Below are 57,671 nucleotides of genomic sequence, written 5' to 3'. Positions count from 1 at the left end.
GGTGATCCAAAAGTAAGAGCCCGCTTGAAACGTTTGATTCGTCAACTTGATGTTGAAATGGCGACAAAAGGTAACAACCGAGTTGTGTACCTGAAAAATGCGAAAGCTGAAGATTTGGTGGATGTATTGAAAGGTGTTTCCGATAACCTGCAAGCTGAAAAACAAGCCGGTCAGAAAACATCAGGTGCATCGCGTGGTGAGGTCGTCATTGCTGCTCACGCTGCAACTAACTCGTTAGTTTTAACAGCGCCACCAGATATTATGATGGCATTACAAGACGTCATTTCTCAACTCGATATTCGTCGTGCTCAGGTTCTTATTGAAGCGTTAATTGTCGAAATGTCTGAAGGTGATGGTATTAACCTAGGTGTTCAGTGGGGTTCATTAGAAACGGGTGCTGTAATTCAGTACGGTAACTCAGGAGCCCCGATTGGTCAGGTAATGGTTGGTCTAGAAGAAGCAAAAGATCAAACCCGAACTGAATACTATACCAACTCTAATGGCGAACGAACGCCATATGATGTTACTGAATCAGGTGACTACTCTACGCTAGCTTCAGCACTTAGCGGAGTAAATGGTGCGGCAATGAGTATTGTCATGGGTGACTGGACAGCGCTAATTAGTGCTGTTGCTTCTGACTCCAACTCAAACATTCTATCTTCTCCGAGTATTACCGTAATGGATAATGGCGAAGCATCATTTATTGTGGGTGAAGAGGTTCCGGTTATTACGGGCTCTACGGCTGGCTCAAACAACGACAACCCATTCCAAACGGTTGACCGTAAAGAAGTCGGTATCAAACTCAAAGTAGTGCCACAAATTAACGAAGGTGACTCTGTACAGTTAAACATTGAACAAGAAGTTTCCAACGTATTAGGCGCAAACGGTGCGGTTGACGTTCGCTTTGCTAAACGACAGTTAAACACCTCTGTCATGATCCAAGATGGTCAGATGTTGGTTCTTGGTGGTTTGGTCGATGAACGCGCACTTGAAAGTGAGTCTAAAGTGCCGCTATTGGGTGACATTCCGGTACTTGGCCATCTGTTCAAGTCAACTAGCACGCAAACAGAAAAACGTAACTTGATGGTGTTCATCAAGCCGACGATTATTCGCGATGGTGTGACGGCCGACGGTATTACGCAGCGTAAATACAACTTTATTCGCGCAGAACAGCTTTACAAAGCGGATCAAGGGTTGAAGTTGATGGCTGACGAGAAGATCCCGGTTATGCCTGCCTTTGGCCAGGAGCGTCAGCACCCAACAGAGATTCAAGCGTTTATTGATCAAATGGAAAACAACTAATGGTTGATATGTTAGACACAGCGCCAAGTATGCGTCGTCTGCCATTCAGTTTTGCCAACCGCTTTAAACTGGTGCTGGAGACAGAGCATCCTGAGCGTCCACCTATTCTTTACTATGTCGAGCCGCTTAACCCTGCGGCTCTGGTTGAAGTCCGTCGTGTATTAAAGAAAAGCTTCGTACCACAACCTATCGATAAAGAAGCCTTTGATAAAAAGCTGACTGAAGCATATCAACGCGACTCGTCTGAAGCGCGTCAGTTGATGGAAGATATTGGTGCTGATAGCGATGATTTCTTCTCTTTGGCTGAAGAACTGCCGCACGATGAAGACTTATTAGAATCGGAAGACGATGCGCCAATCATCAAATTGATCAACGCCATGTTGGGCGAAGCGATCAAAGAAGGTGCGTCGGATATTCATATTGAGACGTTCGAGAAAACCCTTTCGATTCGTTTCCGTGTCGATGGCGTATTGCGTGAAGTTCTGACCCCAAGTCGTAAGCTAGCGCCTTTGCTAGTTTCTCGTGTGAAGGTTATGGCTAAACTAGATATCGCAGAAAAGCGTGTGCCTCAAGATGGCCGTATTTCGTTGCGTATCGGTGGTCGTGCGGTGGACGTGCGTGTATCTACGATGCCGTCCTCTCATGGGGAGCGCGTGGTAATGCGTCTGTTGGATAAAAACGCGACTCGTCTTGATTTACATAGTTTGGGCATGACCCCTTCAGTGCATGACAACTTCCGTCACTTGATTGGTCGCCCTCACGGTATCATCTTGGTGACGGGCCCGACAGGTTCTGGTAAATCCACCACCTTGTACGCTGGCTTGCAAGAGATCAATAGCAACGAACGCAACATTCTAACGGTTGAAGACCCGATCGAATTTGATATTGATGGCATCGGTCAAACTCAGGTGAACCCAAAGGTCGACATGACGTTTGCGCGCGGCTTGCGTGCCATTCTGCGTCAGGACCCGGATGTGGTGATGGTCGGTGAGATCCGTGACTTAGAAACCGCACAAATTGCAGTGCAAGCGTCCTTAACGGGTCACTTGGTAATGTCGACTCTCCACACCAACACCGCAGTGGGTGCGATTACGCGTCTACGTGATATGGGTATTGAGCCATTCCTTATTTCTTCTTCGTTATTAGGGGTGCTAGCGCAGCGCTTAGTTCGAACGCTTTGTCCAAGCTGTAAAGAGCCGTATGAAGCCGATGCGGAACAGAAAAAACTGTTTGGTATGGAAGCGCATGAACCGTTAGAACTGCACCGAGCAAAAGGCTGTGAAGCGTGTAACCAAAAAGGCTACCGAGGTCGAACAGGTATCCACGAGCTCATTATGGTTGATGAGCAAGTGCAAGAGTTGATTCACCGAGAGTCTGGTGAGCAAGAAATTGAGAGAGCCGTTCGCGCCCATACGCCAAGTATTCGCAGCGATGGTTTAAGCAAAGTGCGTCGTGGCATTACGTCACTTGAAGAAGTGATGCGAGTGACGAAGGAAACCTAATGGCGGCATTTGAGTACAAAGCGCTAGATGCAAAAGGCAAGCATAAAAAAGGCACGATAGAAGGGGACAACGCCCGACAAGTGCGCCAGCGACTCAAAGAGCAAGGGATGATCCCGATTGAAGTGGTCGAGACGAAAGCTAAATCGGCTAAGTCTTCAGGTTCAGTCAGCTTTAAGCGCGGCATCTCGACATCTGAGCTGGCACTCATCACACGGCAATTGTCTACGCTAGTCCAATCAGGAATGCCTTTGGAAGAGTGTTTGCGTGCGGTCTCTGAGCAGGCTGAAAAGCCGAGGATTCGTTCTATGTTGGCTGCGGTTCGCTCGAAAGTAACAGAGGGTTATCCGCTTGCCGACAGTTTTGCCGATTACCCACACGTGTTTGATGAACTGTACCGCTCTATGGTTGCGGCGGGCGAAAAATCAGGTCACCTCGATACCGTATTAGAGCGTTTGGCAGACTATGTCGAAAACCGCCAAAAGATGCGTTCTAAATTGCTTCAAGCAATGATTTATCCTGTAGTTTTGGTGGTATTCGCGGTTGTCATCGTTTCGTTCTTATTGGCGACAGTGGTTCCTAAAATCATTGAACCCATCATTCAGATGGGCCAAGAGTTACCTCAATCGACGCAATTTTTACTGGCAGCCAGTGAGTTTGTGCAAGATTGGGGGCTGATTATTTTCGTTGTGCTGGTGGCGCTTTTCTATGGCCTCAAACTGGCGTTGCAAAAGCCAGACTTTCGCTTAGCTTGGGACAGAAAAATCTTGAGCTTACCGCTAATAGGTAAGATCTCTCGAGGTTTGAATACCGCACGATTCGCGCGAACACTTTCGATCTGTACTTCCAGTGCGATTCCAATTCTCGAGGGTATGCGCGTTGCGGTAGATGTTATGTCTAACCGTTATGTGAAGCAGCAAGTGTTGCTTGCAGCGGATAACGTCCGAGAGGGCGCTAGTTTGCGTAAGGCGTTGGACCAAACCCGCTTGTTTCCACCAATGATGCTACACATGATCGCCAGTGGTGAGCAAAGTGGTGAATTAGAGAGCATGTTGACGCGGGCAGCCGATAACCAAGATCAAAACTTTGAATCAACAGTCAATATTGCTCTGGGTGTGTTTACTCCTGCGCTGATTGCATTAATGGCTGGATTAGTGTTGTTCATTGTGATGGCGACCTTGATGCCAATGCTAGAAATGAATAATTTGATGAGCGGATAATTTCGAATTAAGACGTGTCTACTAACGGCATGGCTTTAATCTAACTTTCGGAGAAAAAAATGAAGTTTAAGCGTAGTAAACAACAGGGTTTTACACTTTTAGAAGTGATGGTTGTTGTCGTTATCCTTGGTATTTTGGCAAGTTTCGTTGTTCCAAACCTATTGGGTAACAAAGAGAAGGCTGACCAACAAAAAGCGATTACGGACATCGTAGCGCTGGAAAATGCCCTAGATATGTACAAGTTGGATAACAGCGTTTACCCAACAACGGACCAAGGTCTAGAAGCATTGGTTAGCAAGCCATCTAACCCAGAGCCACGCAACTACCGTGATGGTGGTTACATCAAACGTCTTCCTAATGACCCCTGGGGCAACCAGTACCAATACTTAAGCCCAGGTGATAACGGTACAATCGATATCTTCACTCTAGGCGCAGATGGCCAAGAAGGTGGAGAAGGTCCAGCTGCAGATATTGGCAACTGGAACATGCAAGACTTCCAATAATTGAGCCTAAGCCAGCACTAATGAAACAAATGCGAAAACATAACGGTTTTACATTGATAGAAATTCTATTGGTGCTGTTTTTGCTATCTCTTACGGCTGTGGCCGTGATCTCGACGTTACCGACTAGCCAAAAAGATCTTTCCAAACAGTATGCTCAAAGTTTTTTTCAACGTTTACAGCTGCTCAATGAAGAAGCGGTGCTGAGCGGTAAAGATTTTGGCGTTCGAGTGGATGATGCCAAATCGACCTACGTTTTACTGAGTTTAACCTCAGAAGGTTGGCAGCCTCTGAAATTAAAGCAGATTCCGAGCAAAACCAAGCTAGAAGAAGATATTACGCTACAACTCGAACTCGGCGGTGGTGCTTGGGATAATGATGAGCGCTTATTCAAACCAGGTTCTCTTTTTGATGAAGACATGTTCGCAGAAGAAGAGGACGAAAAGAAAATTGAGCCACCGCAAGTGTTTATCTTTTCCAGCGCCGAAGTCACGCCATTCACCCTGTCTTTTTTTCCGCAAAATGGTGATGCCTTTAATGACGGTTGGCGAGTCATTGGCAAAGAAAGTGGACAAATTTTGTTATTAGCTCCGGGCGAAGAAGTGAAAGAGGATGAGAATGCGCAATTTTAAGCAAGCTCGCCCAAATTTGAGTCATCGCCGGACGAGAGGCATGACCTTACTGGAAGTATTGGTCGCACTGGCAATTTTCGCTACCGCTGCCATCAGTGTCATTCGCTCTGTGAGCCAGCATATTAATACAATCAGTTATCTAGAAGAAAAAGTGTTTGCAGCCATGGTTGTGGATAATCAGATGGCAAATGTGATGTTGAATACCGGAGAACTCAAAGCGAAAAACGGCACAGAAGAGCTGGCAGGACGCACTTGGTTCTGGAAAGTCACGCCAGTCGCCACGACGCAGCCATTGCTGAAAGCATTTGATGTGAGCGTCTCGGTAGAGAAAAGCGCGAGCCCTGTAGTAACGGTACGAAGCTATGTGGCGCAATAATCATCCCCGCGCAAACACGCGCCAAAGGGTAAAAGGTTTTACACTTATTGAAGTGTTGGTATCGATTGCCATCTTTGCCAGTTTAAGTGTCGCTGCGTACCAAGTGGTATCGCAAGTACAGCGTAGCAATGCGCTATCACAAGAACGAACCCAACGCTTAAACGAAATTCAGCGTGCCATGGTGATGATGGATAACGATTTTCGTCAAATGGTGATGCGTCAAACACGTACTAATGGTGAAGAGCCTGCTAGCCGGCTAATTTTTTGGTCCGATTACCTGTTGGACTCCGATACCAAAGGACTGATGTTTGCCCGTTTAGGTTGGCACAACCCTCAGCAGCAGTTCCCTCGTGGAGAAGTAACCAAGGTTGGCTATCGCTTAAAAGAAGAAACACTGCAGCGAGTATGGTGGCGCTATCCTGATACGCCGGTTGGGCAACAAGGTACTGTTACTCCATTGCTAACGCAGGTCGAGTCATTTGATATGCGTTTCTATGATGGTAAGCAATGGAAAAAAGAGTGGGCTGAAGAAAAAGCGCTGCCGAAAGCGGTTTCTGTTGTTCTAACTCTCAAAGACTATGGAGAAATTACCCGCACTTATCTCACTCCTGATGGCACATTGAGTCAGAAAGAGGAAAGTTCAGGAGACAGCAATAATGGTTAACCGTCAGCGCGGTGTTGCTTTGATTATAGTGTTGATGTTGCTGGCGATTATGGCGACGGTTGCCGCCAGCATGTCGGAACGTTTGTTCTTGCAGTTTCAGCGAGGCGCTAATCAAATCAATTACCAGCAAGCGTACTGGTACAGCCTTGGCGTCGAGGCGCTAGCAAAAGTGGGTATCGAACAAAGTTATAAAGACACCGACACGATTAATATGAGTCAACCGTGGGCGATAAAAGAGCAAGTCTATCCGTTAGATTATGGTCAAGCGGCGGGACGAATTAGAGACAAGCAAGCGTGCTTTAATCTAAATGTATTGAGTCGTGTGCAACCAACGGGTCAGCAAATTACAAGACCATATTTAGTGAATGTATTGCAGCGCCTATTAGAAGAGTTGGATGTCGAGCCATATCAAGCAGAAATCATTGCAGACTCTACTTGGGAATACATTGATGCTGACGACTCTGTCCGTTCGACTACTGGGGTTGAAGACAGCACATATGAAGCGATGAAGCCTTCCTATTTAGCATCAAATGGTTGGATGGCAGATGCTTCCGAGTTACGGGCTGTCTATCAGGTGAGTGGTGAAATTTTCCAAAAATTGGAGCCGTTGGTCTGTGCATTACCAAGTGATGACTGGCGTTTAAACGTGAATACGATTGATGTTGAGCAAGCTCCGATTTTGGTGGCAATGTTCTCACCAAACTTAAGCAGTAGTGATGCGATTCAGCTAATTGAAAAACGCCCATTTGATGGGTGGGATAGCATTGATGAATTTTTAGCAGAGTCAGAAATGGCTGGCTTAAGTGAAGATGTAAAGAAAAACGCCAAAGGCTATTTGGGTGTGGATAGCGCCTTTTTTGAATTGGATGCACAAGTGTTGGTGGATGAATCACGTGTACGTATCCGAAGCCTTTTGCAAAGTACAAATAGAGAAACGGTGACCGTAGTTCGCCGTCGTTTTGGAGGGATCAGTGAGCGAGTTTCTGACCGTTCGGCTGAGTAGCGAACAACAAAGTACCATTCCTTGGGTGGTGTGGTCGACAGATCAACAGGAAGTGATTGCTAGCGGTGAAATCGCCGGGTGGGAACACTTAGATGAATTGGTCTCATATGCTGGTCAGCGCCAAGTTGTGGCGCTGTTGGCGAGTAATGATGTGGTCCTGACGCAAGTGGATATACCGCCTGGTGCAACACGCCAATTCGAGGCGATGTTACCGTACTTAGTGGAAGACGAAGTTGCTCAGGACGTTGATGGCCTGCACTTTAGCGTGTTGGGTAAACAAGCGGACAAAGCGCAGATTTGCGCAGTTGAACGTGCTTGGATTCAGACTGTACTGCAACGTTTTTCATGCCAAGGTATCGCCATTAAACGCATTTTACCCGATGTGCTTGCATTACCGGTTCGTGGAGAGCACAGCAGTGCTACAATGATTGGCGAGCAATGGCTAATTCGTCACTCTGCGACAGAGGGCGCGGTTGTCGACGCTTCTTGGTTAGACCTTTACCTCTCTTCTTATCTACAAAATCATGAAGGTTGGAAGCTCGATTGCTTTAGCTCGGTCCCTGAATCTGCGTTACCTGAAATATGGGATCCGCAACCAGAAGAAATGACGATGGCTTTACTGGCGAAGGGGGTGACAGAAAGCAAAGTCAATTTGCTGACTGGGATCTTCAAGCCGAAATCTTCTTGGGGTAAATACTGGAAGCTCTGGCAAAAAACCACCATTGCTGCGGGGGGGCTTATCGTCGTCATGGTTGCGCAGCAGTTGCTCGTGGTCCACAAGTACGAAGCACAAGCTCAAGCGTATCGTGAGGAGAGTGAGCGTATTTTCCGCCAAGTGTTCCCAAATAAACGACGCATTCCTACCGTTAGTTACCTCAAACGACAAATGGATGATGAAGAGCGCCGCTTATCTGGTGGAAGTGGTCAGCAGGCAATGTTGTCATGGTTGGCGGCATTACCCGCGACGCTTGGTCAGGTCAGCGACTTGGAGATCACTAGCTTTAAATACGACGGACAACGTGGCGAAGTACGTATTCAGGCTCGTAGTTCAGACTTCCAACCTTTTGAGCAGGCTCGTGTGAAATTGGCAGAGAAGTTTAATGTTGAGCAAGGTCAGTTGAACCGTAGCGATAACGTTGTGGTTGGCAGCTTTGTTTTGAAGCGTTTGTGAGGTGATGATGAAAAACTTAATTTCTCAAGCTCAGGTTTGGTGGAGCAGCATCTCGCAGCGTGAGCAGCGTTTGGTCATGGGATGTGGCGCTATTGCCGTTATCGGTATTATTTATTGGGGTTTATTACAGCCAATGAGCCAACGTGCGGAGCTAGCTCAGTCACGTATTCAAAGCGAAAAACAGTTGCTAGCTTGGGTACAAGATAAAGCGGATGGCATCACTGCACTGCGAAAAAGCAGCGGTGTGAGCTACTCTAGTCAACCGTTGAATCAGTTGGTTTCTTCTTCAGCTCGTCGTTATAAAGTTGAGTTGATTCGAGTACAACCTCGTAATGAGAGCGTTCAAGTGTGGATCAAACCACTCGCGTTTAATCAACTAGTGGATTGGTTACGTTACTTGAAAGAGCAACAGGGTATTGAAGTCGAATTTTTAGATATCGACCGAACAGAGCAAGCGGGCATGATCGATGTAAACCGCCTTCAGTTTAAGCGAGGTTAAGGTGAAGCGAGCAGTACTTTACGTTGTTATCTTTATCGTCTTTTTTTCAGTCAGTCTTTTAATGGGATTACCAGTCTCTTGGGTGTTACAACAAGCACCAACAGTGAGAGGCCTGGACATTCAAGGAGCCAACGGTTCGGTATGGCAAGGTCAAGCTTCTAGTATTCGTTGGCAGCGCCAGAACCTTGGAGAAGTTAATTGGGATTTCCAATGGTCGAGTCTACTGACAGGTAAAGCTGAGTTTGCTGTGCGCTTTGGTCGTGGTAGTGAAATGGACGTTCGTGGGCGCGGTTCTGTCGGCTATAGCTTAAGTGATGGCCCTTATGCCAAAAACTTAGTTGCCTCGATTCCGGCGGTAAAAGTTGTTGAGCAAGCGCGCCTCCCTGTGCCTGTTGGTGTTGATGGGCAGCTTGAGCTGAATATTCGTCATGCGACTTATGCTGCGCCTTGGTGTAAGGACGGTGAAGGCACTTTAGTATGGAATGCCAGTGGTATTCAAAGTCCCGTTGGCAGCTTAGATCTCGGTCCTGTGATTGCCGATATAAACTGTCAGGATAGTGTATTGACGGCAACTGGTGAGCAGAGCAGCAAACAAGTCTCTGCGGCGTTTTCCGCTGAACTGATGCCTAATCAACGGTACTCAACCAAAGCGTGGTTCAAACCTGGTGCAGAGTTCCCATCCAGCATGGGGGAGCAACTGAAATGGTTGGGTAAGCCGAATGCTCAAGGTCAATATGAGTTTAATTACCAAGGGCGCTTCTAACCTATCGTGACAAAATCCAATATCTTAAAAGAGCTGCTATTGTGCAGCTCTTTTTGCTTTTGGATCATCGTAAGCTAAAACCTCTATTCGCTGTACATTGGGAATGAATGGAAATTTAAAACCATGATTTTTAATTGATTTGTTTTCTTTCGTTCAGCTTTACAGGCAATTGGAACATAGTAGGCCAAATACTCCAAGTGCTGTACAGAAGGTCAAAAAGAAAAGGCCACGAAGATATTCGTGGCCTTTCTATTGCTAGAATTTTGTGCTCTAAATTTTACCGATAGGGCGCTTAATCTTTGCGTTGTAAAATCTCATTCCAAGGTAAATCCGCATCACCAAGAACAATAAAGTTCGGGTTTTCTAGTGTTTCCCGCTCGTTATATGACAGCGGTTCTAATTGCGTGCTGAGAATACGTCCGCCAGCTTCTTCAACAATGCATTGTGTCGCAGCGGTGTCCCACTCACCTGTTGGACCTAGTCGGAGATAGCAATCTACCGCCCCTTCCGCGACGAGGCATGCTTTCAATGCTGCAGAACCGAGCGGTATTAAGTCGTAATTCCAGGCGCTGCTCATACGGTTAGTAATACGATTGATGTCTTGGCGACGACTAATAGCAATTGCGATGCTTTGCTCTGGCTGTTCGTGTTTGTGTGTATGGATTTTGACGCTGTCCGACATGTCGGGAATTTTCCAGGCGCCTTTGCCATTATAAGCGTAGTAAGTCACGCCAGATACAGGGCCGTAAACGACGCCCATGGTTGGTCGATTGTTGTCGACCAACGCAATAATAGTGGCAAAGTCACCACTGCGAGCGATGAATTCTTGAGTACCATCAAGAGGGTCGACTAACCAATAACGTTCCCACTGAGCGCGTTGCTCTAAGCTTATGTCTGCGTCTTCTTCTGACAACACGGGAATGTCAGGCGTCAGATCACTCAAGCGTTCAGTGATGAACTTGTGAGCTGCAATATCTGCACTTGTTACGGGAGTTTCGTCACTTTTGGTGTAGGCCTCGTATTGCTTCTTTTCATATATTTCGAGGATCATTTGCCCAGCACTGCGGGCAATCTCGATGACTTGAGGAAGTAGGTGAGATAGATCTTTTGTCATTGGCATAAGTGATAGTCCTTACTCACAGTGTTATTCGGTTCTAATGACCGTTATTGGTTATGCTTGTGAGTGGTGTGTGGTAAGTGTTTCAGTGCCAACATTAGCGCTGTGATGCTTCGTGCTTCACAGAAATCCATGTGAGTTAATAACTCTTCGGCTTGCGCAAGTGGCCAACGCACAATTTCCAGTGGTTCAGGCTCATCGCCTTCTTGCTTCTCTGGATAAAGCGCCTGTCCTAAAAATAGAGTCATTTTGCTCGAAAAGTAAGATGGCGCGAGGATAACTTGTTTCAACGGGGTTAACTGATTGCAGCCAAAGCCGATTTCTTCTTTTAACTCACGATCCGCAGCTTGGTGTGGTGTTTCTCCTGGGTCAATCAGCCCTTTTGGGAAACCTAGCTCGTAACGTTCAGTTCCAGCGGCGTATTCACGCACCAGTAATAAATCGCCTTGTTCTGTTACAGGGACTACCATTACAGCATCTCGTCCACTTGGCTTCATACGCTCATAAGTACGGTGCTCACCATTGGAAAAACGAAGGTCGAGCGCTTCCACAGCAAACAGTTTGGATTTTGCAACCGTCTGGCATGAGAGTATCTCTGGTGGGGTTCGTTTCGGCATGACGCTGGCTCCTTGGTGTCGTTGGCGTTTACGAGATGCGTAAGATTCTTAATATATGAGAACTCCGCCTGAGTTTCTAGCGGATTTTACGAGTCGAGCTAAGCATCTCAGCATCACCTCAGTATCGATACAAAAATGGGAGACCGAAGCCTCCCATTTTCTGACAGTGTTTACTCTTAGTAGTAAGAGTGATCACCACGGTCATGTTCTGTAGCATCACGAACTGCGGTTAGTTCACCAATGAACTGGTTTAGCAGCTCTTTCTCGATGCCTTCTTTTAGTGTTACGTCAACCATAGAACAGCCATTACAACCGCCACCAAATGCAACAATCGCAACACCGTCTTCAGTGATCTCAACCAAGTTTACGTGACCACCGTGGCCAGCAAGTTGTGGGTTCACTTGAGTTTGGATAACGTACTCAACGCGCTCAACCAGTGGTGCGTCGTCCGCAACTTTACGCATTTTAGCGTTAGGTGCTTTTAGCGTTAACTGAGAGCCCATTTTATCGGTAACAAAATCGATTTCAGCGTCTTCAAGGAATGGCAGGCTTAGCTCATCAACGTAAGCTGAAAAACCGCTGTAAGAGAGTTCAGTGTCGGTCGATTCTACTGCTTCTGGTGGACAGTAAGACACGCCACACTCAGCGTTTTGTGTACCTGGGTTCACAACGAAAATACGAATGTTAGTGCCTTCAGGTTGTTGACCTAAAAGGTTAGCGAAATGCGTTTGCGCAGTTTCTGTAATAGTAATATTTGACACGACGAATACCCGAGTAAATTTGTAGGTTACTGCTGCTATTCTACTCTTGTTGACGTATGGGTCTAGTCTTTTTGATGCTAAGGCATGGCGAAGCGATCTAGAGAGAACGAGGAGCAGGTGTTCTGCAGATGCAGTAAATATCGATGCTTTCTACGCCAACTTCAAGTAGTAAATGACATAATTGTCGGACGGTACTGCCTGTGGTGACTACATCATCGACGATGGCAACATGGGAAGAGTGAGGGCGCTTATTGAGAATAAACGCGCCTTTTAAGTTTTGTTCACGGCTTGTTTTGGTATTACCACGCTGTGATTGGGCGAGCCTTACTCGACGAAAGACCTTCGCATCAAAATTAGTCTGCAATTGCTTGGCGAGGTGTCGGGCTAAAACATCACTTTGATTAAAACCCCGGCGCAGGTAACGCTGCCAGTGCAATGGCACACTGGTAATGATTGGAGCTGGCGTGGTGATGCGCTGTGCCAGTTGCTCGGTTAATGCTTTTACATGCCAAGACTCTCCGTGATCTTTAAAGCGTTGTACTTCCCGTGAAAGGGGAAAGTCGTAATCGCCTAACGTGTATAGCCTTTGCCATGGCGGTGGCTCTGAAAGACATTCACCACAAATACTATCCGTACTCATTTCTTCTTTTTGTAATGATAAACCGCAGCGTTGACATCGTTTTACCGGAGTTAGGTATTTTAAACAGTGCTCGCACCAGCGCAGAGTATTTGTGTGGCTTGGTGTTTGAATAGGGAACCGACACAGGCCGCATTGACTGCTCAATACGCGATGCATGATGTTTTGCCAGTGATGAGATAACATAGCGTTTATTCATGGTGATATTTTACTCAGCCTAACGCTTGGCTGAAGCCTTAGGGAATAAAATAAGTGGGGGAGATTGAGAGCATGAGCACGAAATTACACTGGCAGTCATTTGGTCAGGGACCAGATTTGGTGTTACTTCATGGTTGGGGCATGAATGGTGCGGTATGGCAGCAGACAGTCGAGTCTCTTCAACCTTATTTCCGAGTTCATGTGGTTGACCTTCCGGGGTACGGACATAGCGCCGAATCTCATGCTGAAGATTTAGACCATATTGCTAACTTGGTGGTGCAAGGTGCGCCAGAGAAAGCGATTTGGCTTGGTTGGTCCCTCGGAGGTTTAGTGGCGACGCATGTGGCATTAAATATGCCCGAGCGCGTGGCTAAGTTGATTACGGTTGCCAGCTCACCTAAATTTGCCGCAGAAAAACCGTGGCGTGGCATTCAACCGAATGTACTGAGTGCGTTCACCTCTCAGTTGCTAGAAGATTTCTCACTGACCATTGAGCGCTTTATGGCGTTGCAAGCGATGGGCAGCCCATCAGCGCGTAAAGACGTTAAACAGCTCAAGCAAGCGGTACTATCGCGCCCTCAGCCAAACCCTGAATCGCTGTTGGTTGGGCTAAACATCCTTGCTGATGTGGATCTGCGCGATGCGTTGACGTCTCTTTCTGTTCCAATGTTGCGTCTTTATGGCCGTTTAGATGGGTTGGTGCCAATTAAAGTAGCTAACGATTTAAGTGAACAGTTGCCTCATACCCAGCAGTTTGTTTTTAATCAGTCCTCTCATGCGCCTTTTATCACCGAACATGACGAATTTTGTGTTCAAATCCGAGAGTTTGCTCACGATTGAGCAAGTACGAGCGGAAATACCTCAAGTTGTTTAAAAAGTGGTCGATATAAAGGCTGGTGAGGTTTTATTAGCCAATAAAGCTAAGCCATATTGACGAGTTGGGCGACTCTGAGGAGGGTTCGCAATGATTGTGTCACCGACCAACGTAAGTGTGCCACTGATCGCCCCATCCGTGAATGTGCAGACGGAACAAGCAGCTCGCGACAATAAAGTCCGAGAGCCTGTAACGCCAACGGTCGCATTGGCCAAAACCAATGCAGAGCGAAAAGTAAAAGGTGACGACAAGCGCCGACGTCAGTCTTCTTGGGATCCTTCAGAGCATCCTGATTATGATATGGAAACGGAAGTCGACACGCGTTATCAAGAAGAGCCGGAAGATACACTAGAACGGCTTTTTAGTTTGCTTGCGCTCAAATCGTATAGTGAAGACCAGGGGAAAGGCTACGCGATACGCTTTCGACTACCTAAGCGCATTTTGGATGCTGCGATCAATGAAGGATTAATGGAAAAGCGCAGGAAGGTGATCAAGTTTCATTATGGTCATGCAGTCGCTCCCCATACCCCGTCAGAAGTGATAGCAGTATTATGACGACTCAATATCCTACTCAAACAAAAACGCTCCAAGCAGGTTGACTGATTGGAGCGTTTTCTTTTTAGTTATGAAAGCTCGTTAGCGGTGAAGCCTAGGTAAGGTTACTTTTTCGCTTTAGCAAACGCAGCAGCAAACGCACCGCCCATCGCGCTGTTCGATGACGAATCATCACGGCGAGGCTGACGACGCTGCGGTTGGTCATTACGACGTGGCGCTGCTGATGAGCGTTGGCTGCGGTTGTCTTGACCCGGTTCGTCGTTCATACGCATCGATAGACCAATACGCTTACGCTGCACGTCAACTTCCATCACTTTCACTTTGACGATGTCGCCCGCTTTCACCACTTCACGTGGGTCAGACACATAACGATCTGTCAGTGCAGAAATATGCACAAGACCATCTTGGTGAACTCCGATATCAACGAAGGCACCGAAGTTGGCTACGTTAGACACCACGCCTTCTAGAATCATGCCCGGTTCCAAGTCAGATACCGAGTTTACACCTTCTGCAAAGGTCGCCGTTTTGAATTCTGGACGTGGGTCACGACCCGGCTTGTCTAACTCTTTGATGATGTCTGTAATGGTTGGAACGCCGAAGTTATCGTCGGTGTAATCGACCGCATGCAGACCTTTAAGGAAGCTTGAATCACCAATCAGTGCTTTGATATCTTTGTTGTTCTTCTCAGAAATCGCTTTGACCACTGGGTACGCTTCTGGGTGAACCGCAGACGCATCAAGTGGGTTCTTACCATCCATAATACGCAGGAAGCCCGCACACTGCTCGAACGCCTTAGGACCTAAACGAGGTACTTTCTTCAAGGTTGTACGTGCTTCGAAGCGGCCGTTCTCATCGCGGAAGTCGACAATGTTCTGCGCGATGGTGCTTGATAAGCCTGCTACGCGCGTCAGTAGCGCCGCAGAAGCAGTGTTCACATCAACACCAACCGCGTTTACACAGTCTTCCACAATCGCATCTAGGCGTTTTGCCAACATAGATTGGCTTACATCGTGCTGGTATTGACCCACACCAATAGATTTCGGATCAATTTTCACGAGTTCAGCCAATGGATCTTGCAAACGACGTGCAATCGACACTGCACCACGCAGTGATACGTCCATATTCGGGAACTCTTTTGCTGCAAGCTCAGACGCTGAGTAAACCGAAGCCCCCGCTTCACTTACGATGAGCTTCTGAACTTTCAGGTTGCCACGTTTGATGACGTCTGCGACAAAGCTGTCGGTTTCACGTGAAGCCGTACCGTTACCAATCGCAATCAAATCCACATTGTACTTACGCACCAACTGATCAACGATTTGTGCTGACTTGTCGTATTGTTTTTGTGGTGGGTGAGGGTAGATGGTTTCGGTGGCAAGCACTTTACCTGTTGAGTCGACAACCGCGATTTTTGAACCTGTACGCAGACCCGGATCTAGACCAAGTGTTGCACGAGGGCCAGCCGGTGCTGCCATCAACAAGTCTTTTAGGTTAGTGGCGAATACTTCAATCGCTTCGATTTCAGCGCGCTCTTTCATTGCGCCCATTAGCTCGGTTTCCATGTGCATCGATACTTTGATGCGCCATGCCCAGCTGATCACTTGCTTACGCCAGGTATCCGCCGGTGCGCTGCTTAGCGTCACGCCATAATGGTCGGCGATAATCGTTTCGCAGTAAGACTGACGAGCACCTTCTTCCTGTTCTGGATCGGCATTCATTGCCAATGTCAGGAAGCCTTCGTTACGGCCACGCAACATCGCCAGTGCGCGGTGCGATGGCACTTTGCTTAGGGGCTCGTTGTGGTTGAAGTAATCTTTAAACTTCTCGCCTTCTTGCTCTTTGCCTTCAACGACTCGTGAGACCAGTTCCGCATTGCGATTTAAGTGGTTGCGAATTTTTTCCAGTAAGTTTGCGTCTTCTGCGATGCGCTCCATGATGATCGCGCGAGCGCCATCCAATGCAGCTTTGGTGTCTGCGATGCCTTTGTCTGCATCAAGGTATTTGCTTGCTTCGCTTTCTGGCTCGGTTTGTAGATTATTCCAAAGTTGATCTGCGAGTGGCTCAAGACCAGCCTCAATCGCGATCTGACCTTTCGTACGACGCTTGGGTTTGTAAGGTAGGTATAAGTCTTCAAGACGAGTTTTGCTGTCTGCCTGCGCGATCTCTTGTTCTAGCTCTGGCGTCAGTTTGCCTTGCTCTTGGATTGATTTGAGGATGGTTTGACGGCGATCATCCATTTCACGAAGGTAAGACAGACGGCTGTCCAAAGTACGCAGCTGGGTATCATCAAGGCCCCCCGTTACCTCTTTGCGGTAACGTGCAATAAAAGGGACGGTGTTGCCATCATCAATTAGGGTGACAGCGGCGTTGACTTGCTCTGGGCGAACATTCAGTTCTTGAGCAATCATGCGACAGATAGCTTGGCTCATCCGTGTTTTCTCTTTTAATTCGGTTTTGGTTGTATAGAACATTGGGGTCGTTCGAAGAATTTGCAATGTTTTAAATTAACGAGGCAAAAATTTACCGGGCGCTGGTGGACATCAGTCAGATTTATGTCAAAACTGTAATTAAATTGAGAACTTATATCCGCAGTTATCGACTAACCTAATTCCACGGTTGTTGATATCACTAAATGTACCTCGGCTTATACGGATAATCATGATGAAAAAAATGTCTTTGGCGTTAGCGCTTACGAGTGCCTTACTTGCCGCCCCGCTTAGTTGGGCGCAGTCTATCTCAGGAACCACACAAGCTCCCGTTTATCAACTCGATAACAAATTGGTACTAGGGCGTGTGGAGAGCGTCTATTACAGTGATATTCCGGAACTAAAAGCGGTGCCATTTATTGGTAAGATTGATACTGGTGCAGATACGACATCGATGCATGCGGAGAATATCCATGTCAGTAGCTCACACCCAGATTACCAAGATTTGAAAGATAACGAGTTACTTTGGGCGATTGTCGATGACTTAGGTGGTACGAAGGCAAAGTGGGACGCCGACAGCTTTAAGCCATATCAAGTAAAGGTTAGCTTTACGGTTCCTCACCCTTATACAGGGAAGGAAATACAGATTACCGATGATCTGGAAAGAGTGAGCGCGATTCGCAGTCGAACAAGCAAAAAGCCCATCCTACGCCCGACAATAAAAATGCCGATGACAATCGCTGGTCACACCGTTGATACGGAAGTGAACCTGACCAAGCGTACGCAATTCTCTTCTCCTATCTTGATTGGTAAAACTTATCTCGATGATAACGCATGGGTCTTCGCTGGTTACGATTATCTTCAAGAACAGCCAAGCGCAAAAATGATTGGCAAAAAAGAGACGGTTGAAGTCGAAGGTGTGCCATATAAGATCAGCATCTCAACTTCTAGCCGTTATACCAACGTCCATGCACTGGACATCAAGGTAGACAAAAAGCATAACGAAGTCTCTTTTATGTTAGAGGGCGAGAATGGCAAGCGTCATCCAATGACATTACCCTTGGTACGAATGCTGAAAACGACCAAAAGCGAGCGCCCTTTAGTCTATTTACCCGTCAAAGTCGGCGAAAATGAAACTCAACGTTGGTTGGTGTATCTGCGTGATCGCAGTAAGTTCAGTTCGCAAATTCGCTTAGGTCGGGACGTCGCGAGTCAGCACTTTGTTATTGATACGGACAGAGAAAATCTACTGGGTGGCGTAGAAAAAACGTTCAAAAGCGCACTCAAATCAAAACCTCTTGTCGTTTCACCAGAAGAACAGGTCACCATTGATGGTTATACCGTCCCTGCTTACCCCACTTTTACTGTGAAAACGCCATTACTGCGTGTAAATGGGTTTGAAGTAACAGAAAAAGGTAAGGATGAATCCGTCACGTTTTATTTAATGAACGATGAGGGGAAAGAAGAAAAAATCACCAAACCAGTGTTGAAAAAGCTCAAGGTTGGCAGCGCGGTTCGCCCTGTTGTCGAAGGAGACTTTCTTCTCGGTAGAAAAGACACATCAATGAAGTTTGCGCTCGATGTGCTTGATGAGGGTGACACTCAACCTTTTTTCGTCTTTGGTCATGACATAGCCAAGGGTGGTGTGTTGCTGAACACTCGCGCAGACCATCTACTAGATGCAAGGCCACTTTTCAAAGCTGGCCATATCGAAGTGGCTGAAGTTGAGGGGATGTCTTTCCCTGTGAAGTTAGACACGGGTGCAGATGTAAGCTCAATCAATGCTAAGAACATCAAGCAGTTTAAGAAAGACGGCAAAGACATGGTGAGCTTTACCTATGAGAACGATCTTGGCATGAAACAGGCGTTTACCAAGCCTGTTGTTGATGTCATGCGTATTAAAGCTAAGAAAGGCGAGAAAGCGAACGTACGCCCTGTGGTTGAAATGCATGTTAAGCTTGGCGAATTAGAGAAGAAGATCCGAGTCAACTTACAGGACCGAGGTCGCTTCCATTACAGCATGATTTTAGGTAAAAACTTCCTAAAACATGGCGCGGTTGTTTCGAGTGATACGAATTACATCGTGACGCAAAAACCGGATTACGAAAAGTAACACTCTGGCCGCCTTATCACCTTGATACCCAAAGCCTGAACAACATTGGATCTTTGGGTATATCATCTCCTTAATGCTGCCAAAGAGCAGCATTTTTTAGTTGAGATAGGAGTTAATTTGAAAACTAAGCTGATTACACGAGAAGGTTACAACAAACTCAAACAAGAGCATGATTACCTTTGGAATGAAAAGCGCCCGGAAATCACCAAGATCGTCACTTGGGCGGCGAGCCTGGGCGATCGCTCAGAAAATGCGGATTACACTTTCAATAAACGTTTACTCCGTCAGATCGACCGTCGTGTCCGCTTCCTTCGTAAATTCCTGCCAGAAGTCACGATCGTTGACTATTCTCCGCAACAAGAAGGCAAAGTCTTTTTTGGTGCATGGGTGGAAATAGAAAATGAGGCAGGAGAAGTGAAAAAGTTTCGTATTGTCGGGCCTGAAGAGATTTATGGCGATGCGAAAGACTACATCTCTATCGATTCACCTATGGCGCGAGCGATGTTGAAAAAACAAGTGGATGAAGAGTTCACGGTACGCACCCCAGAAGGTGAAAAAGAGTGGTTCATCAACTCAATTGAATATATTCAACCGGCCTCGGAAGACTGAGGCTTTATCACCGATTCAAGTCTCATGAAGTTCACTAGGAGTGACTTGGGTCTCAACGTCAGAATATTTGGTATAAAGGCATGGTGCCTTTCTCGGAGAAGTAAAATGAACAAAGCAGTCATGTGTAGTGCTGCACTAACAATAGGTTTCTCACTTTCAGTTTTTGCTCAAGATGAAGTGAAAGGCTGTGACGCTAAAGAGTTAGCGGTAGAGCAGCAGCTCGAGTATGCAAAAGCGCAAGGTAATGAGCATCGCATTAAAGGCTTGGAGCAAGCACTTTCCGCTATCCAGAATGAATGCTCGGAAGGTGAGCTGCGCCAAGAGCTGCAAGCAGAAGTGGAAGAAAAGACTAAAGAAGTTGAGGAGCGAGAGGAAGAATTAGTCGAAGCTCAGCATTCAGGGAAAGCAGACAAAATTGAGAAAAAACGTCACAAGCTGGCTGAGGCACAGCAAGAGCTGCTTGAGGCCAAACGTGAACTGGAATGGAATTATGGTCAATAGTAGGTGCTGAAAATATCTGCTAGAGAGAGAATAAAGCGCTTAAGATAAAAAGAGTAACAATTTGCTTGAGCACGTTAGGAAAAACAGTGATACATTTTCGACAATAGACGCTTCTGAAAGGATGTTTCAATGCAAGAAAATCATAAAATTTTAGTGGTTGATGACGATGCTCGTTTACGTGCTCTATTGGAGCGTTACCTTTCTGAGCAAGGTTTTCAGGTACGAAGTGTCGCCAATGGCGAACAGATGGATCGCCTACTAACGCGCGAAAACTTTCACTTAATGGTGCTAGACCTAATGTTGCCAGGTGAAGACGGTTTGTCAATTTGTCGTCGTCTACGCCACGCGAACAATATGTTGCCAATCTTAATGCTCACCGCGAAAGGTGATGAAGTGGACCGCATCGTAGGTCTTGAGGTAGGGGCGGATGATTATTTGCCAAAACCGTTTAACCCACGCGAATTGTTGGCTCGCATCAAGGCAGTATTACGCCGCCAAACTGTAGAGTTGCCGGGTGCACCAAGCACGGAAGAAAAAGTGGTGGAGTTCGGGGAGTTCCGACTCAATCTAGGCACTCGCGAGATGTTCCGCGGTGACGAGGCAATGCCACTCACCTCTGGAGAGTTTGCTGTCCTAAAGGCGCTCGTGATGAATGCGCGTGAGCCAATGTCACGAGATAAATTGATGAACATGGCGCGTGGCCGTGAATATTCTGCAATGGAACGCTCTATTGACGTACAAATCTCACGTTTACGTCGCATGTTAGAAGACGATCCGAGCAAGCCGCGCTACATTCAAACCGTATGGGGCCTAGGTTATGTTTTCGTCCCAGACGGCAAAGAGGTGTAACCTCTTCACTCCATAGCCAGCACTTGGCTATAGCAACTTCAGCCTTCATTACCTTCCCTTTGAAGGCTGAAATTTCGCGATTAGGACCACTAGGAACGTTCCATGCGCATCCGAAGTTCACTGACACAATCTATTCTGCTGTTCATCTCTTTGCTTCTCGCGAGCCAAGTTTTCTCTTACTACGCCGTTTTTAACTACGCGTTGATGCCGAGTTTGCAGCAGTTCAATAAAATTCTCGCCCATGAGCTCAATTTGGTGCTTGATGATGAAGGACCTTTAAAGTCTGATGCACCGTTAAGGCGTCAATTATTAGAAAGATTAGGGGTGACGGTTCACAGCCTTGACAGCGATAAGGCGATTGAATTTCATCACGCAATGTCGATTGATTTGATGTCTGAAGAAATGAGCCAAGAGCTGGGTTCGCCTACAGAAGTACGCTTATTGCTTGGCGATGAAAGTTACATTTTGTGGATGCACATCGAAAAGTTGCCGAACTCCATCATTCGTATTCCGTTATCTGAGCTGCAAGAAGAAGATTTTGCACCGCTGTTTCGTAACAGTTTGATTATGGCGCTGCTGATCATTGCTGGTGGTTGGTTGTTTATTCGTTTACAAAACCGCCCACTTTTGGCTTTAGAGAGAGCCGCGAAAGACGTCGGTCGAGGCGAAATCCCGCCACCGTTGGCAGAAAAAGGCGCATCGGAAATTCGCTCTGTAACTCGAGCCTTTAATCAAATGTCGAAAGGTATTCAAGAGCTAGAAGAAGACCGAGCCTTATTAATGGCGGGGATTAGCCATGACTTACGAACGCCTCTGACGCGTATTCGCCTAGCGACAGAAATGATGTCTCCTGAGGACAGCTATCTTGCGGAGGGGATCATTAGCGATACGGAAGAATGTAATGAGATCATCAGTCAGTTTATGGATTATCTCAAACCGGTGAACCAAGAATCGTTTGAAGCGGTTGATATCAGTACGATTGCCAGTGACGTCGCCAGTTCTGAAGGTGGTTATGAGGTTGAAATTGAAACAGATCTTAATCTTAACTTGCCGCCAGCCAAAGGAAGTGCGATTGCGATTAAGCGGGCGATCAGTAACTTAGTTGTGAATGCGCTACGTTATGGCAATGGCTGGGTCAAAATCAGCACTGGTGTGACAGCAGATAAGCAGCTAGTGTGGATTTCAGTAGAGGACAACGGACCGGGTATCGAGCATTCTCAAATCGCGAGGTTATTTGAACCCTTTACGCGTGGTGACACCGCTCGCGGTAGTGAAGGCACTGGGCTAGGGTTGGCGATTGTGAAGCGTATAATCAGCCAACATTCAGGCTCTGTGGTGATGCGTAATCGCAGTGAAGGCGGTTTAATCGCTCAAATCAGCTTTCCTACCAAGTAAGTCGATGGCCCGCACCCTTTAAAACAAAAAGCCCAACCTAATTAGGTTGGGCTTTTCTTATTCTCAATAATCTTAAGACTCTTTCACTTCCTGAGGAAGTTCATCTTCGTCTTCCAGTTTCTCTGGCAGAAGTAGATTTAAAATGATCGCTGTGATGCCACCTGCTGCAACACCAGTTGAGAAAATACTCTTAATAAATTCTGGCATAAATTGCAGGATCTCTGGTTTTTGTGCGATACCAAGTCCCATTGAGAAGGATAAGGCCATGATCAGAATTGCGCGGCGATCGAGCTCAACACGAGAGATAATACGCACACCAGCGGCAGCAATCGTACCAAACATGACAATCGTTGCGCCGCCAAGTACTGGCTCAGGAATCAGCTGAACAAAGCTAGCGACACCTGGGAACAAGCCAAGAATCACTAACATGCCAGAAATAAAGTAACCCACGTAGCGGCTCGCGACTCCTGTTAGCATGATGATGCCGTTATTCTGGCTAAACGTTGAGTTCGGGAAGCTGTTGAAAACGGCTGCGATTGCGGAGTTTAAGCCGTCTGCTAACACACCGCCCTTAATGCGTTCCATGTACACTGGGCCTTTTACTGGCTCACCAGACACTTCAGATGTTGCGGTAATATCACCGATGGCCTCTAGTGCGGTAATAAAGAAAATCAGTACCAGCGGAATGAACAGAGACCAGTCAAACGATAAGCCATATTGCATTGGTACGGGCAGTGCTACGATCTCGGTTGCGCCTAGCTGAGAAGTATCTACCATCCCCATAAAATACGCCATGATGTAACCCACTAGCATCGCAATCACGATTGAAGCCACACGGATGTATGGGTTTTTCGAGCGGTTTAAAATCACAATTAATCCAAGTACCGTCCCAGCCAGAGCAAGTTTGTCTAAGCTGCCGAAGGTTCCTTCATTTAATGCTGCGTAGCCACCGCCCATTGATACTAAGCCGACTTGAATCAGTGTGAGACCGATAAGAGTGACGACGATGCCTGAAACAAGCGGAGTGATGATTCGGCGGGCATGCTCCAACACGCGAGATAGGAAAATTTCTGCAAATGATGCGACTAAAATCGTACCAAAAATGGCAGCCATCATGGTGCTGATGTCTGCTCCACCGGCTTTCAGCGATAGGCCTGCTCCAATAATAGGACCTAAAAAGTTAAAGCTGGTACCTTGAACAGAGAGCAAACCAGAGCCAATTGGGCCAATGGTGCGAATTTGAATAAACGAAGACACGCCTGACGCAAACAAAGACATGCTGATGATGGTATTCGTTTGGTCTGCTGGTACACCCAAAGACTGACAGATGATCAGTGAAGGAGTGATAACCGCGACGAACATCGCCAATAAGTGCTGAAGTGCGGCAAAAATAGTTTGAGGCAAAGGTGGTCGATCGTTGAGTTGATAGACCAGTTCCGAAGATCGGTTTGAAGTTGTCATTGTTTGTCTCGCTAGTCGCAATATTTCCCTAGTTCTCGCTGAATGGGAGAGCAGGGTGGAGTTGACGTCGTTACCTGTGATTGCTGTTAATCAGAGTCAACTCAGGTTGGTGGAGTGTGATCTAACACACTTAAAAATTTGTGCGCGATTATAGAGAGATTTACTCAAAAAGCAAACGTTTGCTTTGTTTTTGGCGTATTAAAAAACGAGCCATTTGGCTCGCTTTCAATCATTACGCTTTGGAGTAAATATCCCGCTCACCCAACCAGCGATCGATAATCGCTGTTGCGTTAGTCGGGTAATTGTCATGAATATGACGCGCAATACGCTGAACTTCGGGAATCAGGCGTTGATCTCGAACTAAGTCTGCGATTTTGAAATCAGCAAGACCTGTCTGCTTTGTACCCAATAGTTCTCCAGGGCCACGAATTTCTAGGTCTTTCTGCGCAATGACGAAGCCATCGTTACTTTCACGTAGTACTCCGAGACGTTTTTGCGCGGTTTTTGACAGCGGAGAGTGGTACAGCAGCACACAATGGCTAGCAACGGAACCTCGGCCAACGCGACCTCTTAACTGGTGTAATTGTGCCAAACCAAGACGTTCAGGGTTTTCTATGATCATCAAGCTAGAGTTTGGCACATCCACACCAACTTCAATCACTGTCGTTGCGACCAGCAAATGCAGTTTATTGTCTTTGAAATCTTGCATCACCGCTTGTTTCTCTGCCGGCTTCATTCGTCCGTGTACTAGACCAATTTTTACGTCCGGTAGCTTACGTTGAAGCTCTTCTGCGGTATCTGCCGCGGCTTGCGCTTCTAATACTTCCGACTCATCAATCAGGGTACACACCCAATATGCCTGCTTGCCTTCGTTTAAGCAGGCATTTCGGACACGCTCGACGATGTCGTCACGTTTTGTATCAGGAATAGCAACGGTTTGAATCGGCGTTCGACCCGGTGGTAGCTCGTCAATCACGGAAGTTTCCAGATCGGCGTAAGCGGTCATGGCTAAGGTGCGAGGAATAGGCGTCGCCGTCATGATCAACTGATGTGGATAGGCGCCTTGTTTTGCGCCTTTTTCACGCAATTCTAATCGCTGATGGACACCGAAGCGGTGCTGTTCATCAATGATGACCAAAGCAAGGTGATGAAATTCAACGTGTTCTTGGAATAGCGCGTGAGTACCCACTACCATTTGTGCTTCACCACTGGCAATACGAGCCAACTCGGCTTCCTTTGCCTTACCTTTGAGTTTGCCCGCTAACCAACCGACTTGAATGCCCATTGTTTCAAACCAGTTTGCGAAGTTGATAGCGTGTTGCTCGGCCAATAGTTCGGTTGGCGCCATGAGTGCCACCTGATGGCCATGCTCAATGGCTCTAACAGCGGCCAAAGCGGCAACCAATGTTTTCCCCGAACCAACATCGCCTTGCACTAATCGCATCATTGGGTGCGGTTTTTCTAGATCGGCTTCAATCTCTTGTACTACTCGGGTTTGAGCGTTTGTAGGAGAGAAAGGCAGTTGGGCTAAAAGCTGCGTTTTTAGTTTATGACAAGGACCGAGAGGTAGCGCTGAATCCTTCTGACCTTTGCTACGCACCGCCAGCATCGATAAGTTTTGTGCGAGCAATTCTTCCATGATCAAGCGGATTTGGGCAGGATGTTTGCCTTCGTCAAACTCATCTAAATTAATGGTTGGTGGTGGGCGATGAATGGTGTGCAGCGCTTGCGACATCGTGATTTGATGGTCATACAACCCCGCTGGAAGTAATTCCTGCACTGCGGTTTTATCAAGCAGGGCTAAAGCTTGTTCGGTAAGGTTGCGTAATGTGATTTGGCGTAAACCATCGGTGGTGGGATAAACAGGGGTTAAGCTCTGTTCTACATCGGGCTTTTGCTCGCTGACGTAAAACTTGTAGTCAGGATGAACAATTTCCCAACCCATGCCACCGCGCTTAATTTCACCGTAAGCATGTACTAACTTACCTTGCGTGAAATTGTTCTTCATGGCTGCGGTAAAGTTGAAAAAGCGCAGCGTGATAGTGCCATTACCGTCGCTGATTTTTACCGTTAGCATTTTGCGCTTACCGAAGATGGTGTCGACTGCCATGACCTTACCTTGCACTGCCGCCCAAAGGCCAGCATGCAGTTTGGCAATAGGGTAAATACAAGTACGATCTTCGTAGCGTAACGGAAGGTGAAACAGCAAATCTTGAACGCTATGTAAGCCAACTTTGGCGAGTTTTTCTGCGACTTTCGCGCCAACTCCAGAAAGGGAGGTTAATGGGACGGCAGATAACATTTGGGCGGACATAGAGGGCTCAAGAAAATGGTTAACATAGCAGTATGTTAACCATGGAGCTGTGTTTTTGTACAGGAAAAAATAGTCATGCTTTAGTTAGTGTCATGATTTGACTGATAACCTATCATTCCGAGGAGCTTTAGCGACATCAGGATTCTATTTCCAACAAGTATGTCGCTGAAGTTAACACTATCAGCATCTGTATATTTGAGAATTAGATCCTGAACCACGCTCCTTCGCCGCCGTTCAGGATGACGAAAGTCTGTTACTTGCTTTGCATCTCTTGCCACCACGCGTCATCGGCGATGATTTGACCTTCTTCATCGAGTGGTGGGTAAACGAGCCCTTTTCGTTTCGCGACCTTTGCCAGCACTGGGTGACCACGTTCAAAGAGAATACGGTTGATTGTCTCTTTAGGCAGAGCGCTTTCTTCTCGGTCGTACATGCCTGCGGCTTCACGTTGACGTTGCGCTTCATACAAAATTACGGCACTGGCAACCGATACGTTTAGTGACTGCACCATGCCCACCATTGGGATAATAATGTCTTGATCGGCAAGCTGTTTGGCTTGCTCCGAAGCGCCAACTTTTTCACTGCCTAAAATGATTGCCGTTGGTCTGGTGTAGTCGATCTCGCGAAAATCGACGGCGGTGTCCGAAAGATTGGTCACCAAAACCTGCATACCTTGCGCTTTGAGTTCGGTAATCGCAGTTTCAATCGAATCGTGAGTATCCACTTCAACCCAGTTACGCGCGCCAGCTGAGGTATGGCTCAGCGTACGCATTTTGTCTGGCCAAATTGCGTGAACTTTGTGTAAGCCTGTCGCGTCAGCGGTGCGGATCACAGCAGAGACGTTGTTTGGCTTATGTACTTCTTCGAGACAAAGTGTCAGATCAGTTTGGCGAGTTTTTAGGACTTGGTGAATACGGTTGTAACGTTCTAGGTTCATATTTATTGAGGTATAAAAAATCGCCACCTAACAGAGTAGGTGGCGATAGAGGTTAGTTCTTTCTGCGTCTGACTCGGGTTGCTTGAGGCATTGCCTTAATCTTACGCATGATACCAGCAAGGTGGACACGATCTTTCGTCGTCAACAGCACAGTCACAGTGTATAGACGACCATCACGTTCTTCCGTTGAAAGGCCATGAATGTTTGATCCTGTTTTCGAGATCACGTTGGTAAGTTCTGCAAGAGCACCTTGGTTGTTAAGCATGTCGACTTTAAGTTCAGCAATGAACTCTTTATCGTAGTCTTCAGACCAAGCGACAGCCATATAACGGTCTGGCTCTTTCTGATAACCACGAACGTTCGGACATGTTTCTCGGTGAACAACCAAACCACGACCAGGCGATACGTGAGCAATAATGTGATCATCTGGGATAGGATGACAACAATTTGCAAACGTCAGCAATAAGCCTTCTGCGCCACGAATCGGAAGCTTCTTCTTCGAGTCCGTTGGGATTGAACTTGTTGTCGTGAGCTCTTCGGTGTCACCAAGGAGACGACGTGCGATCACAATGCTCATCAACTCACCCAATCCAATAGCAGCCAATAAATCATCGATGCTTTCTAGGCGAAGATCATTCAAGACTTCTTGGATATTTTCTGGATAAATTGAATCAATCGAGTGACGGCCAAGTGCGTGATTAAGTAGGCGACGACCTAAAGTAATCGACTCTTCACGACGCATCGTTTTCAGTACTTGTCGAATCTTAGTGCGGGCACGAGAAGTCACGACATAGTTTAACCAAGCCGCGTTTGGACGCGCACCTGGGGCACTGATAATTTCCACTGTCTGACCGTTCTTCAGTGCCTTACTTAGTGGGTAAGGGTTACGGTCAACACGAGCACCAACACAAGAGTTACCGACATCAGTATGTACGGCATAGGCAAAGTCGACAGCCGTTGCGCCTAATGGCAATTCAACGATACGACCTTTTGGTGTGAAGACGTAAATCTCATCTGGGAAAAGATCCGATTTTACGTTTTCAATGAATTCGAATGAGTTACCCGCGCTTTGTTGTAGCTCAAGCAGGCTTTGCATCCAACGCTGAGCTTTCACTTGCGCTGTTGTGCCAGACTTGTCGCCCTTGTCTTTGTATGACCAGTGCGCAGCGACACCTTTGTCCGCCATTTGATCCATATCTTCGGTACGGATCTGAACTTCAACTGGCACGCCATGTGGACCAACCATAGAAGTATGTAGCGATTGGTAGCCGTTCGCTTTTGGTACCGCAATGTAATCTTTCATACGACCAGGACGTGGCTTATACAAGCTGTGTACTTGGCCTAGAACGCGATAACAAGTATCGGCAGTATCAACAACCACTCGGAAAGCGTAGATATCCATGATGGTGTGGAAACGCTGTTCTTTGGTTTTCATCTTGTTGTAGATAGAGAACAGGTTTTTCTCACGACCAACGACGCGAGCATTCAAGCCAAAATCTTGCAGACGGCCTTCTATTTCGCTGTGAATGCGTTGGATCATCTCTTTACGATTACCACGTGCGGCTTTAACCACTTCTTTCAGTACGCGGTAGCGGTTGGGATATAGCGCCTCAAAGCCCAACTCTTCGAGTTCGGTTTTGATATTGTGAATACCAAGACGATGAGCGAGGGGCGCGTAAATTTCTAACGTTTCACGAGCAATACGACGCTTTTTATCTGGTCGAAGCGCGCCAAGCGTACGCATGTTATGCGTGCGGTCAGCCAGTTTGATCAGAATGACGCGGATATCTTGCACCATGGCCAGAACCATCTTACGAAAGTTCTCAGCCTGAGCCTCTTTCCTATCGCGGAATTTGAGTTTGTCCAGTTTAGATACACCATCAACCAATTCTGCGACAGTGTTGCCGAATTTCTCTTCGAGATCTTCTTTAGTTACATCACAGTCTTCAATGACGTCATGCAGCAAAGCAGCTTGGAGGGTTTCGATATCAAGGCGCATTTCGGCCAAGATACGAGCCACTGCGACAGGGTGGATGATGTATGGTTCACCGCTAGAGCGGGTTTGCCCTTCATGGGCATCTCTCGCTACCACATAAGATTGACGCAGAGCCTCAATCTGAGGCTCTGTTAGGTATTCTTGGGCAACGTCTTTGAGGCTATCGAATAGATACAAATTATAGGCCCGGGAGGTTGTTGAATTCTAAAGTCAGAATTAACGGTTGTGAGCGATGCTGCTTACTGCCGCTAGCTCTGCCGCTTCTTGCTCTTGCTGTTCTTGACGTTCACGAGCGTCTAGAACTTCTTTAGTAATTAAACCTTCTTCGATTTCGCGTAGAGCGATAACCGTTGGCTTATCGTTCTCTTCTGGCACTAGTGCATCTTTACCGCCAGTTTGCATTTGACGAGCGCGGCGAGCCGCAATCAGTACTAGGTCGAAACGGTTGCCAACTTTTTCAACAGCGTCTTGAACAGTTACGCGTGCCATGAGGACTCCAAATAGTTAACTAAAATTTTAGAATGACGAGAAAGTATACAACCTAACTACTTTATTTACTAGCAATTAGACAAGCCACCGTTTGTGGACTTTCTCAGGTAGTTTATTGTGTTTTTCGCACTGGGCAAAAAACGGGAAATTCTTTATGTTTTACAGCGTGACTTTTTTGAAGTTACTCTGCTAACAACGCGTCAAGCATACCTTTATATTTAGCAGCTTGCTTTTCTTCCTTCAATCTTTCAGCACGCAAGATAGCTTTAAAATCCATCAAAGCGGTATCAAAATCGTCGTTTACGATCACGTAGTCGTACTCGTTGTAATGAGAGATTTCCGACTTGGCTTCAGCCATACGCTTTGCGATCACTTCATCGCTATCTTGACCACGAGTGTTCAAGCGACGCTCTAACTCACCGTTTGATGGTGGCAGGATGAAGATGCTTTTGGCTTCTGGCATTTGTTCACGGATTTGGCGTGCGCCTTGCCAGTCGATATCTAGAAAAACGTCGATACCTTTATTTAGTGTTTCTTCAATCCATACACGAGATGTGCCGTAATAATTACCAAACACTTCTGCGTATTCTAGGAAGTCACCTTTAGCGATCAGGGCTTCAAACTCATCTTTCGCTACAAAATGGTAGTGGACACCATTTTCTTCACCAGGTCGCATGTTGCGCGTGGTGTGAGACACAGACACTTTCATTGCGTAGGTTGGGTTGCGTTCCAACATCGCTGAGATCAAGCTAGATTTACCTGCGCCGCTAGGTGCAGATACGATATAGAGAGTACCTTTGCCCATTGTACTGTTCCACTTTTGATTGGATTGATTGAGTGCCGAAGGAAAGTTCGACATTCTTATAACGATAGCACTGGCATTGAGAAATCAACCACCAAAGGGGTGGATATTGGTGATAATCACGCCAGAAAAATGGAGGCGAAGAGTATCATGATCTCTATTTTGTTACCAGTTGATCTTTCTGTCTGTGATCGTCTCAGATGAAATAGTTACTTACGCCAGAGTGTTTCTAAACAGCGAAGAAGGAGCGTGATACAGGACTTACCACCCGCGCACTCTGTTATTAAAACCATTTCTACAACCGTTTAGTGTGCTGATTTTAGGTTTAGAGTCCCGATTTGGCTTGCGTGAGTGACTCTGGTTAAAAATAGGGGTTAATAAAGATAAAACGGAAAAAAGGGGAAGCTTTCACTTCCCCAGGCGTGCGACTGACTCACACTTAATCTTCGAATTATCCTTGAGACTCTAGGAAATTTATCCAAGGGCTAACGGTTGACCTGAATTTTGGCGATTGAGCAGCGCCTTTCATCGCCTGCAAGGCCTTTTGTGGTTGCTTAAGCTCGAAATAGGCCATCCCGCGAATGTATTCAAGTTCTGCCTTTTGCTCTTTAGAGGCACTGGATGCCGCGCTTTCTACAAAACGAGTTGCTTCAGAATACTGCTTGTCTTGTATCATTAAGCGAGCAATCTGAATTTGCGTTTTAGCAGAAGGAGCGAGGTTATATGACTTTTTATAAGCGAGAATTGATTTATCTAGCTCTTTAGCTTGCTGCCAGAAACTGGCTAGGCGGTCATAGTTTTCCTTCGTCTTTTCAATGTTTCCAGCTGCCATTTCCTTTTCAAGAGTTTTGGCTGCTTTATATGGAATACCTTGATAAGCCAAGAAGTTTACAAAGCGTAAATATTCCTTCTCTCCTTCTAGTTTCCCCATTTTGTAAACCATTTCTAGGGTGGCTAGAGAGTTGCGCTCTTGACCTAGCTCCATGTAGACACCAGAAAGTTGCATCCAGTAACGCTTTTTCTGAGGGTACTTTGAAGTCAGAGTTTTGAGTACACTGGCAACGCTTTTCAGCTGGCCTAACTCGTAGTGAGATGCAACGAGAATTAAGTACCAAGACTCACTTGGGCTCTTGCTCATCGCGATGGCTTTTTTGGTTGGCGGGATTGCATTTCTGTAATCTTCCAACTGAACATAGGCGCTCGCTAACGTGATATAAGCATGAGCTTGAGGCTTCTCTTTGGTTGTTTCTGCAACCTTGAACCATTCCTTCATCGTTTTTACAGATAACGTATACTTTTCTTCAGCTAGGTAAAGCTGAGCCAAGCTGTAGCGAACTTGTTGAGCAACAGGAACGGGAAGTGCGTCGAGCTGTAATGCTTCGGCAAAGTATTTTGCTGCTTGCACATAATTGTCTTGTAGCGAATACAAAAAGCCAGTCTGCTGAAGTAAAACTGCTCGGTCGTATTTTTTCGAACTTGTGCTTTCTAAAGCGCTTGCTAGTTTTTCTTTCGCTGCTGAATATTTTTCAGTTGCGATCAACTCTTGCACTTTGTTAACGGTTCGAAATGTCCGATCTGATAACTGAGGAGCTTCTTTTGCCATCGTAGGAGCGGCCATTGCCACTCCTACGAAGAGAATTAAAGAAGCCACTTTGCTTTTCCATAAACTTTTCATCGTGACTCCTTAATTGGTTGAGAACTCTATTTCTTGCGATAGGCGCGAGCTAACAGGTTTCCCGTCAACCAATTTTGGTTTAAATGTCCATTTAGAGACTGTTTTTCTTGCCGCTCGACCGAGGCCTAAGCGTCGTGGTTGCTCTTTAAGAACTTTGATGTCCTCTACGGCACCACGTGCGTTGACAGTAAACTCTAATAAGACGACCCCTTTTTCTATTCCTGCTTTCGCAGCTTTCCTAGGCATTTGAGGTTGGAATGTCGCTAGAGGTGTTGGACCTCCGCTACCCGCGAGTTGCGCACCTCCACCCTGGCTATAATGTCCAAGCACCGAACCACCTGTAACATTTACGGGTAGGTCAAGCTTTGGCATATCCATTGGGGTCTGCTCCATCACCGGTTTTACTGTCGCTGTCACTTTCATTTCTGGCGGCGGCGGCGGACGCTTAGGCGGTGGTGGCTTTGGAAGTTCGCGTTTTTTCTCCTGTATTTTTTCGTCTGGTTTAATGCGAATAAACTCGACCATACGCAGGTCATCATTCGACACTAACTCGTGGCGCTCTTTGTTTACTAGCTTGTCCATCCCCCAGAACAACCCGAGGGAGACAATGAGCGCCAGTGCAATTGAGGCCAGATACCGCATAAGCTTAATCCTTATTGGTTGCGGCAATGGAGATGCTTTCTACACCTGCCATTTTGATCTGGTCCATAACCTTCACGACTACGCCAGCATTTGCTTCTGTGTCGGCTTGGATAACAACTGCGCCATCAGGGCTTTCTGCACGAAGACGTTCAATATTCGCGCGAACCGCGTCCACTTCGATGCGGCGTTTATCAACCCAAACATCACCCGCCGCACCAACTGCGACCATGATGTTACCTTTTTTCACGGTTTGCGCAGAGCTTGCCGTCGGGCGGTTTACTTCTAGACCAGCTTCTTTTACGAACGATGTTGTTACGATAAAGAAGATCAACATGATGAATACGATGTCGAGCATCGGTGTCATATCGATAGCGGTTTCATCACTGCTATCACTGCTATAGCGTCTTTTCATGACCTATACCTCTAATTCCATTTACTCAGGCAATATGCTTTAGCTTATCTTCCAGCTTTTGCGTTGTGACTTTGGCTAAATGATCAAGACGTGAACTAAAGAACAGTCCTGATAGAGAAGCCACCATCCCGGCTAACGTTGGGATTGTTGCCTTTGAGATCCCCGAGGCCATTGCTCGAGGGCTTCCTGTTCCTGTTACCGCTAAGATGTCGAATACTTGGATCATGCCAACAACGGTGCCGAGCAAACCCAGTAAGGGACAAAGCGCAATCAACACTTTCACGATTGGCAGGCCCTTTTTATTCTCAATGTCCTGACGAGAAACAATTTCTTGTCGGATCATCTTAGCGTTCCAGCTCTGGTGCTCTGATCGCCCCTGCCATGAGCCAACGGCTTTTTTCATGGCTTTTGGAGCGACGGCAGCAAAATAGAACCAACGTTCTAACAATACTGCCCAAAGCATAAAGCTGAGGATGAAGATGGCGACGAGTACATCGCCACCCATTCCCAAGAAGCGCCTAATTGATTCAAGTTCTCCAACTAACCACCACATAACGCCTCCTTAGCTTTCGGCTTTATGTAGTTTTTCCTGATAGCGAGCGATGAAGCCTGCACTCTGTTCTTCAAGAGTTTGAACCAAACGACGACCTTTACTGTGTACGATGGTGTACAGGAACAGTAGAGGAATTGCGACAACCAGACCAAGCATCGTAGTAACAAGTGCTTCAGAGATACCGCCAGCCATTAGCTTAGGATCACCTGTACCAAATAGTGTGATTGCTTGGAACGTACCGATCATACCCATAACCGTACCCAGTAGACCTAGAAGTGGTGCTACAGAAGCGAACAGTTTGATTGAGCTGATAAAGCGTTCAATGCTCGGTGCGTTACGTAGGATGATTTCGTCCAGTTTCGCTTCCAGATCTTCAAGGTTGTCACCTTTGTGCTCTTGGTAAGCTTGGATAACTTCACCCAGAGGGTTACCAGGAATCACGGTTTCTGATTTCGCTTGCTTACGCATTTTACCGCCAATCACTTGAAGGCGTAGGAAGCAAACTAGAGCAATGATAGCGCCAACTGCACCCATACCAAGGATGACGTAACCTACAATGCCACCTTGATCAATACGTTCTTGAACGGTAGGGCTTTGTACAAGTAGAGACAGAATTACACCACGGGATGGGTCAATAAACAGTGGCTCATAGCTGTTTGACGCTGACTCAAAGCCTGCAACATGACGCGTAATATTGGTGCGAGGCTGTCGAGAGAGTTCTTCGAACTTACCTGTTTGAGGTACATAAGTAACGTACTTACCATCGGCAATCGCGTTAAATTCACCGACAAGAGTAACATCGCGAACCGCTTCTTTACCTTCGCCATAAACAACCGTGGCTTGGGTTGTTGCTGTCTCGCCTGAGGCAACCACTTGTTGAAGAATGGTATGCCAGAATGCTTCTAGCTCTTGTGTTGATGGCAGTTCTTTGCTTTCAGCCAGTTTCGTTAGTAGCGCGTCACGCTCTGGGAACTGAACTGCGTTTTGAGAGGCTGCAAATAAGCCTTTAAACTCGCCCGCATATTGGCGGACCACACCAAACATTTCGCCCAAAGTACCAGAGCGAACACGTAAGGTTTCTGTTAGTTCAGTCAGCTGCTTATCGTTTTCATCAAATGTCGCTTTAAGTTGATCGCCCAGTGCTTGCTGTGAAGCTAGCTCTTCACGAGCCTGTTGCAATAATGCCGCTTGCTTATCTCGGTTGTTCTTGAACTCAGCTTCACGGGCTTTATTCTCTTTTGACTCAACGATGCTTTCTGATTTTACGTTTTTGAGTAGTTCAGATAGGTTTTTAGGCGTTTCTGCTTGTACGCCTGAAGCCATAAATAAGCTCGCTAGTAGACCAGCGGCTAGAGTTTTGAATCCTTTCATCTCTTATTCCTCCCCAGCATATACAGGCAATTTGATTAGCGCTGGTGGCGCTTGCTTCTTCGCGATACGAAGGCCTTGCTGTACCGCTATGCGGTAGCTTTCCGGTAATGTTTCCCATTGACGTGTTTGTTGGTTCCACATACCTGTCTCACCACCGTCTGGAGATTGGAATAAAAGCGCCGTGCGACCAATACGTAGGAAATCGTAAGTCACGGTTTCCCCATTTCTATCTAGGCTAGCTTTGTAAGATTCAATTGAGCGAGAGAAGCCTTCTTCAATTTGGTAGGCTTCCATCACTTTACGGAATTTCTCAGAAGTCGTTACGTCGGCGCGATCCATGAGACGACGCAGTTCTTGGACACGTTTATTACGTTCTTTTTTCTGGAAAGGCAGATCGAGAGTCACAAACTCATCGAGTGCATCGATCATTTTAAGTGTTAGTGGCACTACTTCTGTTGCCGTTTGATCGATCTGAGCAATTTGGTTATTTAATGAGTCCAATTCACCTTGCTGTGATTGAACCATACGATTAATTTGCTCGTTGTAGACTTTCATGCTGTCGATTTGACGTAGTAAGCCTTTGTATTCTGCCAACATGCCTTCAGTACTTTCGGCATAATTGTCGATTTTTTGTTGCGAAGCTTCTGAAGATTGATTTGCTTTTGCTTGTGTGGAAACGACAGCACCAGAGTTGGCCGCTATAGAGCTACTACTGATAGTAAGCAATGCTGCAGCTATGGCACTGAGACCAAATTCCTTGAATTTCATGGTTGCATCCTTGTCAGTGTTTTAGTCAGTCGAAAAGGGCGCGGAAAACCCGCGCCAAATATTTTTTAGAAGTCGTATGATGCCTCGACGTATAGCTGACGTCCGATTGGATCGTCATACCCAGTTGCATAGAATGGAGAGGTATCGCTTAGAGGATCTGCAGGCGGTACTTTGTCAAACATGTTGATAGCACCAAGAGTTACACGACCACTCTCGTTGAATTGGTAAGAAGCCGTTAGGTTCCACGTTGTCATACTAGCGATTTCTGCTTTGTAACCCGCTTTTTTAGCAGAATCACAGTCATCAAAGTAGTAACGGTTTGCGTAGCTTGAACACATACGGTCGCGGTATTTACCAAATAGGTTGATAGCGACATCTTCATATGCCCAGCCAAGATTTAACGTTGCGGTGTATTCAGGCATGAAATCTCTTTCATCCGTTACAGGCTCGCTGTCGTTTTCTTGATATTCAGCAATCAAGATCTTCGTTACAGCAACACGCGTGTTAAATGAACCGAACTCATTAGTGTCGTATGCGTATTTGATCGCTAGGTCAATACCAGAACGCTCTTCATACGACTGGTTCACTGGACCATAGGATACCGACTTGATGGTGCCATCTGGGTTACGAACGACTTCAGTACCTGGGTATTTACCTGGATCGTTAATTACGTCTTGGTAAGTTGGTGCTGTTACGACGTCTTCCATCTTGATGTGGTACCAGTCAACAGTTACACCAAGATCATCCACAGGCTCCCACGCTAGGCCCAAGTTAATGTTTGTACTTGTTTCTTCTTTCAGCTCAGAGTTAGGGCCATTAAGCGTATCGAAGTACTGAGTATCACACTCTGGGTACTTGTCTTTATCTTGTGGGCCGCTACCACCAGCGTTGGCACAAAGCACAGGGTCAAAACCAGAACCAAAGCCTCGAGTTTGATCACCAAATAGTCGCTTCAAGTCTGGAGCTCGGAAGCCTAGACCGTAGCTACCACGTAGCAATAGGGTGTCAGTAGGACGGTATGCTAGGGCTACTTTAGGAGTGAATGCGCCGCCAGTTGCCGAGTCGTCGAAGTAGTGGTCGTAACGACCAGCGACAGTCATTTCTAAATCTTCAATGATAGGAATAAGAGCTTCAACACCAAGACCAATCTGATCGCGGTCACCGCCGCCTGATGTTCCACCTAGACCAGAGAAACCACCAGCTGCTGTTGTCGCATCAATCGTCTCATTGTAGTCAGTACGGTTCCATTCACCATAAACAGCAAAGCCAGACATACCTGCAGGAAGTTCAACCAAATCACCAGCCAGTGAGCCGTTAACAGAGTAAAGCTTTGAGTAAGCTTCTTTGCTTGAAGTGCCGCTGTATTTGTCTACAACGTCTTGAGAGATAGGCCCTAGAAGATCGACATCACCATTTTGTACAGCTTGGTCGAGAGTTAGGAAGATTGCTGGGTTGCTTGTTTCAACGCTTTGCTCAGAGTAACCAGCGGATAGGTCCCAATCATACGTATCAGCAAGCAGGCCGTTCAAGCCTAAGGTTAAGCCAAAAGAATCGGCTTCAGTGTTACTTTCGCGTGGTCCAAATTCGACCATACGGCGAGTGTATTCGCCTTCGCCGCGGAAGTGAGTGGCATCAACTTCAACGCTGTAAGGGTTAGGTTCGAATTCAGATTCTGTAGACTTGTAGCCAAAACGGGCTTCTGCCATGGCAGTGACATTGTCGTTAATGTCCATTTCACCACGTAAAAGTAGGTCTACTTGTTTGTTTTCTGGTTTTAATGTTCGGTATGCAGAGCGGTTAACACCACACTTTCCATCCGCTCGTTCAATCGCGGCATCACCAACGACTTCTTTACAGGAAGAACCAGCATCAGCTGGTGTTAGGAGTGTTCCGTTGGCGCCTTCAAAGTTTGCACCGTAGCTAGAGTAGCCACTTAGCTGAGAACGGCTAGAACCGTCATCGCCAGCCCAATCATCTCGGTCAGATTGCTTTAGCATTTCGTTGCCCGCAAATTGGCCAACGAAGAGAATACGTTTGTCGTCAAAGTTTTTGCCAGCTACAACGTCTAAACGACCATTTTGGTAACCACCATCCGTCGCGTCACCCGCGCGTACTTTTACAGAAACGCCATCAAAGTCTTTCTTTAAAATGAAGTTTACGACACCACCGATTGCGTCGGAGCCGTAGATAGCAGAACCTGAGTCGGTCATTACTTCAACACGCTCAATAGCGGCGACAGGGATTTGGCCGATATCTTGGAAGTTAGATGTACCATCTTGTGCTAGCGGGTATTGAGGAAGACGACGGCCATCAATAAGAATCAATGTGCGTGACGCGCCAAGGCCACGTAAGTTGACTGACTGCGCTGCTGGTGTAAACGAGAAAGAGTCTGTTTGAGCCATTACACCACCTGTGTTTTGGGTCAAACTGTTCAATACGTCTTGCGCGCTGTTAAAGCCTTTAGACTCAATGTCTTTACTATTAATAACAGTAACTGGTGAAGGACCTTCCATATCCGTCGTGGAGATACGCGAACCAGTAACTTTCATCTTTTGAAGTTTTTCAACTTGCTGCTCTTCTGCCAGTGCTGTTGCTGGGGCTGCAACTGCTGCTGTCCCCAAAGCAAGGCTTATCGCAACAGATAAAGCGGTTGTGTTTTTATACATCCTTGTTGCTCCGATTATTATTATTTCCTATGTCTGGCCGCATAGCGGCCAAATGTGACGTTAATATTTCGTTAACGTTCGGCCAATGTATAACCGAGATGAAAAAAGGAAGTCAAACCAGTGGTAAACGGGGATGCTTAAATGTAAAAAAGATGTAAATAACCAGGCTTTATTTAAAAGGCGGAATAAAAAACCGAATAAGGTTTATGAATCGAGATTAAATTTCAATAAAACACCGTATTTTGTGTTTCTTATAAACTTTAATGACTTATCTTGCCTATGGTTTTTTAGTGGGTAATTGAATCTGGAAAAAGATATTTTTCCAGTGAATTGTTCTGAGATGAGTTTTATATCGAATCCATACTTTGTTAGCTCGAACTTATTAGGTGGTATCAAAATATGATACCCATTGCTGTTAAAGGGCTCACTCGTATTTTTAGGTCAAATATAACCTTGGATTATGTGTCTATTTATGTGTGTAGGGTGCATTTTTATGTAGGGTTTTGGCTCTAAACAGCCTAGATTGATATTCTGTATGAATTATTTTTGTGGTTTTTTATAATTTTTTACAAAAACATTTCTGTTTTTCGACATCGAAGGAAGTTTGTCATGTTTTGGTTTCAAACACTTGAAGCTGATGTGGATTCAAGATAAATATGACGCTGAAATTATTGCAGTAGTAGAAAAGTCTAGCTCTTGAGGCGCAGGGAGTGTGCTTCAACAGTTTTAGTTACTACGAGATAAATATGCACCATTTTGGGCGGAAAATATCCTCTTTCACTCCGTTTGAACTGGACAGTAGACAAGGAGCAAGTTGTATATGCTGTCGTACTTTTTACGCCGTTTGGCGTTGGTTATCCCAACGTTTCTCGGGATAACTATTCTCATCTTTGCTATCACTCGTTTCGTGCCTGGCGGACCTGTTGAACGCATGTTGTCACAAATGCAGTCTCAGGGAGATGGCGCCGCATCAATGACGTCTGCGGGTGGTAATACGGCCCTTTCTGACGATCAAATCGCGGAGCTGAATGCGTTTTATGGCCTGGATAAACCTGTAACGGAAGCGTACGTCGAGTGGTTAAGTCGTTTGGTAATGCTAGATCTTGGCGAGTCGACGCGTTACTACGAGCCTGTCTCGGACATGATCGCAGAGCGTTTGCCAGTGTCGTTGTTTTATGGCGGCATGACCTTCTTTATTAGTTATTTTATCTCGATTCCTCTTGGTTACTATAAGGCACTCAAGCACGGTTCTGTGTTTGATTCCGCTTCTTCAGTACTCATTTTCGTAGGCTACGCGCTACCAGGTTATGTGGTGGGTGTATTGCTGATCACGTTATTTAGTTATCACTTGGAATGGTTTCCGATGGGAGGCTTTGTCGGCGATGACTTCGACGATTACGAAACCTTCTTTGAACGCGCTAAAGACATTATGTGGCATGCGGTGTTGCCTTTGATCTGTTACCTCATTGGTGATTTTGCCACGCTGACGATGACAATGAAAAATAACCTGATGGAAAACCTTTCCTCAGATTACATCCGCACCGCAATTGCGAAAGGATTACCTTTCAAAAAAGCAGTTCGTAAGCACGCGTTGCGTAACAGCTTAATTCCAATCGCGAGTCACTTTGGTAACTCTTTGTTGTTCTTCATGACCGGTGCCTTCCTGATTGAAGTTATCTTCAATATTGATGGCATTGGCTTATTAGGTTACGAATCAATCATGGAGCGTGATTACCCTGTTGTTATGGGTATTGTCGCCATTAATGCGTTGTTACTGCTCATTGGTAACATCATTTCAGATATTTGTGTTGCTTTAGTCGACCCACGTGTGAAGTTTGGAGCGTAACATGATTAAAGTTAGTCCATTAACTCAAAAGAAAATTCGTCACTTTAAAGAGATCAAACGAGGCTATTGGTCGTTTGTTGCTCTTTCTATCATGTTGATCCTTTCTTTATTCGCCGAACTTTTGATCAACAGTAAAGCGCTAGTCGTCAAGTACGATGGTAGCTACTATTTTCCTGTTGTCAGTGACGTACGTTTAGGTAGCGAATTCGGCCAAGAGTCATCCAGTGAAGCCGATTATCGTGTACTGCAAAAAGCGTTTGAGGCTGAAGGGGGCGACAACTTTGTTATTTTGCCGCTTGTGCCGTGGAACCCATATGAACAAGATTTTAGTGGTGATTTCCCGCCAACAGCACCTAGTGCCGAAAATAAGCATTATTTAGGTACAGATGTGATAGGTCGCGATATTTTGGCGCGACTCGTCTACGGATTCAGAACGGCGATGGGATTTGCGTTGCTTACGATGGCCATTTCCTACGCGATCGGTACTGCAGTCGGTTGTGCTATGGGTTTTTGGGGCGGTAAATTTGACTTGTTTGTACAGCGACTTATCGAAATCTGGTCAATGGTCCCGTTTTTGTACGTCATTATGATTCTTGTCTCAATCGTTCAGCCGACGTTTGCTCTCTTTGTCGCTATTAACGTGCTTTTCACTTGGATGGGTATGACATGGTACATGCGGACCATGACCTATAAAGAAGCGGCACGAGAATATGTAATGGCGGCTCGTGCTTTAGGGGCATCGACTGGACGTATCTTGTTTAATCACATCTTGCCAAATACGATGGTGATGATTGTAACCCTAGCGCCTTTCACTATTGCAGCTAACATCACAGCACTGACTGCTCTCGATTACCTAGGCTTAGGCTTGATGCCACCAACGCCAAGTTGGGGTGAACTACTGCAACAAGGTAAGTCAAACTTAGATTCGCCATGGATTGTTGCGTCAGTAGTGACTTCTATTGTTCTGGTTCTGGTAATGGTGACCTTTATTGGTGAAGCCATTCGAGCGGCTTTCGACCCGAAAAAATTCACACGCTATGTTTAAGCGAGCATTGTGAGCAAAACATAAAAAAGGGAAGTTTTATGAAGAAATTATTTTTAGCGTCCACGCTGAGCGCCCTGAGTTTTGGTGCAATGTCAGCAACGCTTCCGACCGACTTAAACTGGCAAACAAACTGGGATGAGCCTCAATATGGTTCGCCAGAAGCGAAACGTGGAGGGACTTATCGCACCTTTATGTCAAGTTTCCCGCAGACGTTACGTAGTGTTGGTCCAGACGCTAATGCAGGGCTACGTTCTTTTATCTTAGATGAAACACCAGGCTTGGTGGTCCGCCACCCAGATACTTTAGAGTTCATCCCTGAGCTTGCTAACGAGTGGGCGTTAGCAGGTGACAACAAAACGGTCTATTTCAAACTCAACCCTGAAGCCAAATGGTCGGACGGCAAACCTGTGACTGCCGACGATTTCGTGTTCATGCTGAAGTTTTATCGTTCCAAAGACATCTTGGAACCTTGGTACAACGATTACTACAACAAAACGATTGCGGATGTTATCAAGTACGACACTCATACGTTTGCTGTTAAGGCGGCGAAAGAGTTTAATCCGGAAGAATTGCTGTTACGAATGGGGGCTCTGCGCCCACGTCCCGCACATTTTTATGCTAACCCTTCAAAAGATGAAAATGGTGACGGTATACATGACAACTTTGTCCGCTACTACAATTTTAAAAGTGAACCAACGACCAGTGCATACTACCTAGATGACATTAAAAAAGGTAAAAGTGTGACCTTCAAACATGTCGGTGAAGACTGGTGGGGTTACAGCAATAAGTATTATCAACATCGCTATAATGTCGACAAAATCCGCATCACAGTGATTCGCGACAGTGATATCGCGATGAAGCACTTTGAGAAAGGGAAGCTGGACGCATTTGGTCTTGTTTTACCAAGCTTGTGGCATGATAAATCGAATACGGAACCTTACCAAAAGGGATACATTCAAAAGTTCTGGGGTTACAACCAATTCCCAGTTGGGGCTGGTGGTGTATGGATGAACACCGCGATGCCTTTGCTGGATGATTTAAACATTCGCAAGGGCATTACTTACGCGATTGACTTTGATGGCATGATAGAGAATGTCATGCGTGGCGACTACTCCCGTAAACCGAACCCGACCGGTTATGGTCATGGTAAATACACCCTACCAGATGCTAAGGCACCGAAGTTTGATCCCGCAAAAGCGGCCGAGGCATTCGAAGCCGCAGGCTTTAACAAAATTGGTTCTGATGGTATTCGTGTCAATGATAAAGGTGAGCGCTTAAGCTTCGAGCTGACCTACGGAACACCTGTTCATACTCCTCGTATTGCCTTTTTGCGTGAGCAAGCCAAGCTAGCAGGGCTGGATATTGAGCTCAAGTTAGTTGATGGCTCATCCATGTTCAAATACGTACGTGAGAAAAAGCACGATTTGGCTTTCTTAGATATGGGTACGTCTGAGATCCCAACGTATTGGGAGTACTTCCATTCAGTCAATGCGAACAAGCCGCAAACTAACTCTTTCACAAACTACAGCACGCCAGAACTGGATGAAAAGATCATCGAGTATCGTTTTGGCATGGATATGGATAAAAAGATCCAGCTAGGTCATGAGATTCAGCGTGACATCATTGATGCTCACGTTATCGTCCCAGGCTACATGGTTCCTTATGTCCGCTATGGTCACTGGCGCTGGTTAAAGTTTCCAGATAAGCCAATGAATCGCATGACAGAGGCGCTGTTCAGTGGTTCAATCATAGGCGATGGCACTTACTGGATTGATAGTGATATCAAAAAAGAAACGAAACAAGCGATGAAATCAGGCAAAGCTTTTGAACCTGTTGTTGTCGTAGATGACACTTATAAGCTGTAAGGATTGGTTATGGAAAACGATGTAATCCTAAGTGTTAAAGATCTCGAAGTTGAATTTACCACCGATGATGGGCCAGTGAAGGTTCTGCATGGTGTGAACTTTGATGTGAGAGCTGGACGTACACTCGGCCTGGTGGGAGAGTCAGGTAGTGGCAAGAGCGTAACTTCAATGTCGATCATGGGGCTATTACCTAAGCCATATGGCAACATCATTAAAGGTGAAGTGAATTATCGCGGCACCAACCTAGTTGATTTGCCTGCGGAAGAGATGTACGCCATGCGTGGCGATCGTATTTCGATCATCTTCCAAGACCCGATGACGGCGCTCAACCCAGTGCACACCATTGGTCGTCAAATATGTGAAGTGCTTGAGCTCCATCGACCTGAGCTCGACAAAAAGGAGCGGGAGGCGTACTCGATTGAGATGCTGGCAAAAGTAAAAATTCCAATGCCAGAGAAGCGATTGAATGAGTATCCCCATAACCTATCTGGTGGTATGCGCCAGCGTGTCATGATCGCGATGGCATTGGCCTGTAAGCCGGATATTCTGATTTGTGATGAACCGACTACAGCGTTGGATGTTACGGTTCAGGCGTCTATCCTTGAACTGATGAACGAGCTTCAGGAAGAAACAGGCATGGCAATGATCTTCATCACTCACGACCTCGGGGTTGTGGCAGAAGTGTGTGATGATGTTGCCGTGATGTATGGTGGGCGTATTGTCGAAAAAGCAGAAATTTTTGAGTTGTTTGATAACCCGCAGCACCCATACACAGAGCGTTTGATGGGGTTGATGCCGAGCTTAGATAATGAGCCAAAGCAGATGATCGATATCAAGCCTATTGATGCCAGTATGTTTGCCAGTTAACTGAGCAAAGTGAACCAGTCATAAAAGAGGATGTTATGGCAAAAGAAGTATTAAGAATTGAAAATCTTAAGCAGCACTTTGTTTCTGGTAAAGGGCTGTTCAAGAAAGGCTACACCATCAAAGCGGTAGACGGGGTTTCACTGTCTGTTTCTGAAGGTGAAACACTGGGGCTAGTTGGTGAGTCAGGTTGTGGTAAAAGCACCCTTGGTCGCACGATCTTAAAGTTATACGAGCCAACGGAAGGTAAGATTTTCTTTGAAGGTAAAGACATCACTAAATTGTCTGTTAAAGAGATGCGCTCGCTGCGTAAAGACATGCAAATCGTCTTTCAAGACCCAATGGAGTCACTCAATCAGCGTCATACCATCGGTATGATTCTGGAAGAACCGCTTGTTATTCATAAAATTGGCACGCCAACAGAGCGTAAACAATGGGTAAAAGAGCTTTTAATCAAAGTGGGATTACCAGAAACGGCAGTAAACCGTTATCCACATGAATTTTCAGGCGGACAACGGCAGCGTATCGGTATTGCTCGCGCGATTGCATTGAAGCCTAAACTACTGATTTGTGATGAATCGGTATCTGCGTTAGATGTGTCGGTACAGGCGCAAATCTTGAACCTATTGCTACAACTGCAACAAGAAATGAATTTGGCGATCATATTTATCTCTCACGATCTCTCGGTGGTGAAACATGTCTCTGACAAAGTTGCCGTGATGTATTTTGGTAAAGTGGTAGAAGCAGGCAGCGCTAAAGAAATTTATGCAAACCCGCAAAACGAATACACCAAAAAGCTCCTATCTGCGATTCCGATCACTCACCCTAAATATCGGAAGAAAAAGCGCGTAGCTGAAAAAAAGCAGCAAGTGGCGTAAGTGATGCCACAGGTCCTATAACACAAAAGCGCTCCGCCAAATAAGCGGAGCATTTTTATAAGCAAATGCCAGGACTTGGAGTCGATTCGCACTGATGTTTATTCTGATTGATTGAAGATCGTTGCATGCTAAACTCAAGGCCTATTTTCTTTGTTTGGATAATGGACCATGCCGTCGAATTTACCGAAATCCTTTAGTCGACCTTTCCTGAAAATCTTCCATATTTTGGAGGCGGTGTTATTAGTCTCTATTACCTTGGCGACGTTGTACGCCATGATGCAAGAGTTTGTGCACGTATTTGTAGAGAAGCGTGTCTTACTCACAGATATTCTTTTGATGTTTATCTATCTGGAAGTGCTCGCCATGGTGCAGCAGTTCGTGATGAACGGTAAAATTCCGGTACGCTATCCTATCTACATCGCGATGATGGCGATCGCCCGCTATATCACTCTCGGAATGAAAGAGCTGGATGCAGTTTTGGTTGTGTGGTTATCTCTGGCTGCGTTTATTTTGGCTGCGGCTACTTTGCTGATCAGAATTGGACATCATTATTGGCCCTACGTTGATAACAGTACCTTGGAAAAAGACGAATAAAAGAAAGCCCCGTATTAGCGGGGCTTTTTTGTTTCAATACTCGATGACTTTTAGATCATTCAATGTTTTGGATCTGCTCACGCATCTGTTCAATTAGAACTTTCAGTTCAACGCCCGATGCGGTGATGTCGGTGCTGATGGATTTCGACGCTAGCGTGTTCGATTCACGGTTGAACTCTTGCATCATGAAGTCCAGACGACGACCGACTGCGCCACCTTTTTTCAGAATGTTTGTGGTTTCTTTTACGTGAGAATCAAGACGGTCTAGCTCTTCTGCTACGTCTGATTTCTGTGCCAGAAGGATAAGCTCTTGCTCGATACGAGATGGATCCAGTTCCACTTTAGCGTCTTCGAACTTCGAGAATAGTCGTTCACGTTGCCACTCTAGTATTTCTGGCATGCGTGCGCGCACTTTCACAACTTCTGATGTGATCGCTTCTAGGCGTTGCTCAATCAGCGCCTTCATGTTCTCGCCTTCACGAGCGCGCGCTTCAATAAATTCATCCATTGCGCCATCAAACGCTTCTAGTAGCACTTTATTTACCGCATCCATGTCTTGCTCTGGCGTTTCCATTACCCCCGGCCATTGCATGACTTGAAATGGATTGATTCGGCTCAGTTCACCAGTCATGTGCATGACTTGTTCAGCGGCTTTAATTACCTGGCTAGCAAGCGCTTCATTGATGCTAAGCTCACCTTTTGCGGCAGGGTTTGCTTCAAAACGCAGATTACATTCTACTTTGCCTCGCGCTAAGCGCTTACGAAAGCGCTCACGTAAAACGGGCTCTAACCCGCGAAATTGTTCTGGCATGCGGAAGTATGTTTCTAAATAACGCTGGTTCACGCTGCGGATTTCCCATACCGCAGAACCCCAATCGCCTTTTACTTCTTTGCGTGCATACGCTGTCATACTGTAAATCATCGAATTTTCCTGTCTTCATTTTTTGAAAATTACTTCAAGAGTGTATCACGCTGCGTCGATAGGTGCGCGGGATGTATGGATTGTTTATGTTGTGCCAGATGCGTAACCTATGAATCCGGAATCGATTCCGTTATAATCTTCGCCCAACCAAATCGTCTTCTCCTCATATTTAAGGTAGATGCCCATGCGTCCAAACGATCGCAAGGCGGATCAAGTTCGCCCTATCAAAATTACTCGTAACTACACAGCTTACGCTGAAGGGTCAGTGCTAGTTGAGTTCGGTAACACCAAAGTGTTGTGTAATGCGACCGTCGAAGAATCTGTGCCACGTTGGCTAAAAGGTCAAGGTAAAGGCTGGGTTACAGCTGAATACGGCATGCTACCTCGAGCAACACATTCGCGTACTCGTCGTGAAGCGGCAAGTGGCAAACAAGGCGGCCGTACGATGGAAATTCAGCGTCTTATCGCGCGAAGCCTACGCGCTGTTGTCGACCTAAAAGCCATGGGTGAGTTCATGATCACCGTTGACTGTGACGTTATCCAAGCTGACGGTGGTACGCGTACTGCATCTATCAGCGGCGCAAGTGTTGCAATGGCCGATGCGTTCCAACACCTAGTAGATAGCGGCAAGCTAAAAGCAAACCCAATGAAAGGCCACGTAGCGGCAGTTTCTGTCGGCTTACTAGGCGACGAAGTATTGTGTGATCTTGAATACGTTGAAGATTCAGCGGCAGACACAGACATGAACGTAGTAATGACCGAAGAAGGCAAGATGATTGAAATTCAGGGCACCGCAGAAGGTGAACCGTTCAGTCACGAACAGTTGATGGCATTGCTCGAGTCGGCGAAAGTCGGCATTACGGAAATTGTCGCAGCGCAGAAGGCGGCGTTAGCCAATTGATTTAGATAGCTCCCATTATGGGGGCTATTTTTTTATCTCGACAATAGAGAAATGAATGATTGTCGAGAAGAGACACAAGAAACCAAGGACATAGAGAGAAAATAATGAAAGCATACCAGCGTGAATTTATTGAGTTTGCACTTGAGAAAGAAGTTCTTAAGTTTGGTGAGTTTACTTTGAAATCTGGCCGTAAAAGCCCGTACTTCTTTAACGCTGGTCTTTTCAATACTGGTCGTGACCTAGCGCGTCTTGGTCGTTTTTACGCAGCCGCGCTCGCTGATTCAGGCATTGAGTTTGATGTGCTGTTTGGCCCGGCGTACAAAGGGATTCCAATCGCGACGACAACAGCAGTCGCGCTGGCGGATCATCATGACGTCGACACGCCTTACTGCTTCAACCGTAAAGAAGCGAAAGATCACGGCGAAGGCGGTAACCTTGTAGGCTCTGCGCTTGAAGGTCGCATCATGCTAGTGGATGACGTAATCACAGCAGGTACTGCGATTCGTGAATCGATGGAAATCATTCAAGCAAATGGCGCAGACCTTGCTGGTGTGTTGGTTGCGATTGACCGCCAAGAAAAAGGCAAAGGTGAGTTGTCTGCGATCCAAGAAGTGGAGCGTGACTTTGGTTGTGCAATCATCTCAATCGTTAGCCTGACTGACCTTGTGACTTTCCTTGAAGAGAAAGGCACAGACAAAGAGCATCTAGAAGCAGTCAAAGCGTACCGCGCAGAATACGGCATTTAATTGGTTACTTTTTCTGAAAAAGTAAAAAGGGCAGATGGATATTCATCTGCCCTTTTTTGTTTTTGGATTCATCGCCTTGACCACTTACTTATAGCGAATGCCTTTCTCGACATGCTCATCTTGCATGGTTTTATAGCGTTTATGGAGCCACATCCATTGCTCTGGAGCGCGTAGAATGACTTCTTCCACATACTTGTTCATATAAGCGGCAGCGGCGACTTCGTCTTTTTGTGGATAGTCGGCTTCAATGCACTTATCGGCGATGATGTCGTATTTTCCTTCGTCATTGCGAAACCCTGAGCCTGGGATGATCGCACATTTTGAGGTATACGCCAGAATGCTCGTGCCTGTTGTTGTACACGCATCGTCTACGGCAAAGAAGGGCACAAATACTGATTTTTTGCGACCGTAATCGTGATCCGGTAAATAGAACAGACGCTCACCACTGCGTAATACACGAATCATCTTTTTTACATCTTTACGATCAATCAGTTTATTGCCGTTATGTGTTCGTCCCCAATACTGGATAAAGTTATAAGCAGGATTATTATGCGGACGAAACGCGCCGTACCCGGCCACGCCTAACACGGCGAAAGCACGCGCAGTGATCTCTAGATTTAGAGCATGGACACAACAAAGTAGGACGCCTTTACCTTCTTTGGCTTTTTCACGCAGTGCGCCGAGATCTTTCTCGACGATCAGGTTTTTAAAGCGCCAAGTCGGCCAGAACCAAGTGATTCCGGTTTCTATCAGTGCCATACCGGTATTTTTGAAGTTCTCTTCAACAATATGTTGAATCTCTTCAGTTGTTTTGTCTGGAAAGGCCAATTCTAAGTTACGCTGAGCAACGTGGACACGCTTTTTACCGTAGCGCATGCCAAGTTTACCGAGTGAACGACCTAATGAAAGCAGCAGCCGATAAGGAAGAATATTGACGAGGATGGCCAACAGACCAAAACCAAGCCATACGCCCCAGTTACGAGGGTGAAGAAGTGAAAGAGAAAACTCGGGCTGCGTGTATTTGTCTTTACTCATAGTCTTTTACTTTATTTGTGCACTCAAAAGCGCCCAGTACTCGTCAAAGTTTGCAGTCGGCTGGTATTTAAAGTCGCTACGCACAAAGCGGTTTAGGCTCCCCTCAACTTGTCCCAGAATTTGCGCGGCTAGGATGCGCTCTTCGACAGGGAAAGACTTCCCTTCACGAATCTTACGTTCACGCAGGATTTGGCGCAATTGTGTTTCTATACGCTCAAAGAGTTGATTGATGCGTTCACGTAGGCGTTCATTTTCAAACATTAGAGCATGACCCGACAAAATGCGTGTCAGACCTGGGTTACGTTCAGAGAACGCCAAAATAAGGTGCATCACCATACGAATACGCTCTAGTGTATCTTTTTCGTCGTCTAGAATACGGTTGATACGTGTCATCAAGGCTTCTTCAATGAACTCAATCAATCCTTCGAACATGCGCGCTTTACTTGGGAAATGACGATACAGAGCGGCTTCTGAAACGCCGACTTGCTTGGCCAGTTTTGCCGTAGTAATGCGTGAAGCGCCATCTGTTGATTCAAGCATTTCTGCCAATGCTTGTAAGATCTCTTCACGACGGTTGGATTTTTTACTGCCGGCCATTAGTTACTTCCTTTCAAAATACAAAGTTGAGCGGAGGGGATTATAAGACGCTATTTCGCCTCAAACTAGATCACTAAGGGTGGAATGGGAGATTTAACACCCTTAGTTGTCATTTTTTTACCAAATTTATGCCAGCTTTTGTAAAAAATTGGCAGGGTTTTCAAACGTTAGTTACATCAATTGATGCATTTTTTCGAGAATTTTAAAGCTCAATGCTTCTTTTGATTCTAAAGTGAGCGCAAGTTCACCTTCAGGCCAGTAAAGGGTAATTGCGTTGTCGTTGCTGTTAAATCCTTGCCCTGCAACCGAAACGTCGTTTGCACAGATCATATCGAGGTTTTTCTTCGTTAACTTGCCTCGAGCATAGGTCTCTACATCATTGGTTTCAGCCGCAAAACCGACGGTAAACGGACGCTTCTCCGTCATTGCTGCCACAGATGCAACAATATCAGTATTTTTAACCATATTAATGACCATTTCGTCGTTGTCTTCTGTCTTTTTCAACTTTTGAGACGCGATCGTTTGTGGGCGGTAGTCGGCAACGGCAGCGCAGCTAATAAAGGCATCATGCTGGTTTGCATGTGTCATAACGGCTTCGTGCATCTCTTGTGCACTGGAAACATTTATGCGCTCAACACCTACGGGCGTATTTAAACTGACAGGACCGCTCACGAGGGTGACTTTTGCTCCCATCTGCGCTGCGGCGCTCGCCAATGCATAGCCCATTTTCCCGGAGCTATGGTTTGTAATGTAACGCACTGGATCAATCGCTTCGCGAGTTGGTCCGGCGGTAATGAGTATCGACTTACCTTCTAGCAATTTTGGTTGAAAGAACTGTTCACATAGATGTACTAGCTGCATTGGTTCCAGCATTCGACCTGGTCCTACATCACCACAGGCTTGCTCTCCTGCCGCAGGGCCCCAGATGTGCATACCACGACGCGCTAACGTAGCGATGTTCTCTTGGGTTGCGATATTGCGATACATCTGTTGATTCATCGCAGGAGAAACAGCAACAGGGGAATCCGTCGCGAGCACGAGCGTAGTAAGTAAATCGTTCCCCATGCCTGCGGACATGCGCGCGATTAAGTCCGCGGTCGCGGGCGCTAATAGCACTAAATCTGCCCATTTGGCCAATTCAATATGGCCCATAGAGGCTTCCGCTGCTGGGTCTAGTAAACTGTCCGAGACAGGACGGCCCGAAACGGCTTGCATGGTTAAAGGGGTAATGAACTCTTTTGCGGCTTTCGTCATTACAACTTGAACTTGCGCTCCTCTCTCTATGAGGCGACGGGTTAGCTCCGCACATTTATACGCGGCAATACCGCCACTGATGCCGAGTAGAATTTTCTTTCCTGCTAGTGTTTGCATGTGAGATCTCCAATTTGATGACCGGATTTTAACACAATTCAAAGTCTGACCGCCCGAGCATATATAACGAGAAGATAATTCACATCAAACTCCAGAGTATTAATCTGACCGAGGAAGGGAAAATTCTCGCCTACCTCACAGACAAGTTGCGCGGAGTTTGCAAGTCTGAAAAGAAAAAGAGGTAGTGGAAACCATGGTGTTGAAAAGTCGAAACAAATTGCTGCTGATAACCCTAATTCCGCTGTTGTTGATCACCACGTTGATCTCAGTGGTGTATTACATCAACAGCAGTAAAAGTTTGGAAGCAGAGCTGGCAAGAGACAGGCAAGAGCTCATCGAAACGAAAAAGAAAGAGTTACAAGCCTATATGATGATGGGCGTGACGGCGATAAAACCGTTATACGACACGGATGTAAATGGAAGTAATAAAGAGGCAGCAAAAGAAATTCTGAAAGCCATGCGCTTTGAAAGCGATGGTTACTTTTTTGCCTACGACTCTCAAGGTGTGAATACGTTGCACGCCATCAAACCTGCATTAGAGGGTAAAAACCTTTACGACTTAAAAGATGAAAATGGGGTCGCAGTTATTGCGGGCTTGATTGACGCTTCTCAAAAAGGGGATGGGTTCCTCTATTTCTCGTGGCACAAACCGACCATTGACGCACAAGCGCCTAAGTTGGGCTATGCAGAATATCTATCGAAATGGGACTGGGTTTTAGGTACTGGCGTTTATATTGATGACATCGACCAGCAAGTTGCGATGCACAGAGAGTTAAAGACTCAAGAGCTAAAAGAGCATACATTATCTGCCGTGTTGATTTCCGCTATTGGATTGATCATTACCAGTGTTCTCACCAGTATCGTGGTGTCTAAAGGCATTCAGCCATTACAACATGTCGCGGCTTCATTAAAAGATGTTGCCGCAGGCGGCGGTGACTTAACGGCTCGTTTAAAAGTCGAAAGTCAGGATGAAGTCGGTGAAGTGGCAGCGGCGTTTAATGAGTTTATGGATAAGCTGCACCCACTGATGCAGGATATCCACCGCTCTGCGACGACAGTACAAACCGTTTCCCAAAGCCTGAACACTCAGACCAGCCAAGCGAGCGGCCAAATGCAGGACCACTGTTTAGAGACGGACAAAGTCGTGACTGCGGTGACACAAATGAGCATGACTGCCAAAGAAGTAGCCAGCAATACTAATGCGACCGCGCAGGCAATTGACGATGCCAACAGTCAAGTCACCGCCGCTCAGCATGAGGTCGAGCAAGCAATAGAAGGCATTACCGAACTCGTGACGGAGATAGACAGCACGTCAGATGCAATTTCTGAGTTGAGTTTACAGACCGAAAAAATAACCAAAGTGCTGGATGTGATTGGCGAGATAGCCGAGCAAACGAATTTGTTGGCCCTAAATGCGGCGATTGAAGCGGCTAGAGCCGGTGAGCAAGGTCGAGGGTTTGCCGTCGTTGCGGATGAAGTGCGCTCGTTAGCCAGTCGTACGCAAAATAGTACTCATGAAATTGGCGACATGCTCAAGCAGCTACAAAATGGTGTATCAAGAGCGGTCAGTACGATGTCGGTGAGCCAAAAACGAGGTGTCAAAACGGCGGAAGAATCTGCGCTCATTCAGCAATCTCTTTCTGGTGTTCATCATTCTATCGGAACAATTCGAGATATGGGTATTCAAACCGCGTCTGCCGCAGAAGAACAAAGCGCGGTTGCAGAAGACATCAACCAAAACTTAGTGGCTATTCAACAGATCGTGAACAACATTAATGAGACGTTGCAGCATGCCGAGTCAATCAGCACGCAGCTATCACAGTCTGGAACAGAAATTCACGGCTTGGTTGGCAACTTTAAACTCTGATGAACTGTTAAGTTGCATGGAAAACACTGATAGTACGAAGAAAGCGAAAGTCATACTCGACTTTCGCTTTTTGTTTTGTGGAATAGGGACACTTTCCATATAAAGAGACATCAGATGATACTGAAAGCTTTGCCAAATGAGTCCATGCCCAGAGAGAAGCTACTGCAACGAGGGCCGCAAGCTTTGACCGATGCTGAGCTACTGGCCATCTTCTTGCGCACAGGCACCCGCGGAATGAACGTGATTGAGCTTGCAGACTTCCTTATTCAAGACTTTGGTTCGCTCAGACAACTATTTTCAGCATCAGAAGAAGAGTTTTGTCGTCACAAAGGATTAGGGCAAGCCAAGTATGTTCAATTGCAAGCTGTACTAGAAATGACACAACGTTACTTGGCGGAGACGCTAAAGCGTGGTGATGCCTTAACCAGCCCCGACCAAACTAAGTTATATCTGTCTTCTATTTTGAGGGATCGGCAAAGAGAGGCTTTTTATATTCTTTTTCTCGATAACCAGCACCGAGTGATAAAAGATGAAATTTTATTTGAAGGAACGTTGGATGCAGCGTCGGTGTATCCGAGAGAAGTTGTTAAGCGTGCTCTGCATCATAACGCGGCGGCTTTGATTTTGGCGCACAATCATCCTTCAGGGGTTGCTGAGCCGAGCCAAGCTGACAGAAGGATTACAAGGCGTCTCATTGACGCATTAGCATTGGTGGATATTCGTATTTTGGACCATTTCGTCATCGGAGATGGGGAAAGTGTCTCTTTTGCTGAAAGAGGCTGGATATAACTGTGCGTTTTTTAGGTTGTTAGTTGCTAAAAATCTGCTATCATCCACGCCACTAAATTTTTAACTGAATTCAGCTTGGACTGCTAAAAAAATCTGCTGTCTAAAAAAAAGATCACGAAAACCTGTAAAAAGGATCTGTTCGGGTCTTGAGCAATGCATATCAAGTTAGTATAATGCGCGACCTTTGATAGCCTTGTATGGATTTTCCATAGCGGTTCTTAACCTCTAACTTCTTTTCGAGAGATAGAGAGGTTCGGCCACCAAGGTTGATATCGAGCTGAAACGATTTTGGAGAAGACATTCATGTCACGAGTATGCCAAGTAACTGGTAAGCGTCCAGTAACGGGTAACAACCGTTCACACGCACGAAATGCTACTAAGCGTCGTTTTCTGCCGAACCTACAAACTCATCGTTTCTGGGTAGAGAGCGAAAAACGTTTTGTTAAACTACGTCTATCTGCTAAAGGTATGCGCATCATCGACAAGAAAGGTATTGATACTGTTCTTGCAGACATGCGTGCACGTGGCGAAAACGTTTAAGAGGAAATAAGCAATGGCAAAGAAAGGCGTTCGTGAGAAAATCCGTCTAGTATCTTCTGCAGGTACAGGCCACTTCTACACAACTGATAAGAACAAGCGTAACATGCCAGGCAAATTTGAGATCAAAAAGTTTGATCCAGTAGTTCGCCAGCACGTTATGTACAAAGAAGCAAAAATCAAATAATTGGTTTCAGTCTCTTTGATGAATTGAAAAACCCAACTTTCGAGTTGGGTTTTTTATTACCTGAATAAAAGTGCTGAAGATAAAGTGTTCAGTACGTCATCGGATTGTAAAGTACTGCTGAAGCTATTTTACTGGTCCGACTCTATACTCGAATTTTTGATTGATCGCTCTCTGCCGCTTAGTTACAACTTCCCTACACACTTGCACACCGTTGTTCTAGTCAAGCTCAATACTCTTTGGTAATTTACTCATAACGATAAGAGAGTAGAGATGGTTATGCGTGTGAGTCCGGCTCGTCGCCGCCGATGGAACAATATTCTTATTCTGGGCATTATCGCATTTATAGTGATCTTAAATGCGCCGATGTGGATCAAAACTTACCTATTAACAGATCAAGCAGACCCTTACCCAAATGTACTTCGCTCCGACTATACGGTGGAGTCTTTGTACTATAGTGGCTGGGAGTTCGAGCTGCATGATGGACGGTGGCAATCCAACATCAAAGTTGATGCACCGATCAGTGAACTTGTATCACGCTGGCAATCATTAGAAGGGACGGAGCTTACCTCAAAACAGTACGATCATTTAAAACCTAACCTGACGGTACCTGAAACGGTAGAAGTCTGGTATCAGGATATCGAAGAGCCGCAGCGGGTGACTTTCTTTCGTTTATCTGATTTTTGGCTATTTAAAACCTGGCAAGACAAATGGGTCGCTATCTCCGTCGATGAAAACTACCTTATGCCAGAGTAGAGCCTTTTTGCGCCTATACCCCTAATAAGCTTCCCTATTTATCGTTTTTCTTTTCGATTATGCTAGCAGCGAGAACTATTAGCCGGTGAATTGGAGAATTTAATGCCTGAGTTGCCAGAAGTTGAAGTGAGCCGTATGGGGATTAGCCCCCACATGGTTGGACAAACGATCCAGTCGTTTACTTTTCGAACGCCTAAATTGCGCTGGGATATTCCTACAGAGCTTAAAAAATTGGAAGGGCAGGTGATCCGTGCGATTAGCCGTCGTGCGAAATACTTACTGATCGAGACAAACACAGGTACAGCCATTGTTCACTTGGGCATGTCTGGGTCTTTACGTGTCCTAGATGCCGACTTTCCGCCAGCAAAGCACGATCATGTGGATCTCAAACTAAGCAGTGGAAAAATACTGCGTTATAACGATCCGCGTCGTTTTGGGGCATGGCTGTGGTGTGCTCCTGGTGAGTCACATGCTTTACTAGCAAACATGGGGCCTGAGCCTTTAACTGAAGAGTTCAATGCGGAATATGTAGCGGAGAAAGCTAAAAATAAGCGTGTCGCCGTCAAGCAGTTCATCATGGACAACAAAGTCGTGGTTGGTGTCGGGAACATCTACGCGAATGAGTCGTTGTTTAAATCTCGAATTCACCCTTCAAGGCCTGCAGGTAAGCTAACTTCTCAAGAGTGGGGGTTACTTGTTGAAAATATCAAAATGACACTTGAGGTTGCCATTACGCAAGGTGGGACTACTCTGAAAGATTTTGCGCAAGCCAATGGAAAGCCGGGTTACTTTGCACAAGAGTTATTGGTTTACGGAAAAGCCGGAGAGCCATGCCCAGAGTGCGGCGAACGACTTCAAGAGCTAAAGATTGGCCAACGTAATACCTTCTTTTGTAGTGAGTGTCAGAAGTAAGTCGAGCTATTATCGAGCTTAAGTTGTTGTAATCTTGCGTTCGAGCCTCAATAATTCAATCAGTTTCGAATAACTTAGTAAATTATATGAAAGTCATTTATCCGGGCACTTTTGATCCAGTGACTAATGGTCACCTCAATCTAATAGAACGTACTCACGAAATGTTTGATGAGGTTGTGATTGGCGTAGCCGCAAGCCCATCGAAGAACACCATGTTTTCATTGGAAGAGCGCGTTGCACTGATGCAGGACGTTGTAGCGCATTTACCTGGTGTGACGGTAAAGGGGTTCTCCGGGTTATTAGTGGATTTCGCGAGAAATGAGAAAGCTAAGGTTCTTATTCGTGGTTTACGAACAACGGTAGACTTTGAATACGAGTTTGGACTGACCAACATGTACCGAAAGCTATTACCAGGAATTGAGAGCGTATTTTTAACTCCTGAAGAAGAGTTTGCGTTTTTATCGTCGACTATCGTGAGAGAAGTCGCGATTCATGGCGGAAGTATCGAACAATTCGTTCCCAAGCCAGTAGCCATCGCGATTGGGGAAAAACTGAATGAAAGACAGTAAGTTCCCTTATTATTTCTCAAACGCTCTCTCGATACTTATCCCTCGCTTTGTATATCGAGCACAAGCCAAGCGTTTACTTTCGAATCTGACCGAAGCAGAGCAGCAACGCTGTATTGAGCGGGTGAACTATTACAATAAGTGTGAAACGCCGTTTTCAGTTGATAGCCGAGAACAAAGTTACTCGACCATCGATACATTCAAAAAAACGAAAGGCTGGACGTATTTTTTCGATCTTCGCCAAGTTGTACGCTATTTCCCTTCCAGTTTTGCGTTTAACTACATCAACGGCGATGTTACACACATCCCCAATGTACCGAGCTTTATAAAAAGCCGCCCTATTTTTGGTAACAACCAAAATTCAGTGGTGTTGAAACTTAATCAAGTTCGTCATTTTAAATTTATTGATGATCCTGTTCGCTATCAAGATAAAAAGGACATGGTAGCGTGGCGCGGCGTGGGTTTTCAGCCGCATCGTAAAAAGGTGATTCATGCGTTTTACAACCATCCGCAATGCAATATTGGCCAGACCCGCCCGGTAGAAGGGAAACCATGGGAAAAGGGCTTTATGAGTATTGAAGAGCAACTGCAGTATAAGTTTTTGCTCTGTATAGAAGGCAATGATGTGGCCACCAACCTTAAGTGGGCTATGTCGTCTAACTCCTTGGTTATTATGTCAAAGCCAAAATATGAGACTTGGTTTATGGAAGGTAAGTTAGAGGCAGGCGTCCACTATGTTGAAGTGAAGGATGACTATTCGGATTTACCCGAAAAGATGGATTATTACCTAGCGAATGAGCAAGAAGCATTAGCGATCATTGAAAATGCGCACCAGTGGGTTGAGCAGTTCAAAGATAAACGTAAAGAGCGTTTGATCTCATTGATGGTTGCCGATAAGTACTTCGCTTTATCTCAGCAACAATAAAAAAGGGGCGAAACGCCCCTTTTTTATAATCTTTGTGCCGTCCTAAATAAGGTTGACACTTTCTACCCCCAAAATTGGAGAGTGTTATGAAATCAACAACTAAAAGA

Annotated in this window: 56 protein-coding genes (1 of these 56 running past the window's edge); 34 read left to right on the top strand and 22 right to left on the bottom strand. The window is 46.1% G+C overall.

Annotated elements, in window-relative coordinates:
* The 11 genes in view from gspD to R8O11_RS15100 are tightly spaced (at most 59 nt apart) and all read left to right on the top strand, a layout consistent with a single transcriptional unit that may run on beyond the window.
* Positions 1-1,302, top strand: the 3' portion of a protein-coding gene (gspD, locus tag R8O11_RS15150) for a type II secretion system secretin GspD (protein ID WP_005379295.1). Its footprint begins 717 nt before the window's first position; the window shows 1,302 of its 2,019 coding nt (coding positions 718-2,019); the start codon falls outside the window, past its left edge; it ends in the stop codon at positions 1,300-1,302.
* Positions 1,302-2,804, top strand: coding sequence for a type II secretion system ATPase GspE (gene gspE, locus R8O11_RS15145; protein WP_005379296.1), 1,503 nt, complete (start codon positions 1,302-1,304; stop codon positions 2,802-2,804). Before gspD ends, gspE begins: the two co-directional genes overlap by 1 nt.
* Entirely contained in the window at positions 2,804-4,021 is a 1,218-nt protein-coding gene (gene gspF / locus R8O11_RS15140) for a type II secretion system inner membrane protein GspF (protein WP_005382993.1), read from the top strand. The genes gspE and gspF overlap by 1 nt, the downstream gene beginning before the upstream one ends.
* A 59-nt stretch (positions 4,022-4,080) precedes the next feature.
* Positions 4,081-4,524, top strand: coding sequence for a type II secretion system major pseudopilin GspG (gene gspG, locus R8O11_RS15135; protein WP_005379298.1), 444 nt, complete (start codon positions 4,081-4,083; stop codon positions 4,522-4,524).
* 29 nt (positions 4,525-4,553) lie between these two features.
* A complete protein-coding gene (locus tag R8O11_RS15130; protein WP_318194258.1) occupies positions 4,554-5,153 on the top strand; it encodes a prepilin-type N-terminal cleavage/methylation domain-containing protein in 600 nt (199 codons plus the stop codon).
* Positions 5,140-5,529, top strand: a complete 390-nt coding sequence (gene gspI / locus R8O11_RS15125; protein WP_318194257.1) for a type II secretion system minor pseudopilin GspI — start codon at positions 5,140-5,142, stop codon at positions 5,527-5,529. The genes R8O11_RS15130 and gspI overlap by 14 nt, the downstream gene beginning before the upstream one ends.
* Positions 5,516-6,193: a type II secretion system minor pseudopilin GspJ gene (gene gspJ, locus R8O11_RS15120; protein ID WP_318194256.1), complete on the top strand. Its 678-nt coding sequence runs from the start codon at positions 5,516-5,518 to the stop codon at positions 6,191-6,193. Before gspI ends, gspJ begins: the two co-directional genes overlap by 14 nt.
* A complete protein-coding gene (gene gspK, locus R8O11_RS15115; RefSeq protein WP_005379302.1) occupies positions 6,186-7,196 on the top strand; it encodes a type II secretion system minor pseudopilin GspK in 1,011 nt (336 codons plus the stop codon). Before gspJ ends, gspK begins: the two co-directional genes overlap by 8 nt.
* Complete coding sequence (gspL, locus tag R8O11_RS15110; RefSeq protein ID WP_318194255.1) at positions 7,165-8,367, top strand: type II secretion system protein GspL; 1,203 nt, start codon at positions 7,165-7,167, stop codon at positions 8,365-8,367. Before gspK ends, gspL begins: the two co-directional genes overlap by 32 nt.
* Positions 8,368-8,374: 7 nt before the next feature.
* On the top strand, positions 8,375-8,866 hold the full coding sequence (locus R8O11_RS15105; protein WP_005383002.1) for a type II secretion system protein M: 492 nt from the start codon (positions 8,375-8,377) through the stop codon (positions 8,864-8,866).
* Between the two features lies 1 nt (position 8,867).
* Entirely contained in the window at positions 8,868-9,629 is a 762-nt protein-coding gene (locus R8O11_RS15100; RefSeq protein ID WP_086046433.1) for a type II secretion system protein N, read from the top strand.
* Between the two features lie 292 nt (positions 9,630-9,921).
* Here the strand turns inward: R8O11_RS15100 and cysQ are convergent, their stop codons facing one another.
* The 4 genes from cysQ to R8O11_RS15080 form a co-directional block, all read right to left on the bottom strand.
* The gene (cysQ, locus tag R8O11_RS15095) at positions 9,922-10,749 is read right to left on the bottom strand and encodes a 3'(2'),5'-bisphosphate nucleotidase CysQ (protein ID WP_005379308.1); all 828 of its coding nucleotides are present in this window, start codon (positions 10,747-10,749) and stop codon (positions 9,922-9,924) included.
* 44 nt (positions 10,750-10,793) lie between these two features.
* The gene (gene nudE / locus R8O11_RS15090) at positions 10,794-11,363 is read right to left on the bottom strand and encodes an ADP compounds hydrolase NudE (protein ID WP_256894610.1); all 570 of its coding nucleotides are present in this window, start codon (positions 11,361-11,363) and stop codon (positions 10,794-10,796) included.
* Positions 11,364-11,539: 176 nt separating this feature from the next.
* Positions 11,540-12,124 carry a Fe-S biogenesis protein NfuA gene (nfuA, locus tag R8O11_RS15085; protein WP_005379313.1) on the bottom strand — a complete coding sequence of 195 codons (585 nt, stop codon included), beginning with the start codon at positions 12,122-12,124 and terminating at the stop codon, positions 11,540-11,542.
* Positions 12,125-12,221: 97 nt separating this feature from the next.
* Positions 12,222-12,947 (bottom strand): ComF family protein, encoded by a 726-nt coding sequence (locus R8O11_RS15080; RefSeq protein ID WP_213883695.1) that lies wholly within the window; start codon positions 12,945-12,947, stop codon positions 12,222-12,224.
* Positions 12,948-13,031: 84 nt separating this feature from the next.
* Between R8O11_RS15080 and bioH the strand changes: the two genes are divergently transcribed.
* Both bioH and R8O11_RS15070 read left to right on the top strand, forming a co-directional pair.
* Complete coding sequence (gene bioH / locus R8O11_RS15075) at positions 13,032-13,799, top strand: pimeloyl-ACP methyl ester esterase BioH (protein ID WP_005384724.1); 768 nt, start codon at positions 13,032-13,034, stop codon at positions 13,797-13,799.
* 124 nt (positions 13,800-13,923) lie between these two features.
* Positions 13,924-14,388, top strand: coding sequence for a hypothetical protein (locus R8O11_RS15070; RefSeq protein ID WP_005379316.1), 465 nt, complete (start codon positions 13,924-13,926; stop codon positions 14,386-14,388).
* Between the two features lie 104 nt (positions 14,389-14,492).
* On the opposite strand, the gene R8O11_RS15065 is transcribed toward R8O11_RS15070, so the two are convergent.
* Positions 14,493-16,814, bottom strand: a complete 2,322-nt coding sequence (locus R8O11_RS15065; protein WP_318194254.1) for a Tex family protein — start codon at positions 16,812-16,814, stop codon at positions 14,493-14,495.
* Positions 16,815-17,043: 229 nt separating this feature from the next.
* Between R8O11_RS15065 and R8O11_RS15060 the strand changes: the two genes are divergently transcribed.
* The 5 genes from R8O11_RS15060 (at position 17,044) to envZ (ending at position 22,278) form a co-directional block, all read left to right on the top strand.
* A complete protein-coding gene (locus tag R8O11_RS15060; protein WP_005384728.1) occupies positions 17,044-18,924 on the top strand; it encodes an ATP-dependent zinc protease in 1,881 nt (626 codons plus the stop codon).
* A gap of 117 nt (positions 18,925-19,041) precedes the next feature.
* On the top strand, positions 19,042-19,533 hold the full coding sequence (greB, locus tag R8O11_RS15055) for a transcription elongation factor GreB (RefSeq protein WP_053307281.1): 492 nt from the start codon (positions 19,042-19,044) through the stop codon (positions 19,531-19,533).
* A 105-nt stretch (positions 19,534-19,638) separates the two neighbouring features.
* Positions 19,639-20,034 carry a DUF1090 domain-containing protein gene (locus tag R8O11_RS15050; protein WP_017635004.1) on the top strand — a complete coding sequence of 132 codons (396 nt, stop codon included), beginning with the start codon at positions 19,639-19,641 and terminating at the stop codon, positions 20,032-20,034.
* A 129-nt stretch (positions 20,035-20,163) separates the two neighbouring features.
* Positions 20,164-20,883 carry a two-component system response regulator OmpR gene (ompR, locus tag R8O11_RS15045; RefSeq protein WP_005379333.1) on the top strand — a complete coding sequence of 240 codons (720 nt, stop codon included), beginning with the start codon at positions 20,164-20,166 and terminating at the stop codon, positions 20,881-20,883.
* 102 nt (positions 20,884-20,985) lie between these two features.
* Entirely contained in the window at positions 20,986-22,278 is a 1,293-nt protein-coding gene (gene envZ / locus R8O11_RS15040; RefSeq protein ID WP_017820700.1) for a two-component system sensor histidine kinase EnvZ, read from the top strand.
* Between the two features lie 72 nt (positions 22,279-22,350).
* On the opposite strand, the gene R8O11_RS15035 is transcribed toward envZ, so the two are convergent.
* The 13 genes from R8O11_RS15035 to R8O11_RS14975 form a co-directional block, all read right to left on the bottom strand.
* Positions 22,351-23,739 (bottom strand): nucleobase:cation symporter-2 family protein, encoded by a 1,389-nt coding sequence (locus tag R8O11_RS15035; RefSeq protein WP_318194253.1) that lies wholly within the window; start codon positions 23,737-23,739, stop codon positions 22,351-22,353.
* Positions 23,740-23,971: 232 nt separating this feature from the next.
* Complete coding sequence (recG, locus tag R8O11_RS15030; protein WP_318194252.1) at positions 23,972-26,053, bottom strand: ATP-dependent DNA helicase RecG; 2,082 nt, start codon at positions 26,051-26,053, stop codon at positions 23,972-23,974.
* Positions 26,054-26,306: 253 nt separating this feature from the next.
* Positions 26,307-26,990 (bottom strand): tRNA (guanosine(18)-2'-O)-methyltransferase TrmH, encoded by a 684-nt coding sequence (trmH, locus tag R8O11_RS15025; protein ID WP_017635001.1) that lies wholly within the window; start codon positions 26,988-26,990, stop codon positions 26,307-26,309.
* Positions 26,991-27,042: 52 nt separating this feature from the next.
* Positions 27,043-29,163, bottom strand: a complete 2,121-nt coding sequence (gene spoT / locus R8O11_RS15020) for a bifunctional GTP diphosphokinase/guanosine-3',5'-bis pyrophosphate 3'-pyrophosphohydrolase (protein WP_005379340.1) — start codon at positions 29,161-29,163, stop codon at positions 27,043-27,045.
* A 39-nt stretch (positions 29,164-29,202) separates the two neighbouring features.
* A complete protein-coding gene (gene rpoZ, locus R8O11_RS15015) occupies positions 29,203-29,475 on the bottom strand; it encodes a DNA-directed RNA polymerase subunit omega (RefSeq protein WP_005379346.1) in 273 nt (90 codons plus the stop codon).
* 181 nt (positions 29,476-29,656) lie between these two features.
* Positions 29,657-30,280, bottom strand: coding sequence for a guanylate kinase (gene gmk / locus R8O11_RS15010; RefSeq protein WP_005379347.1), 624 nt, complete (start codon positions 30,278-30,280; stop codon positions 29,657-29,659).
* A gap of 448 nt (positions 30,281-30,728) precedes the next feature.
* A complete protein-coding gene (locus tag R8O11_RS15005; RefSeq protein ID WP_054579406.1) occupies positions 30,729-31,952 on the bottom strand; it encodes a tetratricopeptide repeat protein in 1,224 nt (407 codons plus the stop codon).
* A 9-nt stretch (positions 31,953-31,961) separates the two neighbouring features.
* The gene (locus R8O11_RS15000) at positions 31,962-32,594 is read right to left on the bottom strand and encodes an energy transducer TonB (protein ID WP_005379353.1); all 633 of its coding nucleotides are present in this window, start codon (positions 32,592-32,594) and stop codon (positions 31,962-31,964) included.
* A gap of 4 nt (positions 32,595-32,598) precedes the next feature.
* Positions 32,599-33,006 carry an ExbD/TolR family protein gene (locus R8O11_RS14995; protein WP_005379359.1) on the bottom strand — a complete coding sequence of 136 codons (408 nt, stop codon included), beginning with the start codon at positions 33,004-33,006 and terminating at the stop codon, positions 32,599-32,601.
* A gap of 25 nt (positions 33,007-33,031) precedes the next feature.
* Positions 33,032-33,559 carry a MotA/TolQ/ExbB proton channel family protein gene (locus R8O11_RS14990; RefSeq protein WP_005379363.1) on the bottom strand — a complete coding sequence of 176 codons (528 nt, stop codon included), beginning with the start codon at positions 33,557-33,559 and terminating at the stop codon, positions 33,032-33,034.
* A 9-nt stretch (positions 33,560-33,568) separates the two neighbouring features.
* Positions 33,569-34,930, bottom strand: coding sequence for a MotA/TolQ/ExbB proton channel family protein (locus R8O11_RS14985; RefSeq protein ID WP_017634999.1), 1,362 nt, complete (start codon positions 34,928-34,930; stop codon positions 33,569-33,571).
* A gap of 3 nt (positions 34,931-34,933) precedes the next feature.
* The gene (locus R8O11_RS14980; RefSeq protein ID WP_005379365.1) at positions 34,934-35,698 is read right to left on the bottom strand and encodes a DUF3450 domain-containing protein; all 765 of its coding nucleotides are present in this window, start codon (positions 35,696-35,698) and stop codon (positions 34,934-34,936) included.
* Positions 35,699-35,763: 65 nt separating this feature from the next.
* Positions 35,764-38,364 (bottom strand): TonB-dependent receptor plug domain-containing protein, encoded by a 2,601-nt coding sequence (locus R8O11_RS14975; protein WP_017634998.1) that lies wholly within the window; start codon positions 38,362-38,364, stop codon positions 35,764-35,766.
* Positions 38,365-39,184: 820 nt separating this feature from the next.
* Here R8O11_RS14975 and R8O11_RS14970 point away from each other — a divergent pair.
* The 6 genes from R8O11_RS14970 (at position 39,185) to R8O11_RS14945 (ending at position 45,456) form a co-directional block, all read left to right on the top strand.
* A complete protein-coding gene (locus R8O11_RS14970; protein ID WP_005384771.1) occupies positions 39,185-40,210 on the top strand; it encodes an ABC transporter permease subunit in 1,026 nt (341 codons plus the stop codon).
* Position 40,211: 1 nt separating this feature from the next.
* Positions 40,212-41,255, top strand: coding sequence for an ABC transporter permease (locus R8O11_RS14965; protein WP_005379369.1), 1,044 nt, complete (start codon positions 40,212-40,214; stop codon positions 41,253-41,255).
* Between the two features lie 38 nt (positions 41,256-41,293).
* A complete protein-coding gene (locus R8O11_RS14960; protein ID WP_005384774.1) occupies positions 41,294-43,120 on the top strand; it encodes an extracellular solute-binding protein in 1,827 nt (608 codons plus the stop codon).
* Positions 43,121-43,129: 9 nt separating this feature from the next.
* A complete protein-coding gene (locus R8O11_RS14955; RefSeq protein WP_005379371.1) occupies positions 43,130-43,987 on the top strand; it encodes an ABC transporter ATP-binding protein in 858 nt (285 codons plus the stop codon).
* Between the two features lie 35 nt (positions 43,988-44,022).
* On the top strand, positions 44,023-44,862 hold the full coding sequence (locus tag R8O11_RS14950; RefSeq protein WP_318194251.1) for an ABC transporter ATP-binding protein: 840 nt from the start codon (positions 44,023-44,025) through the stop codon (positions 44,860-44,862).
* Positions 44,863-45,030: 168 nt separating this feature from the next.
* Positions 45,031-45,456 carry a phosphate-starvation-inducible protein PsiE gene (locus tag R8O11_RS14945; RefSeq protein ID WP_025768316.1) on the top strand — a complete coding sequence of 142 codons (426 nt, stop codon included), beginning with the start codon at positions 45,031-45,033 and terminating at the stop codon, positions 45,454-45,456.
* 55 nt (positions 45,457-45,511) lie between these two features.
* Here the strand turns inward: R8O11_RS14945 and R8O11_RS14940 are convergent, their stop codons facing one another.
* On the bottom strand, positions 45,512-46,378 hold the full coding sequence (locus R8O11_RS14940; protein WP_005379378.1) for a YicC/YloC family endoribonuclease: 867 nt from the start codon (positions 46,376-46,378) through the stop codon (positions 45,512-45,514).
* A gap of 184 nt (positions 46,379-46,562) precedes the next feature.
* Here R8O11_RS14940 and rph point away from each other — a divergent pair, with 184 nt between their 5' ends.
* Both rph and pyrE read left to right on the top strand, forming a co-directional pair.
* Positions 46,563-47,279: a ribonuclease PH gene (gene rph / locus R8O11_RS14935; RefSeq protein ID WP_031780917.1), complete on the top strand. Its 717-nt coding sequence runs from the start codon at positions 46,563-46,565 to the stop codon at positions 47,277-47,279.
* Positions 47,280-47,383: 104 nt separating this feature from the next.
* The gene (gene pyrE, locus R8O11_RS14930; protein WP_026000307.1) at positions 47,384-48,025 is read left to right on the top strand and encodes an orotate phosphoribosyltransferase; all 642 of its coding nucleotides are present in this window, start codon (positions 47,384-47,386) and stop codon (positions 48,023-48,025) included.
* Between the two features lie 84 nt (positions 48,026-48,109).
* Here the strand turns inward: pyrE and R8O11_RS14925 are convergent, their stop codons facing one another.
* The 3 genes from R8O11_RS14925 to coaBC form a co-directional block, all read right to left on the bottom strand.
* Positions 48,110-49,060 (bottom strand): Kdo(2)-lipid IV(A) acyltransferase, encoded by a 951-nt coding sequence (locus R8O11_RS14925; RefSeq protein ID WP_253652099.1) that lies wholly within the window; start codon positions 49,058-49,060, stop codon positions 48,110-48,112.
* 6 nt (positions 49,061-49,066) lie between these two features.
* Entirely contained in the window at positions 49,067-49,657 is a 591-nt protein-coding gene (slmA, locus tag R8O11_RS14920) for a nucleoid occlusion factor SlmA (protein ID WP_005379386.1), read from the bottom strand.
* Between the two features lie 171 nt (positions 49,658-49,828).
* Positions 49,829-51,028, bottom strand: coding sequence for a bifunctional phosphopantothenoylcysteine decarboxylase/phosphopantothenate--cysteine ligase CoaBC (gene coaBC, locus R8O11_RS14915; RefSeq protein WP_318194250.1), 1,200 nt, complete (start codon positions 51,026-51,028; stop codon positions 49,829-49,831).
* Positions 51,029-51,221: 193 nt separating this feature from the next.
* On the opposite strand from coaBC, the gene R8O11_RS14910 reads away from it, so the two are divergent.
* The 8 genes from R8O11_RS14910 to R8O11_RS14875 all read left to right on the top strand — a co-directional run bounded on the left by R8O11_RS14910 (position 51,222) and on the right by R8O11_RS14875 (position 57,564).
* Positions 51,222-52,895 (top strand): methyl-accepting chemotaxis protein, encoded by a 1,674-nt coding sequence (locus R8O11_RS14910; RefSeq protein WP_033905951.1) that lies wholly within the window; start codon positions 51,222-51,224, stop codon positions 52,893-52,895.
* 114 nt (positions 52,896-53,009) lie between these two features.
* Positions 53,010-53,684, top strand: coding sequence for a RadC family protein (gene radC, locus R8O11_RS14905; protein WP_017820707.1), 675 nt, complete (start codon positions 53,010-53,012; stop codon positions 53,682-53,684).
* Between the two features lie 303 nt (positions 53,685-53,987).
* Positions 53,988-54,224, top strand: a complete 237-nt coding sequence (rpmB, locus tag R8O11_RS14900) for a 50S ribosomal protein L28 (protein ID WP_005384783.1) — start codon at positions 53,988-53,990, stop codon at positions 54,222-54,224.
* Between the two features lie 13 nt (positions 54,225-54,237).
* On the top strand, positions 54,238-54,408 hold the full coding sequence (rpmG, locus tag R8O11_RS14895) for a 50S ribosomal protein L33 (protein ID WP_004410866.1): 171 nt from the start codon (positions 54,238-54,240) through the stop codon (positions 54,406-54,408).
* Positions 54,409-54,684: 276 nt separating this feature from the next.
* The gene (locus tag R8O11_RS14890; protein ID WP_318194249.1) at positions 54,685-55,161 is read left to right on the top strand and encodes a hypothetical protein; all 477 of its coding nucleotides are present in this window, start codon (positions 54,685-54,687) and stop codon (positions 55,159-55,161) included.
* Positions 55,162-55,263: 102 nt separating this feature from the next.
* Positions 55,264-56,073, top strand: coding sequence for a bifunctional DNA-formamidopyrimidine glycosylase/DNA-(apurinic or apyrimidinic site) lyase (mutM, locus tag R8O11_RS14885; protein WP_033905952.1), 810 nt, complete (start codon positions 55,264-55,266; stop codon positions 56,071-56,073).
* Positions 56,074-56,159: 86 nt separating this feature from the next.
* Positions 56,160-56,642, top strand: a complete 483-nt coding sequence (gene coaD / locus R8O11_RS14880) for a pantetheine-phosphate adenylyltransferase (RefSeq protein WP_017820709.1) — start codon at positions 56,160-56,162, stop codon at positions 56,640-56,642.
* The gene (locus R8O11_RS14875; protein WP_053303391.1) at positions 56,629-57,564 is read left to right on the top strand and encodes a glycosyl transferase family 90; all 936 of its coding nucleotides are present in this window, start codon (positions 56,629-56,631) and stop codon (positions 57,562-57,564) included. The genes coaD and R8O11_RS14875 overlap by 14 nt, the downstream gene beginning before the upstream one ends.
* Positions 57,565-57,671: the final 107 nt, after the last annotated feature.

It is taken from the genome of Vibrio sp. 1288 (assembly GCF_033344475.1).
This window is presented reverse-complemented; position numbering and strand designations above follow the sequence as displayed.

Excerpts from the sequence above, each read along its gene's own strand:
- R8O11_RS15065 (WP_318194254.1), bottom strand. The coding sequence starts at position 16,814 with ATGAGCCAAGCTATCTGTCGCATGATTGCTCAAGAACTGAATGTTCGC.
- bioH (WP_005384724.1), top strand. The coding sequence starts at position 13,032 with ATGAGCACGAAATTACACTGGCAGTCATTTGGTCAGGGACCAGATTTG.
- R8O11_RS15080 (WP_213883695.1), bottom strand. The coding sequence starts at position 12,947 with ATGTTATCTCATCACTGGCAAAACATCATGCATCGCGTATTGAGCAGT.
- gspJ (WP_318194256.1), top strand. The coding sequence starts at position 5,516 with ATGTGGCGCAATAATCATCCCCGCGCAAACACGCGCCAAAGGGTAAAA.
- R8O11_RS15035 (WP_318194253.1), bottom strand. The coding sequence starts at position 23,739 with ATGACAACTTCAAACCGATCTTCGGAACTGGTCTATCAACTCAACGAT.
- gspK (WP_005379302.1), top strand. The coding sequence starts at position 6,186 with ATGGTTAACCGTCAGCGCGGTGTTGCTTTGATTATAGTGTTGATGTTG.
- mutM (WP_033905952.1), top strand. The coding sequence starts at position 55,264 with ATGCCTGAGTTGCCAGAAGTTGAAGTGAGCCGTATGGGGATTAGCCCC.
- gspI (WP_318194257.1), top strand. The coding sequence starts at position 5,140 with ATGCGCAATTTTAAGCAAGCTCGCCCAAATTTGAGTCATCGCCGGACG.
- R8O11_RS14925 (WP_253652099.1), bottom strand. The coding sequence starts at position 49,060 with ATGAGTAAAGACAAATACACGCAGCCCGAGTTTTCTCTTTCACTTCTT.
- slmA (WP_005379386.1), bottom strand. The coding sequence starts at position 49,657 with ATGGCCGGCAGTAAAAAATCCAACCGTCGTGAAGAGATCTTACAAGCA.
- R8O11_RS14985 (WP_017634999.1), bottom strand. The coding sequence starts at position 34,930 with ATGAAAGGATTCAAAACTCTAGCCGCTGGTCTACTAGCGAGCTTATTT.
- rpoZ (WP_005379346.1), bottom strand. The coding sequence starts at position 29,475 with ATGGCACGCGTAACTGTTCAAGACGCTGTTGAAAAAGTTGGCAACCGT.
- rpmG (WP_004410866.1), top strand. The coding sequence starts at position 54,238 with ATGGCAAAGAAAGGCGTTCGTGAGAAAATCCGTCTAGTATCTTCTGCA.
- rpmB (WP_005384783.1), top strand. The coding sequence starts at position 53,988 with ATGTCACGAGTATGCCAAGTAACTGGTAAGCGTCCAGTAACGGGTAAC.
- coaBC (WP_318194250.1), bottom strand. The coding sequence starts at position 51,028 with ATGCAAACACTAGCAGGAAAGAAAATTCTACTCGGCATCAGTGGCGGT.
- radC (WP_017820707.1), top strand. The coding sequence starts at position 53,010 with ATGATACTGAAAGCTTTGCCAAATGAGTCCATGCCCAGAGAGAAGCTA.
- R8O11_RS14955 (WP_005379371.1), top strand. The coding sequence starts at position 43,130 with ATGGAAAACGATGTAATCCTAAGTGTTAAAGATCTCGAAGTTGAATTT.
- trmH (WP_017635001.1), bottom strand. The coding sequence starts at position 26,990 with ATGAACCTAGAACGTTACAACCGTATTCACCAAGTCCTAAAAACTCGC.
- R8O11_RS14940 (WP_005379378.1), bottom strand. The coding sequence starts at position 46,378 with ATGATTTACAGTATGACAGCGTATGCACGCAAAGAAGTAAAAGGCGAT.
- R8O11_RS14990 (WP_005379363.1), bottom strand. The coding sequence starts at position 33,559 with ATGTGGTGGTTAGTTGGAGAACTTGAATCAATTAGGCGCTTCTTGGGA.
- R8O11_RS14970 (WP_005384771.1), top strand. The coding sequence starts at position 39,185 with ATGCTGTCGTACTTTTTACGCCGTTTGGCGTTGGTTATCCCAACGTTT.
- R8O11_RS14875 (WP_053303391.1), top strand. The coding sequence starts at position 56,629 with ATGAAAGACAGTAAGTTCCCTTATTATTTCTCAAACGCTCTCTCGATA.
- recG (WP_318194252.1), bottom strand. The coding sequence starts at position 26,053 with ATGTCCGCCCAAATGTTATCTGCCGTCCCATTAACCTCCCTTTCTGGA.
- R8O11_RS15000 (WP_005379353.1), bottom strand. The coding sequence starts at position 32,594 with ATGCGGTATCTGGCCTCAATTGCACTGGCGCTCATTGTCTCCCTCGGG.
- coaD (WP_017820709.1), top strand. The coding sequence starts at position 56,160 with ATGAAAGTCATTTATCCGGGCACTTTTGATCCAGTGACTAATGGTCAC.
- R8O11_RS14975 (WP_017634998.1), bottom strand. The coding sequence starts at position 38,364 with ATGTATAAAAACACAACCGCTTTATCTGTTGCGATAAGCCTTGCTTTG.
- R8O11_RS14980 (WP_005379365.1), bottom strand. The coding sequence starts at position 35,698 with ATGAAATTCAAGGAATTTGGTCTCAGTGCCATAGCTGCAGCATTGCTT.
- R8O11_RS14960 (WP_005384774.1), top strand. The coding sequence starts at position 41,294 with ATGAAGAAATTATTTTTAGCGTCCACGCTGAGCGCCCTGAGTTTTGGT.
- ompR (WP_005379333.1), top strand. The coding sequence starts at position 20,164 with ATGCAAGAAAATCATAAAATTTTAGTGGTTGATGACGATGCTCGTTTA.
- R8O11_RS15060 (WP_005384728.1), top strand. The coding sequence starts at position 17,044 with ATGATGAAAAAAATGTCTTTGGCGTTAGCGCTTACGAGTGCCTTACTT.
- R8O11_RS15005 (WP_054579406.1), bottom strand. The coding sequence starts at position 31,952 with ATGAAAAGTTTATGGAAAAGCAAAGTGGCTTCTTTAATTCTCTTCGTA.
- pyrE (WP_026000307.1), top strand. The coding sequence starts at position 47,384 with ATGAAAGCATACCAGCGTGAATTTATTGAGTTTGCACTTGAGAAAGAA.
- R8O11_RS14950 (WP_318194251.1), top strand. The coding sequence starts at position 44,023 with ATGGCAAAAGAAGTATTAAGAATTGAAAATCTTAAGCAGCACTTTGTT.
- R8O11_RS14995 (WP_005379359.1), bottom strand. The coding sequence starts at position 33,006 with ATGAAAAGACGCTATAGCAGTGATAGCAGTGATGAAACCGCTATCGAT.
- nudE (WP_256894610.1), bottom strand. The coding sequence starts at position 11,363 with ATGCCGAAACGAACCCCACCAGAGATACTCTCATGCCAGACGGTTGCA.
- gspE (WP_005379296.1), top strand. The coding sequence starts at position 1,302 with ATGGTTGATATGTTAGACACAGCGCCAAGTATGCGTCGTCTGCCATTC.
- R8O11_RS14890 (WP_318194249.1), top strand. The coding sequence starts at position 54,685 with ATGCGTGTGAGTCCGGCTCGTCGCCGCCGATGGAACAATATTCTTATT.
- gmk (WP_005379347.1), bottom strand. The coding sequence starts at position 30,280 with ATGGGCAAAGGTACTCTCTATATCGTATCTGCACCTAGCGGCGCAGGT.
- R8O11_RS14910 (WP_033905951.1), top strand. The coding sequence starts at position 51,222 with ATGGTGTTGAAAAGTCGAAACAAATTGCTGCTGATAACCCTAATTCCG.
- gspF (WP_005382993.1), top strand. The coding sequence starts at position 2,804 with ATGGCGGCATTTGAGTACAAAGCGCTAGATGCAAAAGGCAAGCATAAA.
- R8O11_RS15130 (WP_318194258.1), top strand. The coding sequence starts at position 4,554 with ATGCGAAAACATAACGGTTTTACATTGATAGAAATTCTATTGGTGCTG.
- R8O11_RS15050 (WP_017635004.1), top strand. The coding sequence starts at position 19,639 with ATGAACAAAGCAGTCATGTGTAGTGCTGCACTAACAATAGGTTTCTCA.
- gspG (WP_005379298.1), top strand. The coding sequence starts at position 4,081 with ATGAAGTTTAAGCGTAGTAAACAACAGGGTTTTACACTTTTAGAAGTG.
- envZ (WP_017820700.1), top strand. The coding sequence starts at position 20,986 with ATGCGCATCCGAAGTTCACTGACACAATCTATTCTGCTGTTCATCTCT.
- cysQ (WP_005379308.1), bottom strand. The coding sequence starts at position 10,749 with ATGCCAATGACAAAAGATCTATCTCACCTACTTCCTCAAGTCATCGAG.
- R8O11_RS14945 (WP_025768316.1), top strand. The coding sequence starts at position 45,031 with ATGCCGTCGAATTTACCGAAATCCTTTAGTCGACCTTTCCTGAAAATC.
- R8O11_RS15070 (WP_005379316.1), top strand. The coding sequence starts at position 13,924 with ATGATTGTGTCACCGACCAACGTAAGTGTGCCACTGATCGCCCCATCC.
- R8O11_RS15105 (WP_005383002.1), top strand. The coding sequence starts at position 8,375 with ATGAAAAACTTAATTTCTCAAGCTCAGGTTTGGTGGAGCAGCATCTCG.
- rph (WP_031780917.1), top strand. The coding sequence starts at position 46,563 with ATGCGTCCAAACGATCGCAAGGCGGATCAAGTTCGCCCTATCAAAATT.
- R8O11_RS14965 (WP_005379369.1), top strand. The coding sequence starts at position 40,212 with ATGATTAAAGTTAGTCCATTAACTCAAAAGAAAATTCGTCACTTTAAA.